The organism is Synechococcus sp. PCC 6312 (assembly GCF_000316685.1).
Taxonomy (GTDB): domain Bacteria; phylum Cyanobacteriota; class Cyanobacteriia; order Thermosynechococcales; family Thermosynechococcaceae; genus Pseudocalidococcus.
This window is the reverse complement of the sequence record NC_019680.1, coordinates 187,501-244,576: the sequence shown is the minus strand read 5'-3', so window position 1 is coordinate 244,576 and position 57,076 is coordinate 187,501. Positions and strand designations below refer to the sequence as shown.

Below are 57,076 nucleotides of genomic sequence, written 5' to 3'. Positions count from 1 at the left end.
AATTATTCAGCCGCTTTCTTAATTGAGGGCGGTTTTTTATTATTTATCTAGAATTATGAAATCAACAAGGAGATTATTATGCGCTATGCAATTTTGCTAATTCCAGATTTAGGTAAAGAAGTTGTTAATGCAGAATATGCTAATCACAATCAAATTTATTTATGTCCTGAATGTGGAAGACGGGTTCGTTTAACAAGAGAATCCTATCGAAGTTCGGCATTTTTTAGTCATTACGAGCGCACTGGAAACTGTTCGCTAGAAAGTTCAAACAGTGGAAATGGTGACTACTACCCTACTATTCGATCAGTCAACGAATTTTTTGATTACCCTTGGAAAGGTCAAAGCCAGAAGAGACTTGCAGCAGCAATAATCGACATAATAAGTTATAGTCACTTGGGATATTTGGCTACTTTAGACTCTGGAAAAAGAGCTTTTACCTCAACTATCAATAAAGGCTATGATATTGCACTAGATAAAACCCAAGCGATTATTTATGGAGCAAAACTTTTTGAGTTCAATGATATATATATAATTTTAAATGCCTGCTTTGCTGTAATAACTCCTCAATATATATATAGATTTCTTAGAGTCACACCAATCAAGAAAGCACTAAAAAACCGTTCTAAAATCACCTCGTCCTTGCAGACACAATATGAACAATATTCTGTTATTAACAATCCTTTGATTAGTGATTATCATATTTATCATAAAACTACTCGGAAAATATTGTTGAACCTAATTCTAAACTTTGATGGTAATGATTTGAAAATATTTATTTTCATCATTTTTATTCGTTTATTTTCTGTTGAAATCCTTGAATCTGGTCCTGGTTCATTAGTAACATTAGATTATTGTGGAAATCCAGACAATTATGAATTTCAATCTATTGGATGTTTTGACTTAAATATTTTAAGAAATTTGGCGAATGATAAGAATTTTCTGGAGCAAGCGTATCAGTTATTTTATGAAAAACCTGACTCTGCTTCAGAAGAAGTAATTTTTATTGATTTAATTTTAACTGGTTTAATCGAATTTATGTTCGATGTTGATTGGTCAGTGTTGCCGTATTTTTATCACTATGTTTCAAGCTCATATCGCCTTTCTAGGAATTATGAGCATATGATGGATAATATTAAACATATAAGTGAATATCATAAAATCTAGAATAGTTACAGCAGATTCCCCACTGGCCTGGTACAAGCTAAGGTCTTACGCCTTTTGCTTAGCAAGGGATTGACTATACTAACTGAATCAAAAATACTCAAATATAACCTTATCTCAAAAAAGTGGACAGTGAAATTAGAAGGAGATATACAAAATGACTTCATTCATGAGATAGGAATCTTTATGAAATCGAGTTTTTAGGCTCTCCTGTGCTTACAAATCATCTGTGTTTGCTATAAGAAAGTAGTCATCATTCTTTTTCAAGGATGCAGAATATTGCAACATTCTCCCTGAAAGCTTTTGCAGAAAAGTCGTGTAGCTCTATGTACTTATTTTTTATCCTTTATTAAATTGGTTAGACAAGATTATCTAATTGTCTTATCAAGCATCTTCTACATAGCGGCTGTCTCGTTTTAAATAGCTAACATCATCTCAACTCCCTGAACCAAGATGTTTTGCTCTTTGTCGCATATCCAATAGTTTGGGTTTGCCTCCATCTGATTGGGCCACCAGTGTTGATCCAATTTTTTTCAGCAATTAACCTTGAGCTTGCCTGATCCGAGGGATATCTAATTGTCGTTGCGATAGAATTAGCCACGATGTTATTAAGTCTGGCCCGTGAACACTGCCCATTAACGCAGAACGTAAGGATCGCATGACCAGGCCCTTTTTGACTCCCAACTCTTTAGTTACTTTTTTAATGACTTCGTTGGCAATTTCAGGTGTTAGTTCAGATGGCTCTTGCCGATAGGTCAGGATTAACTCTAGAGCTTTTCGGCTATCGGGTTGAGCGAGTTGGGCCGTTGCTTCCGGATCACAGGTAATCAGGGTTGCAAAGAAAGGAGCCGCTTGTTCGATGGCATCCGTCAGTTTGGTGAGGCTGGCCTGGAGCAGTGCGGTTAAAGGTTCTAACCAGGCCTGGTCGGTTTCCAGATCACATTCATAGCCCGCCCCTTGCCAGATTGGCACTAACTCTTGGAGTAAATCAGTCACAGGCATGGAGTGGAGATATTGACTGTTGAGCCAGTTGAGCTTGTCCCAATCAAACTTGGCCCCAGCCCGATTGACTCGTTCAAAACTGAAGTGTTTGGCTGCTTCCTCTAGGGTAAAAATCTCGGCCATGCCTTCTACGGGCGACCATCCCAACAGGGTCATGTAGTTCACTAGTGCTGGTGCGACATAACCCATGGCCTGGAAATCAGAAATTGAAGTCACGCCATCGCGCTTGGACAGTTTTTGGCCAGACTGATTCAAAATTAGGGGAGTATGGGCAAATTGAGGCACAGTAGCGGACAAGGCCTGGTAAAGGAGAATTTGCTTAGGTGTATTCCCAATATGATCCTCACCGCGAATCACCTGGGTAATCCCCATATCAATGTCATCTACGACCACAACTAGGTTATATAAGGGTGGGCCAATTTCACCGGCCGGGGCGGCGCGGGCAATCACCATATCGCCACCTAAATCGCGCCCCTGCCAGGAAACTTCACCCCGTACCAAATCTGTCCAACGAATTTCTTGGTCATCTTCAATTTTGAAGCGAATTACAGGCTGACGACCGGCGGCCACAAAGGCGGCTTGTTCTGCTAGGGTTAAATTTCGATGGCGATTGTCATAGCGGGGGGCCTGGCCGCTCTCCTTCTGGGCCTGGCGCATGGCATCAAGTTCTGCTGGAGTGCAATAGCAGTAGTAGGCTTGGCCATTGTCTAGGAGGGTTTGAATGGCCTGTTGATAGAGTTCCGTCCGCTGAGATTGAAATGTCGGCCCCTCATCCCACTGCAACCCTAACCAGGCCAGACCCGTCAAAATGTTCTCTGTATATTCAGGACGCGACCGTTCTAAATCTGTATCTTCAACTCGGAGAATAAATGTTCCCCCATGATGTCGGGCATAGAGCCAGTTGAATACCGCTGTACGGGCTGTCCCAATGTGTAAATTTCCGGTCGGGCTTGGAGCAATACGGACACGCACAGTCACAGAGGGTTTCTCCTAAATGATGCTGAAGGTTGGTTATCCTGGAGTTCTAATTTTATCCCTTGTTAGCCCCCTTCATTTGAGACTGGCGATGATTGGCTTTGACATTCCAAAATACGGCTAAGACTAGGGAAACAGAAAGCAGTACAACCGGCCCAACTAAAAATATCAAGGCGGCTAGAGTCCGTGAAATTAGATAAAAACCTAAGGTGCATTCCCCAGGAGTAGCTCCTAACCACCAGCTTCCACATCGATCCGGTTGGTATTGCTGGATTAGACCCATAACTTGCTGACTCAAAATCAGGCCAGGTACAAGAAGTCCTAAACTGACTGCCCGACCATAGTAGGCTCTAACCCTAATATTTCTTCGCAAGACTAGTCTTCTGGCCCAGGCCCAACCAATCAAGGGAGCAATGCAAAAGAGCAAACTAAAAATCACCAGGGTAAACACAGACCTAATCCCCTCACTTGTCCACAGATTTAAAGTACCGAGCCAGGAATTCCTCAATTCTGTAAATTCTATTTTTCTGTAAAAATTCACAGATGTAATGCTTGTTATTTTAATGAGAGGATGGCCTCGCCTTGTTTATCCCTAAACCCCATGACTAATGCCCCTGCAATGATCACCCCAAAAACACAACCCCTGATTTTGCTTTGGCATCGGCGGGATTTACGGATTCAGGATCACCTTGGCCTGGCGGCAGCGCGGGAAAAAACCGCAAAAGTTGTCGGCTTGTTTTGCTTTGACCCTAAAATTTTAGGCGGTGAGGACATTGCTGCGGTGCGGGTTGCCTATCTGGTTGGTTGTCTCGAAGATTTAGCCCAGCAGTATCACCAGGCCGGGAGCCAACTCTTAATTCTCCAGGGCGAACCCACAACGGTAATCCCAAAACTAGCCCAGGCCCTCAAGGCCCAAGCCCTCTATTGGCACTGTGATGTAGAACCCTATGCCCAGGCCCGCGATAAAGCCGTTGCCCAGGCCCTCGCTAAAGCTGGAATTTCGGTACAAACCTTTTGGGATCAGTTGTTAGTTGCACCAGAGGCAATTCGCACAGGTTCCGGGGCAATCTATACGGTTTATTCGCCCTTTTGGAAAAACTGGCAACAACATCCCAAAGCCCAACCCGTTCCAACTCTCCACCAAGCCCAAGGTTTAACCAGTCAAGAATTAGATATTGCCCAACAAAATGGGATGATTCTGTTACCCACCACCCAAGATTTAGGGTTTACCTGGGATCAGGAGTTGGTTTTAGCCCCCGGAGTTCCCCCTGCCCAGGCCCGACTTGAAGACTTTTGTCAGCGGGCCATTAATAGCTATGAACCGGATCGGAATTTCCCAGGAATTGCCGGAACCTCAGGCCTGAGTGCAGCCTTGAAATTTGGGGTTTTGGGGATTCGAGAAATTTGGGCCGCAAGTCGGGAAGCACAAGCCCAGGCCAGAAGTGAGGAAAGTTTAACGGCAATTCGGACATGGCAACAGGAATTGGCCTGGCGAGAATTTTATCAACACGTGATGTATGCCTTTCCAGAATTAGCGCAAGGCCCCTATCGGCAACCCTTTCAGAATTTTCCCTGGAGCAATAACCAAGACCATTTCCAGGCCTGGTGTGAAGGTAAAACCGGCTTTCCAATCGTGGATGCGGCCATGCGTCAGTTAAATCAGACCGGGTGGATGCATAACCGCTGTCGGATGATTGTGGCCAGTTTTTTGACTAAAGATTTGATCATCAATCCTCAATGGGGCGAGAACTACTTCATGCAACGGTTGATTGATGGGGATTTATCGGCCAATAATGGCGGCTGGCAGTGGAGTGCTTCCAGTGGGATGGATCCCAAACCCTTACGAATTTTTAACCCCCATACCCAGGCCCAAAAGTTTGATGCTGAAGCCGACTATATTCGCTACTGGTTGCCAGAATTAAGGGGTGTAGAGACAGCAGATTTATTAACAGGCAGAATCAGTCCCTTAGAACGCCAGGCCTGTAACTATCCGATGGAAATTGTGGATCATAAGGTGCAACAACAAAAATTCAAGCAACTCTATGCCAGACAGAAAGCTTGATCAGAGCAGTTCATCAGCTAGTTCTAATACTTTGATCACTAAAGGCTCAGAAATCTAGAATCCTGATCGACTCACCAAGTCATTTAGGATGGGTTTAACTTCCGTCAGAAAGCCTTTATGTTTTGCTTCAAGAAGGATACCTAAAATTCCTGTGTAACTTAATCCAAATCGGGCTGCAACTTCTCGACCTCGAGGTTCATCTATTAAAACTTGATCCGCATTAACCTCAAGTCCTAAAGCAATTACTTCAGCCTCTCCCCGACCTAGTTCAGAACTCAATAAATTTACAAGAGTCGCATCCTTAATTTGGCAAGTCCGAATCCAGTTAAAGGTTTTTACCTCAGTTGATCCAGCAATGTCAAAATCTGGTTCAGTCAGTTCTTGATAAACAGCATTTGGGATTAGAATTGTGCCATAGAGTTGATGGAGCAGATGAAGCTGATTGAGGGCGGCAAGATTATTGATCGGTGAGGTATCGCTAACTGTGATCACAATCTTCCCGATGCTTGGAGACTTTTAATTTCGTGCTCAAAATCCTCGACACTATAATGCACTGGTATCTGACGACTTGCAAGTAAATGTTGAAATGTAACTCGATGAATCCCGGCAAGATGGCTGGCCTGGGCAAGTGTGAGTTTTTCTTGTTGAAAGAGCATGACAGCAATTTCTTGGCGCATTTCCGCTTCTGTCATCCCCGTTGCTGCTAGAACCTGATCCGAAACAATCACACTCATGGCTCAGTTCCAAAATTCTGACCTTACTTTAGAGCTTACCCTACAGTCGTGGACTTCGTGTCTAGAAATCTTACCTGAGTCTAAAATTATTCGAGTCTGTAAGTCGATCAGAAACAATGTTCTAGTTTCCAAAATCGCTTCGGATTCCTATGTGCCAAGCAGAGCCGGTTGATCTCCCCAAAAATTAAACGGTTCTTCCTAACCCCATAATCCTGCCCAAATTAACGGCAAAATTGTCCAAAGGTTGGGATTGGCATAGTAATGAACCAGAGCTTTTGCAAGTGCTAACAAATTACGATGATCTACAAACCAGGCCGGGGTCGGGACAATTATAAAAGGAGCGTGAATCACTGATTTCTGGGGATAGTCAAAAAGAAAGGTATTATGAACAAACCCCAGGCCAGAGCCAGCCGATTCGAGGTTATGTTTCGGAAAAGCCCCCCAAGGTGTCACCCCCAGGGAAAAGGCAACGGCAGCCCAAAGATTAATCGTAATCGTGCCATAGTCCAACTCACTAACGGCCTGGTTAAATTCTGATTGATATTGCCTTTCTGTACGTGGATCAATGATTAAGTTACACCCCAAAGTGCCTTGAACCCGTTGATTCAGACAGTCCACCATTAACTTAAGAAAAGTGGGAGTATCAGCAGCGTTGAGGGTAACAATTCCTAAGACTCCACAAAAAACTTCCTGCTCTAGGAAAAACTCCCCAGCTTGATCGGGAATATTGGGAATGACGGTCCAGGGAATTGTCTCCTCTGGGTTTAACCCATTGCTAGGACTGGTAATCACCTCGGCCTGGGGATAGTGATCTAAAAAGTGGTGATAGCGTGATTTGGCCCCAGGATAATAGGCGTTGCGTTGCGGGGTTTGGGCCAGAATGTGCCGGATACGAGTCAGAAACTCCTGTTTTTGTGGCCAGGCCTGACTGATGACTAAAACTTGCGCGCCAACACAATTAAAACTGGCATTATGGGTTAATAAACTCACGACTTGCCGGGCCTGGAATTGCAACTCGGAGGCTGACCATTGACCGGGGATAATCACCACTGGGGTAATATTGCCCAGTTCGGAGGTGATAGGTTTCTGGAGCCGTGGGGTCTGGTTTTGTTTATGTTCCGTTTGTTCGGCTTTTGTTTTGCCCCAAACAATCAGATCATGGGTGGCCTGGGAACCGGTAATGTGAACAGATTCAACCATTGGATGCTGACACAAATAGTCCCCAACTTCCGCCCCCCCATAGACAATGGCCAAGTATCCGGCCTCAATTAACGCCCGCCAGGCCCGTTCCAGATATTGTCCCAAGGCTGCATTTAACGGATTCATTTTCAGAATCACAACTTGGTTTTCGGCAAAGAGTTTATACAGAACATCCAACGGCGCAATGGAGCTAATATTCCCGGCCCCCAAAACCAAGGCCACACCCCCAGGCCCCGGTGGTTCACGATAAATTTTTCCCTGAGTCCGAGGTTTACCCGACTCTAACCAAACTTCAGCTCGATAGCCAAACCAAATAAACTTCTCTTGCCAATTGGCCGGTAAGACTTGGGCAATATCCTGACCTTGGGGGCCGGTGCGCCATTGGGGAGGTTGGGGTTGGCCCTTGGCCTGGAGGGTGACAATTAACTGTTGGAGCTGAATTAGAATTGCGGCGGGGCCGGTTGTCCACTCTTCTCCAGCCAGGTTGCTATGGGGGTCTATGCCTTTAAGTTGACAACTGGTGTTAGCCCAATCCTCAGCCACTGCGGCAATGCCCTGAATCAATTGCTGGATGATCCTAATTCGCTCTGGGATCGTCACGTTGGGCCATTGAGACTTGTGGGCCTGGAGTTGCTCTAAGCTGCTATCTAGAATTTGGAAATCTGGAGTCAAAATCGTCATCGGAACGTCAGGGGAAATCAGCGTGGGAGCCTGAAGGGTTAGACATTAAAGAGGGCCTGGAGACGTTGACGAAACCAAGCAAAGGACGGAAGAGGACGGTCATTATTTCCATCTTCACTCATAAACCCCAGTTCTTGGAGGACTTGTTGCCGGGCGGATAAATCATTAGCAATACTTTCGGCCAGTTGCGGATCTTCTTGGAGGAGAGTCTTTAGGGATTGCAAATTAATCACAAAAACATTACAAGACTCAACGGCAATGACGGTAGATAGACGGGCCATGCCAGTTAAGACGGTGACATCTCCAAAACTTTCTCCCCCATGACAGGTGGCTAAACTTTGGTTTAATCGTTCGGAGCGAATCTCGACACTGCCGGAAAGGATCAAATAGATTTCATGGCTGGGATCTCCAGGGCGAAAAATGACAGTTCCGGTGCGATAGGTACGTGGCTTGCCCTGTTCAATGAGTAAATCCAATTGCTGATCCGTACACTGACCAAAATAACTCACCTTCCGGAGCATATTCCGTAATTCCCGGTGTTGACGGGTTGGAGTGGCTGGGCTGGTTTCCGGGGCCGGGTTCCGCAGTTTTTGTACGGCACGGGTCAAGTTCTTAGAACTATCCTCAAGTCCATGTAAATAAATATCTCGTTGGGGAAAAGGAATTTCGATCCCTTGGCGTTGGAGTTCCTGCTCAATCAAAAAATTCAAGGCACTTCTAATCGGTTCTGCGTCTTGGGGGCGATTGATCCACACCAACAATTCAAACAGATAGGCGTTATCACCAAACCCCCGAAACCAGACACAGGGCGGTGGATATAACAAAATTCGCGAATCTTTACGGGCAGCATTTAGTAAAGCTTCGGTCACTTGCCCCGTGTTACTACCATAGGAAACCCCAACCGGAATATGGAGCCGACTTTCGGGACTTTGATAACTCCAGTTAATAACATTTCGTTCAATAAAACGATTATTGGGGACAATGACAAACTGGCTATCATTGGTGCGAACAACTGTAGAGCGAATCGAAATCTTCTCGACTGTGCCTGATAGGCCATCAACTTCAATAAAATCACCAACTTTAATCGGTTGTTCAATCAAAATCGCCAGGCCACTGACAAAATTACTGGCTAAATTCTGTAGGCCAAAGCCAATCCCAATCCCCAAGACCCCAGCAACTACCGTCAGGGAACTGAGATCCAGCCCCGCTGTTTGCAGCAAAATCATCAAGCCAATTAAGGTGAGGCAATAGCTAATGATCCGGGTAATGGTTTCTTGAGCCCCCCGTTCAACCTCCAGGCCGCGGAGAATACTGCGCTTAAACCATTCGCTGAGCCAATGGGAGATGAAGAAAACGGCCACGCTCAGGGCAATCAGTAAGACTAAAAATCCTAGGGATATTTTATTGCGTCCCAAATCCAAGAGGGGGCGATTAAACAACAGGCTAATTTCCTGCCCAGCCCAGCTAACCAAATTCCCCAGAGGTTGCTCTAGGGGTTGCAAGGCGACACTCAGACGGATAATTGTTGTCACTAAGGCAATCCAGAGAATAATTCGCCCGGCCTGGCGCAATAACCCCGAACCAAATTTCAGCCAGGCCCGCTGGTTAGGATGAATTTTTTGAATCAGGAGCCGCTCCAGGGATTGCCAGCCCCGACCCAACACCAATCGATCGAGGGCAACAGCCGCGCCCACCAGGCCGGCCATCAACAGCAGATCGGCAAAGAGTGCCATCCAATTGGTCGTGACATCTGACTTCTTTGCCGCGACTAGGAGGGGAATCAACGCCAAGATGAGGAAAAAATGAAGGTTGACAGCAATCATCCCACCAGTTTGGCACGGGCAGCCTTCAGGGCCTGGACAACTTCAGTATGCCCTGCTTCCAAGGCCCAGACCAAGGCTGTCCAGGAATTTTGATCCCGCGCCTTTACATCCGCCCCAGCCCCAATCAGAGCTTCTACCGTGGCCAGTTGACCTTTAGCAGCCGCGGCCATCAGAGGGGTTAAACCAAAGCTAGTCTGGGCATTGACATTAGCCCCAGAATTTAAAAGGAGTTGGACAATTTCCAAATGATTGCCCCCTGCCGCTGCCATGAGGGGAGTCCAATGATCCGCATCCCCTTGATCAACAGTTGCCCCAGCGGCCAATAATAGCTTCACGGATTCCCCTGCGCCCGCCTCTGCCGCCAACGCCAATAAAGGAATGCCCTCAGCATTGGCACTATCAGGGGCCAGCCCAGCCTCGAGGGCCGCCGCCACCACCACACAATCATCCCCTGCCAAAGCCGCAATTAGGGATTCTGAGACAGGGGGGTTAGGGACGGATTCAGCCATAGGGTGTCCAAATGCGAGGGGGTCTAGTTTGGGATTTTACCCCGAAAAGCCCCTATCGCCAGCCAGCCCGATCCATTAACCTCAGGGCTTCAGGATTGTTTCGGCCAAATACAGCCGCACTCACGGTTTCGGCTTTGAAATTTCCGAGCTTGGCTACCGCAGGATAAAGAGGAACGCCCCGGACAACTGGAAATTCAAAGTTCCCTTGGGCAAACATGGCCTGGGCTTTGGGGCTAACAAGATACTCTAAAAAGCGAATTGCCGCGGCTCGATTGGGGGCCCCTTTGACAACACCGGCCCCGCAGATATTCACATGGGTTCCCTGAGCCTTTTGATTGGGGAAAAACAGCCCGACCTTGGCCGCCACGTCCCGATCCTCTGGCTTACTAGACTCCATTAACCGCACCAGATAGTAATGGTTAGCAATCGCAACTGAACCAATCCCTGCCGCAACAGCCCGAATTTGATCGGTATCGCCACCTTGGGGAGAGCGGGCAAAGTTGGCCACTAAGCCTTTGGCCCAGGATTCAACTTTCGGTGCACCGTGAATCGCAATGAGAGCACCTGTCAAAGATTGACTATAAACATTGCTAGATGATCGCGTTAAAACTTGTTTTCGCCATTGGGGATTTACAAGGGCTTCATAGGTAGAGAGTTGGCTGGGCTTAACCCGAGCTTTGTTGTAAATCAGCACCCGGGCCCGGCGGGATAGTCCATACCAGTTGCCTTGGGGATCCCGTAAATTGGCAGGTACAGCCCGATTCAAAACCGCCGACTGAACAGGCTGAAACACCCCTTGCTCTTGGGCCCGCCACAACCGACCTGCATCTACCGTCATCAGGACATCCGCCGGACTGTTGGCCCCTTCATTTCTGATCCGCTCGATTAAAGCGTCCGCTTCAGCCTCAATCACATTGACACGAATCCCAGTGGCCTGCGTAAATCCGGTGTAAAGGGCTTTGTCCGTGTCGTAGTGGCGAGCCGAGTAGAGGTTGAGTACCCGATTGGCCTGGGCAATTTGCGTAGTAGCAGCATCAGCCTCATCCCAGCCAGACCCACCTTGGTAGAGTTCGTGGGCCAAATATGCCGTTGCCGCAGCACCCAACCCTAGTACGCCGCGTCGGGTCAACTTGTCCATAGTTGCGAATTACTCCTAGTAACTTTCCGTAGAGTATGATAGCAGTTCATCATGACTATTGCCACTAATTCTTATTTGATTAGGTTAGATCCGGACTAGCTTGTACTTGGGGATAGTGCAGAACTGTTCCCGAACCCCATAAGTTGCAGGACAGTCTCTACAATAAAAAAGGTTTGGGCTTGTGCTGTTGTGGAGTTTATTGGCCGGATGGAGCAGTTATCTGATACAACGATTTGGGTGTGTGAACAACTAGACCCCTCTGGGTTGCTCTATGCCTGTATTGCTTGCTGTGACCAGGCCCAAGGAGAGGAATGTCAACACTCCTTTGAAGAAAACTTAACCCCGGAACAAAAGGCGGCTGGTTGGTTGACCCGCTTACGCACCGTGAAAACTTGGGATGATGTTCCGGCATCGGCGTTGAAGCTCAGTTAAGGCACACTCTCTGCCTCTATCCCCTTGGCAGGGCGTATCCTCCAGTACAGGCATGATTTTATGAAAATTGCAGTTACAGGCGGCACGGGACTGGTGGGCACCAGACTCATCACCAGACTCCAGGCCCAGGGCCATGATTGTTTATTGCTAACGCGGAATCCAGTCAAAGCAACAGCCCAATTTCCGCAAGTGGAAGTTGTGCCCTATACCCCCCAAACCTCCGGGGTCTGGCAGGAGGCAATTGCGGATTGTGATGCGGCGGTTAATTTAGCGGGTGAACCGTTGGCCCAAGGTCGTTGGACTCCAACCCGTAAGCAAGAAATTCTTAATAGCCGTCAAGTCGGGACAGCCAAACTGGTGGAAGCCATCGCCCAGGCCAGCCCCCGCCCGCCCATATTGATTAGCACCTCGGCCATTGGCTATTACGGAACCAGCGAAACAGCCACCTTCACGGAAGCAAGTCCAGCCGGCCAGGATTTTTTAGCCTCGGTCTGCCAGGCCTGGGAAACGGAAGCCGCAAAAGTTACTGCATTGGGAACCCGATTAGTCATTTTACGATTTGGAATTGTCCTGGGCCTGGGGGGGGCATTGGGGCAGATGTTACCGACCTTTAAGCTGTTTGCCGGGGGGCCAATTGGTTCAGGGCGACAATGGTTTTCTTGGATTCATCAAGATGATTTAGTGAACATCATTCTCCAGGCCCTTCAGGATGAGCAGATGGAAGGAATCTATAATGCCACTGCCCCTACCCCGCAACGGATGACGGATTTTTGTCAAACTCTGGGGCAAGTCATGGGTCGGCCCTCTTGGCTACCCGTGCCGGATTTTGTCTTGGAGTTGCTTTTAGGGGAAGCAGCCCAGGTTGTTCTGGAAGGACAGCAGGTTTTACCCCAACGGCTCCAAGAAGTGGGTTTTAGGTTCAAGTTTCCCGATGCCCAGGCCGCTTTGGCCGACATTCTCAAGGAGGAGGCTTAGGGACATATGCTCTCACCTGAAGGCACTGGCAATCTGAGCAAGCTGACTGTTTCCGGTCGAACTTTGCGGCCTGCCACCGGGCTATGGTCAATGTTCAGAGCAGCCATTAAAGTCCCTCGGCTATTGATTCAGGCCCCTCTATTGAAAACTATCAGAGGCGATAAGAAGGGGATAAGATCAAAAAAAGTCACTCTAGGGCATGAGTTTAACAATGCAGCCACTTGAATGGATTAACTTGGGCCTGGGCCTGGTCTTGGGACTGTTGACGCTGTTATTCATTTTGCGGATTGTTTTAACTTGGTATCCCCAGGCCAACTTAACCCAATTTCCGTTTAACTGGGTGGCTGCACCGACCGAACCGTTTTTAGGCCCGACCCGTAAAATCATTCCCCCCATTGGTGGTGTAGATATTAGCCCGGTAATTTGGGTCGCAATTGTCAGTCTGTTGCGGGAACTGTTGGTGGGCGAACAGGGGTTGCTTTACTTACTCTGGCCATAGTCTGTCATGGGGGGCAGAGAGGTTTGGCTTTTTGAGTTTCAGCTTGACAGAATACTTTGGTCGATAAAGCCTGGGAAATTTAAGGGCAATTGCCCCCACAGGCCGGGCCTGGATACCGAGATTCATAGGTCTGGCTGCGGGATCCAAACCAGGCATAACGATGATCGCGAAGGGTTTCGTAGGCTGCATCCCCCAGGCCCTTGAGGGTGGCCCAATTTCGATAGGCCGCAATTAAACCATTTCCACCAGGTAATAAACGGGTAATTTCCTCAGCCGCAGCACTCCCTTGGACATAGGCTTGGGGATGAGTCGGATCGAGCAAAATCATCCCGGCCTGGCAATCTGCTGGAGTCATGTGCCATTGGGCTAGGGTGGCTTCATCTTGCATCGGCACATAAACAAAGCGTTTTCCCTGATCCCATTGCTCCAACAGTTGCACAAACGTGACACAGAAATTACAGTCGCCATCATAGATCACAACCGCTGGCGGGGCGATGCCTGGGGATATGGCTGGGGTGGGAGTTGTTACAGTCATGGCTGTGCCTCAAGAGTCATGGGCAAAGGGGGATATTACAGATTGTAAAGTGAGGTAGGCTAAACTAAAGTCACCGTCAAAATTATTAGAAAGTGCCAGGATCGCGAGGCCCAGTCATTATGTCTGTGCAAACCATTGAAAAAACATCTACGGTTCGGAAACTTGCGCCCCGTTATCGGGTGTTGCTGCATAACGATGACTTTAACTCAATGGAGCATGTGGTGGAAACCCTGCTGAAAACTGTCCCCAGTCTGACCCAACCCCAGGCCGTGGACATCATGATGGAAGCCCATACCAATGGTGTAGCACTCGTCATTACCTGTGCCTTGGAACATGCTGAGTTTTATTGTGAAGCTCTGAAAATGGCTGGATTGACAAGTACCATTGAACCGGACGAATAGGTATTCCCAGGCCCGGCCCCAACCATTGGCCCGACTCCCAGCGGCGGCCCGAGTGGGTCTGTTTGTGGTGACGTTGTTGGCCCTCTGGCTCCCTTGGGCAATTCCCCTCTATCTGATCTGGGGTGAGCCTGGCCCGGTTAGCTGGTTGAGTCTCGGCTTACTGTACAGCCTGTTTATCCTCCTATTACGGGAGTGGGGGCAGCGGATTCACCGGCAAAAACAGCCCCTCAGGTTTTATGGATTACGCTTGAACCGGCAACTCGGGCGGGAGGCTGGCCTGGGCTGGTTACTGGGGCTAGGGTTGATCGGGGTGCTTTTTGGCGGGCAGTGGGGCCTGGGTTGGGTCGGATTTGAAGGCTTTCCAGACCCTTTTCTGAAGATTGTTTGGGAAGGACTACTGACGGGCTTGGGGGTCGGATTTGCGGAGGAATTACTCTTTCGGGGTTGGCTGCAACAGGAGTTAGAACTGGACTATCAACCCAATAGTGCCGTGATGATCCAAGCCCTCATCTTTGCGGCTTTACATTTTATTCGCCCCTTGGATGTCATTGTGGCCACGGCTCCCCAATTTCTCGGCCTAGTTCTCCTCGGCTTGAGCTTGGGATGGGCCAAACAGGCCTGGGGACGGCGGTTAGGGATGGCCATGGGGCTTCATGGGGGTCTGGTTGCGGGCTATTACTGGGTCAATGTTGGCGGTCTGTTTAAGCCCAGTGCTGGTATTCCAGAGTGGTTAACGGGGGTAGGTGGGAATCCTTTGGCAGGATTGATCGGCCTCATCCTGTTATGGGTCTTGGCTGGGGTCATGGGGTATCGCGCTGCAACCGCACCATAAAAAATCCATCCATTTGTTGGCGTTGGGGCCAGGCCTGGAGCCATCCTTGGGCTTGCTGGAGATCGGGGCGGGGAAAGGGCAGGGGTAAGGGGGCAATGTGCCAATTGGGGTGAGCCTTGAGGAAATTCTCAACTTGAGTTTGATTTTCATCGGGATGCAAACTACAGGTGGCATAGACCATCAATCCCCCTGGTTTAACCCAGGTTGCAGCATTTTCCAGGAGTTGGGCCTGGAGGCTGACTAATTCGGCAAGTGTCGTGGGGGTTTGTCGCCAACGGGCATCTGCATGGCGGTGGAGAGTTCCCAGGCCCGAACAGGGGGCATCAATCAGGACGCGGTCGGCCAGGGGTAACATCGTTTGAATTTGGGTACTATCGGCCAACTGGGCCTGGAGGCAGGTCAACTGGAGGCGTTGTTGATTTTGCTTCAGTTTCCGTAGGCGGGAGGCAACCCGATCCAGAGCAATCACCGTGCCCCGATCCTGCATTCGTTCGGCGATGTGGGTGGTCTTTCCCCCAGGGGCTGCACAGGCATCAATAATTGTTTCCCCAGGTTGTGGATCCAGCAAATAGGTCACCAGTTGGGCCGCGGCATCTTGGACAGACCACCACCCTTTGTCATAACCGGGCAACGCGGCAATAGCCCCCAGGCCGGCCCCGAGACGAATTCCCCCCGGTAAGTTGGCAAGAGGGGTGGCAGGGATTTTAGCGGTGGCGAGGGCCGTTAAAACGTCTTCGGGACTGGCCTGAAGAGAATTAACCCGGAGGTCGATGGTGGGAGTCTGATTAAAAAACTGGCAGAGGGCCGTAGTTTCCGGCATCTCAAGCTGGGCCGCCCAGGCCTGGACAATCCAATCGGGAAAACTTTCTTGAACAGCCAAATTGAGGAGCGGATCCGCCAACTCAGGTAGGGGTTCTCGGTCTTGACTGATCCGCAGATAGGCCCGTAACACCCCATTGACCACTCCCGCCAGGCCAGTTAGACCACACCCTTTAGCCAACTCAACGCTGGTATTTACAGCAGCAGCGGCGGGAATTTGGGCTAAGTAGCGTAACTGATAAAGACCTAGGCGCAGAATTAATCGCAAGTTTAAGGGTTGATTCCGCTGCCGACAAAGGTGATCAATCAGAGCATCTAGGGTACGTTGTCGCCTGACTGTGCCATAGACTAACTCCGTTACCAACCCCCGATCCAGAGAGTTTAAGGGCGATTGATGCAAAACACGGCTGAGGGCAACATCGGCATAGGCTCCCTTGGCAACGGCCTGGAGGGTAAGATAGGCCTGGTAACGAGGCGTTGCTTTGAGGTTGACCGCAGCAGAGGACAGCAAGCTAGAAGCAGACATGGACAACAGTGAGCCAAGGGTAGAAAAGTAACGATGTGGACTTAAGAGCGTAACCGATCCCCAGGCCCTTGACTAGCTTAGTAAATTAATCTCTAGCTGCCGCATTAGCCCTTAATCTCCCAATCCCCACGCTAATAATCCAACCAACACCGCAATCCAAAGGACTTGGGGCACATGAATCCAGTTGAGAATATCTAGGGGCAAATGCACGGTTAGCTGAACAATCCAGACGCTCAAAAAGGAAAAAAAGATCACAAAGAAAATTTGCATCGGCTCTATTCCTCTCCCCTTGGGAGGCAATGCTGCTTTTATAGCTCACGACTGGTCTGAGGCTCCCATCTGGATAATTTCCAAAAAGCTCCACTGTAAACTTAAGCCATGCCTGCCCCTTATTTCTAACGGTGTGCCTGATCATGATCGCCCAGATGCGCCAAACCCTCTCGGCCTGGATCCAACGGTTTTATCACCAATCCTCCCGACAACAAGCCCAACCCCTCAATAAACTCAGCCTGGGTATCATCATTGTTATTGATATTTTCATTCTCTGGCAGGTCTTTTCTGGGCTGGCTGATATTGCTCGTTGGCCCCTCAGCCCGGAGCAAGCCTATCCCTGTTACCCGGCCTGGCAAACCTATCGAGAGCAGACCACAGATTCCCAACTAAACCGTGATTTTGCCCAAGTTCGGACTGCCCTAGAGAACGCAAGTAATGATTCTTTAGAGTTGCAGTATCGCCGCCAAGCCCAGGATCACCTCGGTCAACTTTCCCCAGTTTGCTTGGACTATGCCGCTCGCCGTGATGCCATCGTTACTCCCAGCACCCGCAATACCCTAGCTCGACTGAGACAACAGGAGCAGGCCATTGATTTCCTCGCCACCGCTAATCGCAAAATCCGGGCTGAATATGACTCGACTTTATTAGAGCAAATTGCCGGCCAGGCCCCGTCCCAATCCATTAATGCCGTTGCTGCGGCCCAGGCCCGCCAAACCTTACAAGCCAATGAACAAAAAATTCAAACCCTGAAACAAGATATTCAGCAACTCCAAGAAACCTTACTCCAGCAACCCAACAGTCAAAAATTTATTCAATTCCTCAATCAAGATTCCGCTTTTCAGGCCGTCCAACAGGGCTATGACAGCGCGCGCTTTTGGCATCCGACCCAACAGTTAATCCTCCAAGTCCTCTTTTTAGCTCCCTTAATTGGGCTGGCTGGCTGGGTACAACGCTGGGCCTGGCAACGACAATTTGGCCTGTTAGCTCTGATTAGCTGGCATTTATTTGTGATCTTTTTGATTCCCTTGATTCTGAAAATCTTTGAAGTCCTACGATTTGGCGCAGTCTTCTCCGTTGTTTTCAGTTTGATCACAACCCTATTTGGGCAACTTTTATTTTTAGTTAGCTATGTCTATATTTTCTTAATTCCCCTCGTGGGTTTTGGGTTAATCAAATTAGGGCAACGGCTGTTTTTACATCCCGCGACCCAGGCCAGCAATCGCTACCAAAAATCCCGCTGCATCCAATGTGGTCGGAAAATCCGGCTATCAGATCCCTATTGTGCCCATTGCGGCTTTCATCAATACCAAGACTGTCCTCACTGCCATCAACCCACCTATACCTATCTTCCCCATTGCAAGGAATGTGGAATTCCCCTAGAACAGTCAGGTCAATCTTAAGCGCACAATCAAGCCTTTAGTTTTGATCGAACATAACCGCCTGAAGTCAGATGCAAACCTTAAACTTACAACAGCTTAATCAAGGGCTGCCTGGAGTTACACCTGCTTTTGGGTCAGCAATTGCAGAGGCAGCAACAATTTGCCTAACGAGTTTAGCCCACGAGCCAGGAGTTATTCTCGCAATGGCTCCAAGAGAATTGAAGACTTAAGCGCATCCCCCATAAACTATGGCGTTAGGCATACTATTCTGAGAGAGTAGAAATCTTAAAAGAACCGCCCATAAAGAATTTCCTGACTTATCCCAATCAGCACTCAAAATTGATAACGCTATCGATCATTTTTGCTGGCGATAATCTCTTCATAGCTTTGGCCAATTTTAGCGGTTACAGTTTGCACTACTTGACGGGCCTGGCGGCGATTCTGTTGATATTCGGGCCAATACTCCCGCAGGGGAATGACAGGGGCTACGGTTAAACGAACTCGGCGGGGGCCAAGGAACAAACTATCGGGCTGGGGTTTATCTTCAATCCAACACAGCGTCCGAGCCAAGATAAATAAGACTTCGGCAAAGCGGTCGGGACTGTTTTTCTCGCGCACATAATGCCCAGTGATGGAGGTAAATCGTTCCGCAAGCCGCATATGACGGAGCCGGAGTTCTGCTTCTTGGGCTAACCAATTGGCAAACCCTCGCTCAACAGGCGACAACTGCTCCAAGTCTTGGCGAAACATCCGCTCCCAGGCCGCCTGTTCAACTCTCCGACACCGATCCACGAGGTTTTCTGAAGGTTTAATCCCAAAAAATTCCTCCGCAACGTGCAAGACAATATCCAGTAGCCGTTTTAAGCGTGTGGCTAACTCTTGATTTGGACCTTGACAGGGGGGTAACTCTGGAATCGTGATGTGGTAGGAGGCAACATAAAATCTTTCAATAATGCTCAATAGATGTGTTGCTAGGTGAAAGAGCCGCTGATATAGACTTTCCGGATCATGGGCCGGGGTGGGGGGCTGACAACCGGCCTGGGTTTCCAATTGCTTGAGAACTTGTCCTAATTTGCACCAGCTTGGTTTCAGCAAAGAATATTGAACCCCAATCGGAATAATCAACACTTCTTCTAACCGCCCCGCTTTGATTAAATCTTCCAAGCACCAAAACCCCATCTGGGCAATTCCCGGTTCTAACGGGCTGACAAGTTCACTTTGATTATTGGTTGCACCTTCCGGGGCCGCGGCTAAGGGAAACTCACCCCGGACTAATAACTCACGGGCTGCTCGCAAGGCCTGGGTATCTAACTTCCCGCGCATAATTGAACTGCCGCCCAACTGCCCAAAGAGCCAGCCCACCCCATCTCCAGCCCAGAGGGGAATCCCGCGGTCATAAAGAAAATAACTGTGAATGGGGAGCTTGAGTTTTACCCCCATTTGCCGGGCCTGGCGGGGGACTAAATGCCAGAGTAAATAGCCCATACAGAGGGGATCATCGGTGCTGGGATGGCGAAAGGCTAATAAAATCCGGGCCTGGCCCTGTTGAAACTGTTCATAGGCCTGGACGAGTCGCTCTAAATGTCCCCCCTCAATTTGCTCCAGGCCCATTTGCCAACGCATCCACAGGGGCAGAAGTTGGGCAAATCCCCAGCGAACCAAGGCATTATAGGTCGGGGGTAAAAACTCTAAGGGCGGTTGAGCTTGCCGGCCACTACTAGACATGGGGGAGTTCTCGCAAGGAAGATTGAGAAGGGTGATAAAACGCAATAGCCAGAGTCTAGCATTATTATATTGAGACGAATATTTACCATGTGCCAATCCCGCCCCTGGGCTACGGTGATTTTAGCAATGAGTTTAGATGGCAAAATTGCCTCCGCTATCGGGCCAGATCAGTTGTTTGGGTCGCAGCATGATTACCAACATCTTGAGGAACTGGTGGCCCAGGCCGATGGGGTGATTTTTGGGGCAGCAACCCTCAGGGCCGGTGGCACAGCCATGAGCGTCCAAGGAGAATCCCTCATCCAGGCCCGGCTTGCCCAAGGGAAACCACCCCAACCGATCCAAATTGTTTGCTCTCAGTCAGGAAAAATTGACCCTGATTTACGATTTTTTCAGCAGCCCCTTCCCCGTTATCTATTAACGACAAAAGCTGGAGCCAGGGCCTGGGGGAATCAAGGCAGTTTTGAGCAGATTCTTTCTCCCACCACTCCTGATGATCAAATTGATCTGGTGGCGGCTTATCAACAACTCCAAATCCTAGGTGTCAAGAAATTAGCCGTCTTGGGGGGCGGGGTATTCATTGCCTCTCTCCTGGCTGCAAACTTAATTGATGAATGGTGGGTCACACTTTGCCCCTTAGTCTTAGGTGGCACAACCGCAGCAACCCCTGTGGCCGGCTTAGGATTTTCAGTTCAGGCTGCCCCCAGATTTCAACTGATGGCCACAAAGCAAATTGGGGATGAACTCTTTTTGAACTACCAACGCCTATAGCGTTACGCAGGCTGTTCTAAGCAGATTATCATTTTCAAAGTGTTTTTAATCATCAATTTCCTGACTTGCTCCTGTCGCACTCTAAATGAGTAACGCTATAGTTAACCTTCCTGAACCTGACTGAGACAAGGCGCGTTAACCGATAGTTCATGGAGCCGATCTAAGACATAAAAAAGTGTTTTTTCTAATTCTGGTAAATAGTTGAATTGGGCTTGGATCGTCTCGGCAGATTGGATGTACTGCCCTGGTACTAATTCATCGGCACAATGATCCAACAAGGCCTGGATACTCTCTGGGGTGGATTCTAAATGGCATTGCAAACCCAAAACCCGCTGATCATAGAGAAACCCTTGCTGGGCACAGGCATGACTACTCCCCAAGGCCCAGGCCCCGCTAGGAATCGTAAAGGTATCCCCATGCCAATGAAAGACCATAAATTGATCTGGGCCTGGGGGAAAAAGTTGAGACTGAAGTCCCTTAGTTGTCAGTTCTATTGGAAACCAACCAATTTCCTTTTCAGGGCCTGGATAAACCACACCCCCTAGGACCGAGGCGATTAACTGTGCCCCCAAGCAAACCCCCAAAACTGTTTTACCGGTGTTAATTGCCTCAAGAATCAATAGTTTCTCGGCTGCTAACCAGGGATAGTCGGCTTCTTGATCCACATTCATCGGGCCACCCATAACCACCAGCCAATCAAAACTGTCCAGGCCAGGAAAGGGGTCATTTTGATCCAGATGAGTGCCTGTTAAGGAATAGCCCCGGCTTTCTGCCCATTTAGCAATATTTCCTGGTCCTTCAAAGGGAACATGACGGATGTAGTGGAGACGCAACGGGTTGGACATGGGATAACTAGGGGCAAAGGCTAAACAGGGTTGGAGACGACTTACATCTTAACCAATTGAAACCTACCCCTTAGAAATCAGCCGATAGAATTAACAAGTAGGCTTTTTTAGGTTCCTAGGGCAGTCATGACGAATCCCACACTCCCGGTACAAGATCATGATGTGGTGATTGTCGGTGGGGGCCTGGCTGGGTGTCGAGCGGCCTTGGAACTGTGTCGGAAACTCCCAAACGTAAATATTGCCCTAGTTGCGAAAACCCATCCGATCCGCTCCCATTCCGTTGCGGCCCAAGGGGGAATTGCCGCCACCCTGAAAAACGTGGATGAAACAGATTCTTGGGAAGCCCATGCCTTTGATACGGTTAAGGGTTCTGACTTTTTAGCAGATCAAGATGCCGTGGCGATTTTGACCCAAGAAGCCCCGGATGTGGTGATTGATTTAGAGCATTTAGGGGTCTTATTTTCCCGCTTGCCCGATGGCCGGATTGCCCAACGCGCCTTTGGTGGCCACAGTCACAATCGCACCTGTTACGCCGCCGACAAAACCGGCCATGCCATTCTCCATGAGCTTTACTGCAACCTGCTCAAGTATGGGGTGCAGTTTTATGAAGAGTGGTATGTGATGCGGCTGATCTTGGAAGATCACCAGGCCAAGGGGGTTGTCCTCTATCACATCCGCACTGGGGCCATCCAGATTATTCGGGCCAAGGCAGTGATGTTTGCCACCGGGGGCTATGGGCGGGTGTTTAATACCACCTCCAATGACTATGCTTCCACGGGGGATGGCCTGGCAATGACGGCCTTGGCGGGTTTGCCCCTAGAAGATATGGAATTTGTCCAGTTTCATCCGACTGGCCTGTATCCGGCCGGAGTCTTGATTTCGGAAGCGGTTCGGGGGGAAGGTGCCTATTTAATTAATGTCCAAGGGGAACGGTTCATGGCCCGTTATGCCCCCAGTCGAATGGAATTGGCCCCGCGGGATATTACCTCACGGGCGATCTCAACGGAAATTCGGCAAGGACGGGGGGCGAATAAAGATGGGTCAGCGGGTGGGCCATTTGTCTATTTAGATTTACGCCACATGGGCCGGGAAAAAATTATGAGTCGGGTTCCCTTTTGCTGGGAAGAATCCCATCGCTTAGCCGGGGTAGATGCTGTCGTTGAACCTATTCCGGTGCGGCCAACGGTGCATTATTCCATGGGCGGGATTCCAGTCACGACTCATGGGCAAGTCAAATCGGGAGCTGATCAGATTGTCACGGGCTTTTTTGCCGCGGGGGAAACGTCCTGTGTCTCGGTGCATGGGGCCAATCGCTTAGGGAGTAACTCCTTATTGGAATGTGTGGTCTATGGCCGGCGGACGGGGGCTGCGATTGCGGACTATCTTCAAACTGCGAAACTTCCCGACCTCGATGCCAAACCCTATTACGCCTCAGCCCAGGCCCAGCTTAAATCCTTAAGGCAGAAACAAGGCCCCTACCGGATTGCCGAAATTCGCCAAGAAGTCCAGGATTGTTTAACCGAGCATTGCGGCGTGTTTCGGACAGCAGAACTGATGGCTGAGGGGCTGCAAAAACTACAAACACTCCAGGCCAAGGCCGAGCAAATTCGCTTAGATGATACGGGGTTAGTTTGGAATACTGAAATTACCGAAGCCATTGAACTCCAAAGCCTGATGATTGTTGGGGAGATGATCTTAACTGGAGCCTTAAACCGCCAAGAAAGCCGCGGTGCCCATGCTCGCGAGGATTACCCCAACCGCGATGATGAAAACTTCTTAAAACATACCTTGGCTTACTATTCTCCCGCTGGTGTCCAAATTGAATATGCGCCCGTGAATTTAAGCTTGTTTCCCCCCCAAGAACGGAAGTATTAGGTGGTTGCCCGATGTTTACTGGACTGATTCAGGGCCTGGGAACAATTTCCCTCCAAGCCAACTCCCAACTAAAAGTTTATTGTCCAAGCTGTCAGTTTCTCAAGACAGTAGAAATTGGCGATAGTATTGCTGTTAATGGGATTTGCTTAACCGTAGAAATCTATGATCAACAATCCTTTACGGTCAGTGTCTCCCCAGAAACCATATCCCGCTCTAATTTGAAAAGCATTGCCCAGGCCCAGGCCTTAGTGAATTTAGAACCGGCCTTACGGGTTGGGGATAAAGTCGGTGGGCATTTTGTTAGTGGTCATGTGGATGGGGTAGGAACCCTCACAGAAATTCAGGAGTTAGAAACCAGTTGGGAATTGAGCTTCCAGGCCCCGCCCCCAGTCGCCACCTATATCGTCCCCAAAGGCAGTATTGCGATTAATGGGATTAGCTTAACTGTCGCGAGTTATGATGCGATTGGAAGTTCATTTACCGTGGCTGTAATTTCCCACACCTACCAGGCCACGAATTTGCAATATTTATCTGTTGGCGCACCTGTGAATCTTGAGGCAGATCTGCTGGGAAAATATGCGGCCAAATTTCAGTACCCCCATCTTGCCCCTGAGTCTTCCCCAGGCCGAGACCATGACCTAATTACCCTTGAGTTTCTGGCGGAACATGGGTATGGTTAGCTAAAATAATTCCATGAGTCCCAAAAGTCCCCAAACCCGCGCCGAAGCTGAATTTCGCCAACGCCTCCTCAAAGAAGCCCAGGCCCCCTATCGGGGATTACGCCAAGTCATGTATCTCGTCTTTGCCGCATCGGGACTAATTGGGGCGATGATTTTTTTACTGAAGCTGATTGCCGGCCAGGCCGATCAAGAGTTATGGGGAAACTTTGCTCTCCAACTGGGCGTGATTGCCCTAATGATCAGTCTGTGGCGTTGGGAACAAAAAAACTCAACCAAGTCATAATCAAACATCATCAATTTTGGCTGAAATTCATCCAGTCCGTTGCGTAAGATAACAACATAGTCCTTTTAGTCCCCTAGCCGGAAGTCCTATGACCGTTAAAAAAGGCGATTTTGTCCAAGTCATTGCCGAGAAGTTAGCCGACAGCCTCGAAGCCCAGGCCAGTGATCCCCGCTTTCCCAGTTATATTTTTGAGGGACGGGGAGAAATTGTGGATATCAAAGGCGACTATGCCCAAATTAAATTTCCAGTCCCAACTCCGACCATTTGGTTACGCCTAGATCAAGTCGAAGCTGGTCAATAAGTGGTCGGGCAGCGGGCTAAGGTTGGCATTATTGGCGCTGGAAATGTTGGGAGTACCTTAGCGCGCCGGATTCTGGAATTAGATTTAGCCCATGTGGTTTTGTTGGATGTCATCCCTGGCCGGACCCAAGGCTTGGCGTTGGACTTAAACCAGGCCCAGGCCATTAGCGGCAATCATTCCACAATCCTCGGGACAGAAAGCTATGCCGAACTTGCTGGGGTAGATATTGTCGTGATCACGGCTGGGTTCCCTCGCAAACCAGGGATGAGTCGGGAAGATCTGCTCAAAATCAATGGCCAACTGGTGCAAGACATTACCACTAGGGCGATGAGCCAAGCTCCTAACGCCTTTTTAATTGTTGTGACCAACCCCTTAGATGTAATGACCCATTTGGCCTGGCAAGTCAGTGGCCTGGGAAAAGAGCGGGTTCTCGGTATGGCAGGAATTTTGGATTCGGCCCGCTTTGCCAGCTTCATTGCCGCGGAAATGGGCATCAGTGTGCGGGATATTCGGGCCATGGTGTTGGGGGGGCATGGAGACTTAATGGTTCCGCTACCCCGTCATACGACTGTGAATGGGATTCCTTTACCGGAATTATTGCCCCTGAACGCCATTTCCCCCCTGATAGAACGCACTCAGAATGGGGGAGCCGAAATTGTGAGCTTCTTGAAATCGGGAAGCGCCTATTATGCCCCTGCCGCTGCCACAGCCGAAATGGTGGCCGCAATTTTAGAGGATCAACACCGGATTCTCCCAGCCTCAGTTTATTTAGAAGGGGAATATGGTCTGACGGAGGTTTGCATGGGTGTCCCGATTAAACTGGGAGCTAGGGGGGTTGAACAGGTTATTGAACTGCCTTTAACCGGGGAAGAATTAACGGCCTTACAAACTTCGGGGGCAAATATTAGGGACAACATTCAACTGCTGAAGACAATGCTAGTGTAATGGACTGGAGAACTAGCCTAATGAACAAGATTTTAGCAGCAACCTATCACAACGGGAGTTTAGGATTTAAAGACCATAGCTGGATCCAACCGAGTCACTTTTTGAATGGCAAAGACTGCGGCCCCACTACACATGGCCACCGTCACCCCAAAAATCACCGCAGCGGACGTGGGACTGACTAAAATCTGAATTGCCCGAGTTTGCATGGTCCAACTGCCTAAGCCCATGGCCAACCCCAGGCCGGGTAAGTAGCCCAAAACCGCCATCCAGAGGGCCTGCTCAAGGATCACCCGGTAGAGATAGTAATCACTCGCTCCCATGGCCTTGAGGGTGCCATATTCCTTGAGGTGATCCGCCACCGAAGCATAGAGAATTTGCCCGACTACTACTGTCCCAACCACAATCCCGACAATCGCCCCCAGGCCCAGGATAAACCCGACTCCCGTACTGTTGCGCCAATAGACTTGGGTAATTTTGGACATCTCGGCCTGGGTCAAAATTCGACTATTGGGAATTGCGTCTGCCAGCTTAGTTTTTAGGGCCGCTAGATCCGTACCAGGAACCACCTGCACCAGCACATAGCTAATGGGAGAGTCTGGGGCCAGGGGCGGGGCTGAATTGAGGGGCAGTTGGCCGGGAATTTGAACAAGATTGGTATAAAGATGGGCATTTTCAGTGGACATAAACACATAGGGACTCGCCACCAACGACCGGACTCCCACCGTCATCCCCTTCACCAATAATCGCTGCCCATTTAAGGTGGCCCCTTGCCCTACTGCGGTAATCCCCAGGCCAGCCGCGTCAATGCGGTCAATAAAGGCAGTGTTAGGGCGTTCTAAATCTGCAATTGAACCAGATTGGACATTCCAGGGTTGAAACAACCGTCCTTTGGGGTCAAAACCAATCACCCGGACTGGGGCAATATCACGATCACTCAACCGTTGCCAAATGCCACTTTGGATAATAAAGGGTTCGGATCGGGCGACCTCTGGTAATTGTTGGACAGTGGCGACACTGCTGTAGGGCAAGGGTAGGGTGAGATCAAAAAAGCGCATACTTTTCGAGGCCACCCAAAGATCTGCTTTGACTCCATCAATCAATAAACTAGATGACTTGGTAAATCCCTCCAACAGGCCCGTCTGCACCGTGACTAAGGCCACTGCGAACATAATCCCGGCCTGGGCGACCATAAACCGAGGGAGGTCTTCAAATAAGTTCTTGCGGGCAATGGAAACCATAGGACGGCAATTAAAATCCTTGGGGGTAAGCCGTTAAGGACGATTGTTACTAACCGTGACAAAAAAACGGGCCGGGGTTCCCAGAAATTCTGCCTTGCTACAATCAACAACAATAGCGGTTCTTGCTTCCCTTAATACCCAGGAAATTCTCAGTTCACGATCTCCACATGTTCCTTGGCTGAGTCCATTTAGGCAACATTCACGCTCACAACGGTGTAATCCTCAGGAAGGAACTTGGCTCCATGAACGTCAAACCCCTTAGCTCCATTAGCCGCAATCCCGCCAAACTATTGAAGCGGCTGACCCTGCCTGGGATTATTTTCCTGTGGACAATTGCCAGTCTGAGCTATGAAGCCCAATGGGATTTTAATCTCATTTTTCGTTACTATGGCTGGGTTTTTACAGCTCAGGTAGCATTCTTGATCTACTTTTTGCCCAAGATAAATTGGCAACAGATCAAGGGGTCTTTCCTGAATAAACATAATTCCTAGGGATGGGCACGGGGCTGAGAAGCTTGCCAGATGCCAATCAACAAACAGGCCATGCCAATATTAATCCAAACATCTGCCAGATTAAAAATGGGAAACTGAATCAAACGAAAGTCCAAGAAATCAACAACTTCACCCGTTAAGAGCCGATCCACCCCATTGCCCATCGCCCCTGCCAACAAAAACCCATAACCTAACTGTTCCCAACGCCCTAAGCGCGGGCCCCAAATTCCATAGGCAACCAGGCCCAGGCTGACCCCCAAAGACAACCAGCGCAACCACCCCCCGCCATTGGTAAAAAGGCTAAAGGCGGCCCCGGAGTTGGTGACGTAAGTGAAATGAAACACACCCGGCCAGATTGGGATGGATTGGGGCGGACTAGTCAGGTCAAAAACGCTAATCACCCACCATTTTGAGAGCCGATCGGCGAGAATCCCCAACCAGGCCACGAACCAAAACCAAACATTTTTTTGCTTCATCGTTCTATTTTCTCCCATGCCAGGCCTAGAGTGGAAAGGAGGACTCCAGGCCCAATTGCGAATTTATTCTGTCTCCGAGGTGATCAACCGCGCCCAAGATCAATGGCGAGAAGAAAAAAGGTATTCCTCTGTGGACATCAAGGCTTTGGTCAATCTTGTCACCGTTATGCCCAGGCCATGATCCAACAGCAGCAAACCCAAATGGCCATCCAAGCCCAAAAGGACGCTCAACAGGCCTGGGGCAAGGAGCAAGTTATTTGGACTTTGCGGGCAAAGGCCTCAACCATGATCGCTCTAGCATGACTATTCCCGTCACCCACCCTTACCAAATAATCTGCAAAGATGACGGCAACTGCATTATTCCGAAGGAAGTTTTATCCCATGAAGCCTACAATATGACCAAACCTGGCTTGCGGATCTCGGGACATCAGATCAAGATTGGCGTGTGGCTGAACCCCGGCCAACTTGCACCTGAGACCAGAGCCGATTACTGTAACGATGTTTAGACCTGGTAAAAGGATTGGCGTTCATGGCAGAGCAACTCAATTTATTAAGCGAGGGTAACATTATCCCCACGGCTTTGCACACCGAAATGCAACAGTCCTATCTCGAATACGCCATGAGTGTGATTATCGGGCGGGCCTTGCCGGATGTGCGGGACGGGCTAAAACCAGTGCATCGGCGGATTTTATATGCCATGTACGAGTTGGGCTTAACACCGGATCGGCCCTATCGGAAATGCGCCCGTGTCGTTGGGGACGTGCTCGGAAAATATCATCCCCACGGCGATCAGTCGGTTTACGATGCCCTGGTGCGCCTAGTCCAAACCTTTAGTAGTCGCTATCCCCTCTTGGATGGCCACGGCAATTTTGGTTCTGTTGATGACGACCCGCCCGCCGCGATGCGTTACACGGAAACCCGGTTAGCCCCCATTTCCAATACCGCCATGCTGACAGAGGTGGGCCTGGCTACGGTAGATTTTGCCCCCAACTTTGACAACTCCCAACAGGAACCTCTTGTTCTGCCAGCCCAGCTACCGATTTTGCTTTTGAATGGCTCCTCGGGGATTGCAGTCGGGATGGCGACAAATATTCCACCCCATAACCTGAATGAAGTTGTTGATGCCCTCATTGCTCTAATTGACCGGCCCGAGATTTCTTTACCAGAGCTCATGCAGCATCTCCCCGGTCCCGACTTTCCCACCGGCGGCCAAATTATTGACACCCAAGGGATTATCCAGGCCTATGAAACCGGGCGCGGCCTCGTCACCTTGCGGGGGGTGGCCCAAATTGAGGAAATCCAACCGGGGCGGGGGCGGCATCGGCGCAGCGCCATTATCGTCACAGAGTTACCCTTTCAGGTCAACAAAGCGGCCTGGATTGAAAAAATTGCGGATCTGAGTAACCAAGGACGCTTAGAAGGGATTGCGGATCTGCGGGATGAGAGTGATCGGGACGGGATGCGGGTGGTCATTGAACTAAAACGGGAAGGCAATCCCCAAAAGGTTTTAGAGCAACTCTATCGGCAAACGGTTCTGCAAACCAATTTTGGCGTGATTCTTCTGGCCATCGTTAATGGACAACCCCGGCAATTATCCCTAATTCAACTGCTTCAGGAATTTCTCAATTTTCGAGAAGAAACCCTCATCCGCCGCTACCAACACGAACTGGATCAGGCCCAGACCCGTAGCCATATTGTCGAAGGTCTTTTAGCGGGCTTGAACGACTTGGATCGGCTGATTGATCTCCTTCGCCAGGCCCCCGATGGCCCCACCGCAAAAATTAATCTCCAAACCGAATTTGACCTGAGTGACCGCCAAGCCGATGCCCTCCTCGCCATGCCCTTGAGACGCTTAACTGGCCTGGAACGGGAGAATTTAGAGCGGGAATTTCAAGAGCTAAGTCAACGCATCCAAGACCTGCAAACCCTTCTCGGTAGCCGCCATGAACTCCTCAAGGCCCTGAAAAAAGAACTGCGCCAACTCAAACGACAATTTGGGGATCCCCGCCGGACGCAAATTTTAACGGATGTTCCCGATCTGCCCGTGATCTCCACTGCTGAAGTGGACACGCCCCCTGATTTACCCGTGATGGTGGAAGTGAGTCAAAAAGGCTATGGCCGCTGTTTAACCTCCCTGGCCCGGAATAGTTTTGTGATTCCCCCCCAGGCCAAGCAGCAATGGCAAGACGCTAAAAAAGACTATCCAATTTTCCAGGCCCCCGGTCAACGCCAACATACTCTTTACTTAGTGGGCAGCAATGGGAAAGCCTATAGTGTGCCTGTAGCCAAAATTCCCCTGACTGAACGCAACCAAAAAGGTCAACCTCTGCAAACCCTCCTACCCGACTCAGCCCAGGGGGAACAACTGATTCAATTTTGGTTAGAACCAGCAACGGATGCCGCCGATAGTTACCCAGATTTTGTCCTCCTGACCCACCAGGCCCGGATCAAGCGTATTCCAGCCACAGAGCTAACGGGGATGAATCAACGGGCATTGCAACTCATTAAGTTAAAAGATGATGATGCCTTGGACTGGGTCATCCCCATCCTGCCGGCCCAAACCCTCATTGTCGCTACCTCCACCAGCCGAATCTTACGCTTTCAAGGGGAAACCATTCCAATCATGAGTCGGACAAGTGCCGGGGTAGCTGCCTTTAAGTTGGGCACTCAGGAACGGATTATTGGCGCAATTGCCACCTCAGAGACAACTAATCTGCTGCTGGTAACGGCCCAGGGCTATGCCAAACAAATATCGGTCAATGAAGTGCGGCCCATCCACCTAGGACAATTGGGGACAATGACCTTCAAATTTACACAGCCTCACGATTATGTCGCTGGCCTGGTGGCGGTTTCCCCCCCATTTGGAGCAGAAGTGCCAGAGGTAGGCCTGGTAACGAATCGGGAACGGTGGCAGCGGATAACGGTGGATCAAATCCCTTGTGGTCATCATGCCAGTAGTATCCAGATTGTCTCCATGGAGCCGGAAGAACTAGTGACCCAAATTCTGCCCAGTAGTTAATTTATACTGAAAGGAGACAAACTCAATCAGAAAATAGAAAGATAGTCTTGCCCTATCCAATAGGTTCAAATATCATGACATCTCAACCAACAGTTCTAGCCTCTCGTAAGGTTCAAGTAATCATCTCTATTGAAGAAGAAGCTGATGGGGACTATGTAGCGTCCGCTTTAGGAGAATCTATCTTCACCCAAGCAGATAATCTAGAGACATTAAAATCCAAAATCAAAGATGCGGTGGATGTTATTTGCTGATTCAGAAGAAAATCGTCATTTAATTCGGTTAGGGTATCGTTCTTTTAATTTGCATCAATCTTATAAAATATGATGACACTGCCTACCAATTCCAAACAGTTAGAGAGACACCATTGGCAACCCGATCCCGTCAATCAAAGGGTTGTGGAAAACCTAGCATTGGACAAAAAAGTGATTGTGGAGATTGGCCCAGGTCATTGTCCCTTTGCTTTTGCAACTGAGTTTATTGATTGGCAACCCAGGCCCCATCTCGAAGGGAAACCTGTCCATCATCTCGATTTGAATTCAGAGCCTTTACCCTATGCCGATCAAAGTGTTGATTTTATTTATTGTCGCCATGTTTTAGAAGATATGTATAATCCGATGTGGCTTTGCACCGAAATCAATCGTGTTGCTAAAGCGGGTTATATCGAAACGCCTTCACCCATAGCAGAATGCTGTCGCCACATTGATGGTGGTTCACCCGATTTTCGTGGCTATATTCATCATCGGTATTTGGTGTGGACAGATGGAGATGCGTTGTCTTTTTTACCTAAATATCCCGTAATCGAGTATTTAGATTTTGGTGAAGATGAAGCCTTTTTAGTTAAAACTCTAAATACAGGTCCACTCCATTGGAATACTTATTTCGCGTGGACAGATCAGTTTACAACTCGCTTATATCAACATGATCGAGATTTTAAGGTTCAAGTTAATTATGATGCTTTAATTGCTGAAGCCATTGAAACATCGTACCTTGAAAATTTAACTTGGGCAAATCAATATAATATTCCTATGGCAAATATGTCAAATCAGTAAAAATTGATTGAAATTAAATTTGGATAAAATGATGATAGATAAAAGTGTTGAACAGTTAATGTCAACGGAACATTTACCCGAAAACTTCCAGGCCATGGATGGGTATTTTGGCGATTTCTTTGGTTTAATGCGTTCGACTTTATCAGCCGGGGGATCGGAATTGGGCCTGGGCATGACTTTATTTTCCTTAGCAGTCAGTATCAAAGCAAATCGGATTGTGGAAATCGGCCGGTTTAAGGGATTTTCTACTCTATGTTTAGCAAGTGCCTTAAAGTTCTTGGATATTGGTTGGCAAGAACCGCAGCAACATAAACAACGACCGGACATTAACTATCCTGAATTAGAAAAACCTCAGGCTCGGAAATTATATTCAATTGATCCATTTCCGACAACAGAAGCAACAGAATTAATTACTAAAGCCAATCTTTCAAGTTATGTAGAATTTATCAATACCCGCTCTGATCAAGTCACCATTGATGAAACTGTAGATTTAATTTTTATTGATGGTGACCACAGTTACGAGGGGTGTAAAGAAGATGTTTATAACTATGTGCCTTGGATATTAAGACCCGGTGGCTATTTCATTCTCCATGATTACTATGGTTGGTATGATGCCCAAGGAAATAATAATTCGCCGATAAAAAAAGTTACGGATGAAATTATTGCTGAGGGAACTTATGAACATATTTTGATGGATACCGGGTATATGTCCTTTACAATTTTTAGGAACCCGACTGAGTCCTAAGTCATTAAAAAATCTCATAGATATTTATTTCAAGTACCCTATGGGACGAAGACAAAGTGAGACTAAATCTGCAAAATCACGATGGAATAAGATTTGAAAAAACGCTTAACCCTCAACCGCTCAATGACCACCCTTAGTCTCTTCATAGCAGAGGATGTCATGGCAGATTTAGAGTAAAGTTCACCATTACGGGGATTTTCCCATTCCCTGGCAGATATTTCCTCCTCCCATCGTGAACAACATCCGAACTAGGCCGGATAATTGAGACTATGGATGCACAAAATCAATCAATCAATCACTTCAACCTCGGCCAAACCTGGCTGATCAAACACTGGCAAAAAGATATATTGCCGATCCTGGCCGATTTGCGCTTAGCGATTGTCTTGCTCCTAGTCATTGCTGTGCTGAGTATTGCCGGAACCGTGATCGAGCAGGGCCAATCCGCCGAATTTTATTTTGCCAACTATCCAGAAAGTCCAGCCTTGTTTGGGTTTTTAACGGGCACACGCCTCTTATTCCTCGGCCTGGATCATGTCTATCAAACCTGGTGGTATTTAGCCCTGCTTGTTTTATTTGGTGCCAGTTTAATTGCCTGTACCTTTACTCGCCAATTTCCAGCCCTCACGGCCGCCAGACGATGGAAGTATTATGATCAACCCCGCCAATTTCAAAAACTAGCCTTAAGTACGGAAATTCCTGGCGCAAAATTAGGGGAGTTAGGGGACATTCTGACCAGCAAGGGCTATAAAATCTTCCAGGCCGATGAGGGACAGGGACACATTTACGCCCGCAAAGGCCTGGCCGGACGAATTGGGCCGATTATTGTCCATGCCAGTATGATTCTGATCTTACTGGGGGGAATTGTGGGTTCCTTAACCGGATTTATGGCCCAAGAACTGATCCTCAGTGGCAACACCTTCAATATTTCCCACCTCATCCAGGCCGGGCCCTTTTCCCATGCCCCCCAAGATTGGTCAGTCCGGGTCAACCGCTTCTGGATTGACTACGATGCCGCCGGGGAAATTGATCAGTTTTATTCCGACTTATCCGTCTTAGATCACCAGGGTGCAGAAGTCAAACGGGAGACAATTCATGTCAACCAGCCCCTGAAATATCACGGTGTCAGCCTTTACCAGGCCGATTGGTCAATTGGCGGCGTGCGGTTTCGGATTAACAAAAGCCCCGTCTTACAACTTCCCATGGCTCAACTGGATACTGGGGGCAAAGGGCGGCTTTGGGGCACTTGGATTCCCACGAAAACAGATTTAAGTGCCGGAATTTCCTTGATTGCCCGAGATTTGCAAGGGACACTGCTGGTTTATGACACCGATGGTAAATTCCTGACCAGCTTACGAACCGGGGTGAGTCAAGAGATTAATGGCGTGACCCTGACTATTGATGACATTCTGGGTAGTACGGGCTTACAAATTAAAGCGGATCCGGGGATTCCCCTGTTTTATTTGGGGTTTGCCCTCTTGATGGCAGGGGTGATCATGAGTTATGTCTCCCATTCCCAAATCTGGGGCCTGGTACAAGGGGAAACTCTTTACTTGGGGGGGCGCACCAATCGGGCCCAAATTACCTTTGAGCAAGAACTTTGTCAGATTGTCGAATGTCTCCAGGCCCGCTCAATCACCTGCCCCAGCAACGCCACATCTAAACAGGGATAAACCGCCACACCAGGAAGTTGGTAGGCCTGGCGGGTAATTTGCTCCTCCAGGGTGACTAAGGGCAAACGGGATAACAAGGGGTAGTCCGGCAAGGTTGTCAGTTCGTTCAGGCCGGTGGGGAGGGGCAAGTCCCAAAGTAAGATATCTGGCTGCCAAATTTCGGCTAAAAGTTGCCCTTGCTCCAGATCAGCCGCCTCTAAAAATCGGTGTAATTGGGGGGTAAAGGCATGGGTGGCTCCTAGGCGCAAAACCGTTAAGACCGTTGTTAGTGCTGAGGTCATCACGGGTGAGGATTTAACAGGGGGGAGCGGAGGGGAACTGCTCGGAAATTTTACCGTCGCCAGTTGGTTAATCAAAGCGGCTAATCCCGACAAATCTTCTGGTTCAGTGAGGAGATACACGCCGGGATGGGGTTCTGGAACGCTCCCTTGACTCCAAGAAATTAAGGGGATTTTGGCAGTTTCCGGCATAGCTGTTAAAAGATTCCGCAGGCTGGCCAAGAAAAGATGTTGCCCACCGGACTGATAGAGTTGGGGTTCCAAAACAATGGCCTGGGGTCGGAGTTGGCGACTTTTATCCAGAAGTTCTAAATCTTGCCGAGCAATGGCCGTTGCATAACCCAGGCCCGCCCAATAATCTGAGAGTTGTCGCAGCCAGGCCGGGTCATGGCCATACAGCAAAATCAACTGCCCCTGATGCTCCAAATTGACCGGAAACAAAAGGCGAAACTCCAGGCCAGCCCCAGCAGCCCCAGCCGTGGCCCAAAAAGAGAGTTCCCCCCCGTGAAGGCGAATGAATTGCCGGGCCAAAATGACCCCCAAGCCAACCTCCGCCACCCATGCCCCCGCCTCAGGCATTGCATCGAGTAAGTGACATTGTTCCGCAATTGGAATCCCCCGCCCGGTTTGCCAAAACTGCAACTCTTGCCAGCCCGGCCATTGTTTGACCCGGCAGCCCCAATCCTCACCCTGTGGACTGTCTAAATTCCCTTGCCCCAGACCAGCCAACACCATCAAGAGATAGCCACAACTCTGCCGCAGTCGTAACCGATCCCCAGAAATATGGGTCAAGCCAGGGGGTATTTCTATGTGAAAGTGCTCAAAACGTTGGCCAAGTTCCACAGCTGTTAAGCCACCGCCAAAACTGGGTAACTGTTGAATGAGCCATTCCTGGGCCTGGTGAACAAGGAGCCGTAAAGCCAGGGGTTCCCAGGTTAAGTCCACATTCCCTTGGGCCGCCTCCGTTAACTCTAACCACTGATTCAGCAAAAAACTCAGTTGACGACTGGCCCGCTCCATCAAAGCCAGGCAATCCTGTTGGCGCAACTCCCAATGCTCGGGGTCAGATTGCAGCAGCAGTTGGGTCAGGCTGAGGAGGCTAGTGACTGGGTTTTTTAATTCGTGATTGAGGGCGGCTAAAAACTTTTGTTGATATTGATAACGTTGCCGCAGGGCGGTCAGGTTTGCGTTTAGCTCCTCCGTCCAGGGTTCTAAGTGGGGAATTTCCAGGCCTAAGACGAGCCAAAGGGTGACAGAGGCGGCGGCGATCTCGAGGCTATTCACCAACGACTGCCCCAGGCCCGTTAGACATAAAGCGGGCAATAATTCCGGCTGAGTTTTTAAGATTTGAGTCGAGGCTAATATCCCATGATGACTACTGAGGGGCAAGGGATAGAACTGCCAGCGGCTCCCGCGACTAGTCTTGAAATTAGCCCCAGGCCGGGTAGCCTCCGCATCTAAACTCAGGGCTATTCCCCCTTGGCCCAATTGGGTTTGCCAGGCCGAGTTTTGCCAAATGGCTTCCCCTTCCCCCGTCTGAATTAAGACCGGCCAAGCCAACGCTTCCCAGGCCCGCAACAACTCTGGGGGAATTTCTGGAGCTTCACTGGTCTGAGGAGTCCAGTCTGGGGAAAGACAATAGTGAATTAAGGCCCCCAAATCCAATAGGCCTAAGTACTGGCCATTCAAGCCCACCAGGGCCACAAAGTCTGACGGAATTGGAGCTTGAGTCCCGAACCATTCTTGAACTAATAAATCCGCCCGGACGGTGATCATCGGCAACGCCCAGGCCCGGAACGGTTCACACCCTAGGGTTTCGGACTTCAGTTGCGGATCTGCTTGCACCTGCGCGGCAATCGCCCAACCATTCAGCACGGCCTGGGGACAGCCTAGGTGATCCAGTAGCACCACCGCCCCCTCCCTTGTCTGCTCGGCTGACCAATGCCCTAACCAATCCCTCACCCCCATGGATTCTGTATAGGTCGGGACAAGCTTTAGAAATGCACCCAGGGTTATTCTAGTCATGGGAGCAAACAGCTACTACTAAACAAAAACGTGAATTTGATCAATGCTGACGATAGTATCTTTTCCTATTATGCGCTGAAGAACTAAGCCATACTGCACAAACCTAAGAGATTTAGACTATTTCAAACTATATTGAGTCCTAATGATTGATCTTCAGCATTAAGATCCAAGGTAAACATCTCTATTATCGCGATGCCGTCTCAGCCCCACCCAGGTTCTTGCCCCCTGAAAACAGCCCAAAATATCGCCCCTAGGAACCAGCAAAGCAGTCCAACCACCCATGAGTCACGCCACCATTCAACCTGCCCTAATCAGTGCTGTTCTCCCGGATTCCATTGCCGCTGAGGTTGGCTTTGAGCCTGGGGATGCCTTAGTGGCCATAAATGGCGAACGGCCGCGAGATTTGATTGATTATCGGTTTTTATGTGCCGATGAAGTTCTGGAGCTAGAAGTTTTGGATCAGCGAGGAAAAACCCACCATGTCGAAATTGAAAAAGACTATGACGCTGACCTGGGCCTGGAGTTCACCACGGCTTTATTTGATGGCCTGATCCAGTGCAATAATCGCTGTCCTTTTTGTTTTATTGATCAACAACCCCCCGGCAAACGGGCCAGTCTCTACGCTAAAGATGATGACTATCGCCTCAGTTTTTTATATGGCAGTTATTTAACCCTGACCAACTTAATCCAGGCCGAGTGGGAGAGAATTGCCCGGTTACGCCTTTCACCGTTATATGTTTCCGTTCATGCCACCGAGCCAGAAGTCAGAATTCGCCTTCTCAAAAACCCACGGGCTGGAAAAATCCTCGAGCATCTGGCCTGGTTTCAGGAGCAGGGGTTACAAATTCATGCCCAAGTGGTGGTTTGCCCAGGCCTAAATGATGGCGACCATTTAACGCAAACCTTGCAGGATTTAGCTCAGTTCCATCAACTCCCTTGGCCGGCTGTGGCTTCAATTGCGGTGGTTCCCCTCGGCTTAACTCGATTTCGCCCGGAGGAGGATGAACTGATTCCCGTGACCCCAGCCAAAGCCCAAGAAGTGATTAGTCAAGTGCAAGCATTACAGGCCCAGTTTCAGAAAAAAGTCGGCAGCCCCCTGGCCTGGTTAGCGGATGAGTGGTTTTTAATTGCTGGCCAAGATTTACCCCCCGCGAGTCACTATGAAGACTATCCGCAATTGAGTAATGGAGTGGGTTCAATCCGCTTATTTCTGGATGAATTTGCCGAGTTAGCCTCAACCTTACCCACACAATTAGAAACACCCCGCCACTTGACTTGGGTGGTCGGGAATACGGTGGAAAAAGCGTTTATGCCCATCTATCATCGTTTGAATCAAATTGCCGGTTTAACCTTAAATATGGTTGCCCTGAAAAGTGACTATTGGGGCCAGGCCATGACCGTAACCGGCTTATTAACCGGACAGGACTTAGAAAAAGGTTTAGAATCTCTAGATTTAGGCGATGCGGTTTTAATTCCCAGTGTGATGCTTAAAGCTGACCAGCCAGTGTTTTTAGACGATATGCCTTTAGAGGAGTTGGAACAGGCCTTAGGAGTGCCGATGCAAGTGATTACCGGGGGTATCAACGGACTCATCCAGGCCTGTACAGCTCCAACCCTGATTGAGAAGCCAGCTTATTTCCGGCAACCCAGACGTTAAAATTGGATATTCTCACCTGGCACTAGTCCTATGCTTGCTTCGACTCAGGAGTTACTCGAAACTGCCCGGATTAATAGCTATGCCATTGGCGCCTTTAATGTTTACAACTTGGAAGGGGTCAAAGCAGTTGTTAATGCCGCCCAGGATACCGCTAGTCCAGCCATGCTGCAAATCCATCCCAGTGCTTTACGCTATGGTAGTTCCAGTTTAATTGCCCTCTGTTTAGAAGCTGCCCGCAGTGCTACTGTCCCAATTTCTGTCCATCTCGACCACAGTACCCAGGCCAAAGACATCCAAGCAGCCCTCAAGGCGGGTTTAACCTCAATCATGGCGGACGGCTCACACCTCTCCTACGCTGAAAATCTCAAATTTACCAGGGAGATGACCCAGTTAGCCCATCAATACGGGGCTGTCGTTGAAGCAGAAATTGGCCGAATTAGCGGTACAGAGGATGGCTTAACGATTGCCGAAAAAGAAGCCAAAATGACGGATCCCGACCAAGCCGTAGAGTTTGTCCAGGCCACAGGGGTTGATGCGCTGGCGGTGACGATTGGGAATGTGCATGGAGAATATAAAAGCCCGCCCCGTTTAGATTTTGAGCGTCTCCTCAAGATCCGCCAACGTCTGAGTATTCCCTTGGTATTACATGGGGCATCGGGCTTACCGGCTGAGATGATTGAGCGTTCGATCCAACTGGGGGTTTGCAAGTTCAATGTGAATACAGAAGTTCGCCAGGCCTATATGAGTTCTCTCCAGCAAGAAATTTGTGACGATACAGGCAAAGATCTGTTAGAAGTAGCTGGAGCAGCCATTTCCGCTATGAAATCCGTCATTGAAGATAAACTCGTCCTTTTTGGTTCCGCCAACACCGCCCATCTCCACGACACCCCCTACGCTCACCTCTTAGCCAGCCAACCCAAACTATCCAAACTGTTATGAGTTACTGCTTATCCCTGCCCTGATCTAAAATCCTATGCCCTTAAACTTGCTCCAACTGCGTCATGCCCTGAGTCAAAACCGGGCCGATTTTCATCATTTTGATCACGGATTCACCGAAACCTACCAGGCCTATGAACGGGCATTTCAGGAGATTTCTCACCTCAGCCATGCCGAATTGATCCTCCGCCTCCCACCAGAGCAATGGATTGGGGCCCGGCCATTAGAAAAAGTCACTCCGGCCTGGGCTGTAGATTTTCCCTATCAATGGCAGCATCGAGATCAAAGCCGGGCCTGGGCCAAAACCTGTTTGCAAGGGATGACGACCGTAGCGGTGGATGGCTCTCAGCTATTACCCTCTGAAGACATTTCCATCCCCGTTGGCCTAGTCCAAGTGGCCTGGTTTGCCAATCCTCATCTAGCCGGCCTGGAGTATGAGAAAAACACGAAACTGGAAATTCTCACACCTCTAAAATTACAATCCGACCCGCACCATCGGCCCCCGGATCGCTTAGTCAATTTGCGCCGCTTTCAGATGGAAACTGAGCAATTAATTAAAGACATGAAAAATCACGCCCAGGCCCGAGATCGGTTGCTTTTTTTTGATGGTTCCTTAATTGCCACCTTTGCTGAAACCTTTGATCCAACCAGTCGCCAAGATTATGTCCAGGCCTTGATTAACTTAATTACCGCTAGCGAAACCTATCAAGTGCCGCTGATTGCCTATATTGATCACTCCCGAGCCCGCGATTTATGTAGTTTATTGACCTACCTGGCTGATTTACCGGCCACAGATACCGTGTTTGATAGTCATTTGTTATCTGGCCTGGCCTGGGGTCAGCGAACTCCGGTCTTTCAGGCTCAACGGGTAGGGAGTGATGGCCGGCCCGGTATCCTAAGTGATTATGGTGATGTTGCGGAAAAAGTTGCCTTTTGTTACCTCAAAGCCCATAGTGGACAACCTGTTCGTCTAGAATTCCCTAGCTGGCTGGTTGAGTCTGGGCAAATCGAAACAATTATGGATTGGGTACGAGCCGAAATTATTGCCGGACAAGGGTATCCCTACGCCATTGAAACCGCCGATCAAGCCGCCGTGATTCAAGCCACCGATCGCCAAGCCTTTTTGAAAATCTTCCAGGCCTGGGCCACAGAACAAAACCTGAATCTCCGCTTTGCCCGTAAATATGTCAGTAAAGCCCAACGCCGTTAATATCCTTGTTGTACGATTTAGCCCTTGGTGAAGGGAGTTACTGCAAATTTATCTGTTAGTATCCAGCATTAGTTCCCTAGAGGTTCTGTAAGGTGATTTCTAAAGGTTGTCAGTAGGGGATTTAGCATCAAGGTAGTAGTTCAAATAAGCAATGCTTACACTGAAGGGAAAAGGAGATAAGTGGTTTCCAAAGCCAGTAGCGGATTTGGAAAATTATCTCAAACAATTCATGGTTCCAATACCGAGCTATGAAGAGAAAAAATGCAGGGGACTGCAAAAGAATGTTGCTTACTCACTTCAACATCTTGAATTTATTCATCGTTGTGGTGAAGACTTAAATCTTACTTCCGTGCTTTGGACTCAAAATGCGAAGACGTTCATCATAGTAGCCTGTTCAATTATGGAAGCTCTGTTTTTTTATCTGCTGCGATTACGAGGTAAAGCTGCAACCATTTCATGGAAGTCTTATCGTAAATTACCAGGAAAAGAGTTTAAAGATAGTGATGAGAAGAAGAGAAAAATTGACATGGAAATCTTTGAGAAAATCGAGCCAAGCGTATATGAAGCAATGACTTTTGATGCAATGTGCAAGAGGGTTGAGTCACAAAAGCTGATTGGATTGGGAAATGATGAGTTCTTTAAAAACCTCCCATACCTTCGTCAGCTTAGAAATCGTGTTCATGTTCACATTGTTGAAGATGATACAGATACAGACTATCGAAAGATTAACTTGAAGGATTACAACTTAGCAAGAAAGGTTCTTTTTACTCTACTAACTTCGGAGCTTTTTCCTGAAGTAAGGGAAGATTTATTTGATTATCTGAGGGTTGATGAGACTTAAGAAATGACTAATGATGGCTTGTGGTAAATGTTCAACAAAGTAGCAATCGCAGTACAACAATTCTGATGCAACAGATAACAAAACTGCGCCCGATAGGTAACACAGGCTTGAGAACTGCAAATCTTGGGTCAAAAGCTTGATGAATTGCAAGGAAAAGCCGCCCCCCATGATGGAAAGCGGCTTTACTTTTTAGGTTGACTTAGAGAGAGTCAGAGATTAACCGTTGATGCTAGGAGCAACTAAGGCAACGGGGGCAGACTCAGCCGAAGCCAAGTCTAGGGGGAAGTTGTGAGCATTCCGCTCGTGCATGACTTCCATACCCAAGTTTGCCCGGTTGATGATATCAGCCCAAGTGTTGATGACATTACCTTTGGCATCGACAACAGAGTGGTTGAAGTTGAAGCCATTGAGGTTAAAAGCCATGGTGCTGATACCCAAAGCAGTGAACCAGATACCAATCACAGGCCAGGCAGCCAAGAAGAAGTGCAAAGCACGGCTGTTGTTGAAGCTGGCGTATTGGAAAATCAAGCGACCGAAGTAACCGTGAGCAGCAACGATGTTGTAAGTTTCTTCTTCTTGACCGAATTTGTAACCATAGTTCTGAGATTCAGTTTCAGTGGTTTCCCGAATTAAGGAAGAGGTAACCAAGGAACCGTGCATGGCAGAGAACAAGCTACCACCAAAGACACCAGCCACACCGAGTTGGTGGAAGGGGTGCATCAAGATGTTGTGCTCAGCTTGGAACACGATCATGAAGTTGAAAGTACCAGAGATACCGAGGGGCATACCGTCAGAGAAAGAACCTTGACCAATCGGGTAAATCAAGAAGACAGCGGTCGCAGCGGCTACAGGGGCAGAGTAAGCGACGCAAATCCAGGGACGCATACCTAAGCGGTAGGACAATTCCCATTCACGACCCATGTAGCAGAAGACACCGATCAAGAAGTGGAAAATCACCAACTGGTAAGGACCACCGTTGTAAAGCCATTCATCTAAGGAAGCAGCTTCCCAAATTGGGTAGAAGTGCAAACCGATAGCGTTGGAAGAAGGAATAACAGCACCGGTGATGATGTTGTTACCAAACATCAAAGAACCAGCCACAGGCTCACGAATCCCGTCAATGTCAACGGGAGGAGCAGCAATGAAGGCAATTACGAAACAGGCAGTGGCAGCCAAGAGTGTGGGGATCATCAAGACGCCGAACCAGCCGATATAAATCCGGTTGTCGGTGCTGGTGACCCAAGAGCAGAACTGCTCCCAAAAATTTGCACTCTGGCGACGTTGTAATACGGTCGTCATTGTTATAAGTCCTATTCAAGAGAATGAATAAAATGTTAAGTCCTAAAAAACCTTACAGCTCTGAAGATGAGAACCTGAGAGGTGTTTGGTGGACTATGTATTTATATTAAGCAAGTCCTCAGGTTTTGTAAAGGTCTTTTAAGAATTTGTTTAGATTTGTTTGAGAGTGGGGATTTCCGTAAAGGACTTGTGACGGTTTGGAGATTCCCTTGATCAGCCCGGTGGCCAGTGCAGGGGACGACCACCCAAGAGGTGTAAATGCAGGTGATTGACGGTTTGCCCCCCATCGTTGCCGGTGTTGATCACGACTCGGTAGCCATTCTCCAGGCCCACCTGCTCGGCTACTCGCTTAACAATCATTAACAAATGTCCCAAAACTCGATGATCCTCAGGAACAGCATCGGACAGGCTGGGAAGTGGCTTTTTGGGGACAATCAAGAGGTGGATTGGGGCCTGGGGATTAATATCCTTAATGGCAATAGCCAGGTCGTCCTCATAAATGATCTCAGCCGGGATTTGGCGGTTAATAATTTTGGTAAACAAGGTCTCGATTGGCGGTGTCATCGGTTAATTTGCCTCCAGGCCTGGGGTTTGGACTCAAAAATTCTGTTAATAATTTCTACTGAGTTAGGCGATGTATCAATAGTTACGCTACTATTTTTCTTGCTGCAATTCTCTGAATTCAAAGGGCCTGATCATGATTCATCCTCGCTTACGCTCAGCTTTGACCCACCGGAACGCCCTGAAAGTGATCAGTGGTTTACAAAACTTTAACTATGAGAATGTGGCAGCAGTCGTCCAGGCAGCAGATCAGGGAGGAGCGACCTTTGTCGATATTGCCGCAGATCCCGGCCTGGTCAAACTTGCTAAAACCCTGACTGACTTGCCCATTTGTGTCTCGGCGGTTGATCCTAAATTACTAGTTCAAGCGGTCAAAGCGGGTGCGGATCTGGTAGAAATCGGGAACTATGACAGTTTTTATGCAGCGGGTCGGACATTTAGCTGTGAAGAAGTCTTAGAACTGACTCGGCAAACCCGTGCCTTACTCCCAGACATTACCCTTTCTGTTACCGTGCCCCACACCTTACCCTTGGATCAACAGGTGGAATTAGCCGTTGCCTTGGTTCAGGCCGGGGCTGACATTATCCAAACTGAGGGCGGAACTAGCAGTCAACCCACCCATCCCGGTGCCTTAGGGTTAATCGAAAAAGCCGCCCCAACCCTAGCCGCTGCCTTTGAAATTTCCCAGGCCGTGGATATTCCTGTCCTCTGTGCCTCTGGGTTATCGAGTGTAACCTTACCCATGGCCATTGCCGCTGGGGCGAGTGGGGTTGGAGTCGGCAGTGCGATTCATCAACTCAATAGCCCAATTGCCATGATTGCCGCGGTGCGTTCCCTCGTAGAAGCCTTAGCCGTCAGTCCCAGCCCAGTTAACCAGATTGGTTAAGCTCCAAAACGAGTATGTAATGCTATCGGTGAGGCGTGGCTAAACTCCTGTACCCCTTCACGATCAAAAGTTCTGACTGGCCTGCTCCAAGGTCTTATCAGACTTGCCTGGGGCGAGAGTGTGACAGCTTTCCTGCCCCTTGCTACTTTTTTGCGCGCAAGATCTGCAACTATTACATCCAAGTCATAATTGAAGGATTTTGATACCCTTCACGGATTTGGTGAATCTCTGCAACTATTTCAACTGTTCACAGGTTCTAATCTCCCACTAATTCATTAGGGGAACAAAGGATTAGGTAAGAATCATAAAACTGGAATTAACTGAATATTTGCCTAAAGAAAAAGCTGACTTCCGACCTTAAACAAGATAGATCATGTAGGAATTTTATCCAGAGAGATTAGACCTCAAAAGATACTGGTATTAAACCATCCATAGCGTTTAATAGAGATATCAAGATGCTTATGTCTAAGTGCCAATTTAGGCCCAGGTTCTCATCAGGTTGTAGAGAATCATGATGGTTATGTCACAGCATTCAAAAAGCGTGATTAGTAAACTTACTGTTGGCGTTGCTACACTAACTGTTTTGGCTGGATCAGTATTCTTGACACAATCTAAATTGTATGGATTACTATCACTTTGGAGTCAATTTCCCATGCTTAAATCTCACTGGTTACCTGTGGTTTTGTTAACTGGCCTGTCTGGGGGCCTGGGAATCATCAGTTCAGCCTATGCCCAATCTACCCTGACTCAAGAATCTGGCTCATCAACCGTTGATGTTAATCAAGTTGGAGTTGGTAGCTCTATTTTGCAACGGGGCCAAAACTTGGCTCGCCAGGCCGCTGAACGGGCTAATGGAGGCTTAACCAAATATCGGGCAGAGGCCACTATGTATGGATGGGCCAATCAATCACCGTTTGTAAACAACTCAGACGGTAGCGTTACGTTCTCATTTGTTGGCGGCCATCCAACTGCTCCACCCAGCGTCCAATCTGTTGTTACTGTCAGTCAAGATGCTCAAGTTGTAACCGTCAATTACAACGGCCCCATCCGCGACTCAGACCTCAACAACCGCTATACCCCATCGGCATTGCTGACCACTAATAATAGTGGAGATGAAAACCGTCAAATCCATCGGGCCATGAACTTAGCCAGACAAGCTGGTATTAAAGCCAATGGTGGCCTTAGTCGGTATCGGCCTCAGCTATCGATGTTTAATATGGATTTATCCAGGTATGTGGTCAATGAGAATGGTACGGTCACGTTTAGTTTTTTGGGTGGCCGGCCGAACAGTAACAACCCTACGGTTGAGAGTGTTGTCACCGTAGCGTTGGATGCTTCTCAAATCACAGTTGACTATAACGGCCCCATCCGTAACCCAGGCATGAATATTCATGCCAATTAAGCCATTCAAAAAAACTATTCTCATAACCAAAGTCGAGACTCATTCCCGTCAACTTTCCCTGAATTTGTGCATTGGCCATAGGTTTAGTTGTGTCTGTGGAGTTGCCAAAGCTGCAGAAACTTATCTTGGAAAATGAGTGTTCCGGCAAGATTTTGTGTTTCTTCCAAGCCAGTGAGCAGTTCCGGGGTGGGATTGAGGAAAAAAATTGGCTCCTGTCCATCGGGGATAATGGGCAATTCTGGGGGTTGGTTGCTATCCCAAGCATCAATTAAAACAAACTGGGCCTGGGGGGTAATGCCGTGGGCTAGAGCCAGCATGGTGCCAGTGTTGATGTTCCCCGATAAGCCAATCACTAGGGGTTGGGGATGTTGATTAACCTGGCGATAAATTTGCGGGAAAGAGTAGTTGAGCAGTTTAATCCAACTGGTTTCGGTGGCCGTAATCGCTACTCCTGAGACCAGGCCCAGGCCAATTACCAAACCAGTCATTGTCCAACCCAAGATACGCTGAGATGGCTGAATGCGACTCACGTGCCAAGCGAGAAAATAGGCAACAGTTATTTCAATCACTAAAATTGTCGGGATTAGATACCGTCCAGAGGTCGAACGCTGCCCCCCCCAGAACAAATCCGGTAAAAACAAGGGTAAAAACGTTGCTCCAGCGAGGATCAATAAAAAGAGCCAAATACACGGAGGAGTTGTCCGCCAGAGCGTGTAAATGCTCGCCACCAGGAGGATTAACAGGACTACAAATAGGAGGCCAATAATTCCCGTAGATAAATCAAAACTGTCATCAGTCCAAACAAAGACTCGCACTAGATTTAAGCCCATCGCTTGCCAGAGATTGGCCTGGGAAATGGGTAAGGCCGTCCAAGTTGCCCCTGTCACATTCCAGGTCGTGACTAAAATATAAAGCCAAGGAGCAAACAAGCCAAAACTGATTAAAGTGCTTACACCCCAGGCCTGGAGCTTTTGACGATTCATCAGTAATAGATAAAATCCATGCCCAACACTGACAAATCCCGTTAAAGGAAAGGTATAAAGCCCTAAGGTTAGGCAACTCCCATAGGCCAGCCAATTTCCCCAGCCTCGGCCCCTCAACCCTCGCCAGAACAGAGCATTAATCACAATAGTCAATAAAATCCAGAGGGCATACTCCCGCGCTTCTTGGGCATAGAGAATATGAAAGGGGGATAAAGCCAAAATTAAGACCGCAAACCCGCCAACTAACTTTGCGTCAACCTGAAGTTGGGGATAGCTCGAGACAGCCCATCGAGTCGGCCTAAAGAGTTCTTGACACCACCCATACATAGCCGGCAAGCTCAGGCAACTGATGATCACGGAAAGACTCCGAATAGCTGGAATTGAGGCCCCAAATGTCTTGACCCACAGCCAAGCGAGTAAATAATAAACTGGGGGATGTTGAGCATCATCAATGGCTAAGGCCCGAACCGTCTCCCAAATGCTTCGGACTGAGTTTGGCCATTGGTAATCCATCACCTGAGCAACGCTAACAACTTCCCCTCGAAATAGATGTTGATTTAACTCTTGCCCGGTAAAGCCTGATAGTCGTAATGCGGTATAAGCTTCATCATGCCAATAGACTTGTCCTAGATTAGCCCAGCGAAAGGCAATCCCTAGCCCAATTAAAATTAGCCCCACCCCCACCAGGCCCGGTGACCAAATCTCTACTACGGTACGGGAACGTAAGGGCATGGATGAAATCCTAAACTAGGCCAGTCCGCAGTTTGAACCACACTTAGATCCTCAGCTTGGGGTTAACCAGAATATTTGCATCATGATAATAACCGGACTCAGACGATAACTGCTCAATGGATATCCTAACGCCCCAACTCACGGCTGATGGTTCACTGACCTTTTTCTCCAGTACCTTTCAAGAGGCCTTTCATAGCCACCATGGGGCCAAGCAAGAAGCGGAGTCTAAGTTTGTGATGCCTTGTCGGGTTGGGGCCTGGGCAAAGACTGGACGCGTGCGGCTTTTAGATATTTGCTTTGGCCTGGGTTATAACAGCGCGGCGGCTCTGACGGAAATTTGGCGGGTGAATCCTGATTGCCAGGTGGAGTTACAGGGCTTGGAATTAAACTGGGATGTTCCCCAACAGGCTATAGCTCAGGGTGGTTTGGGTCATTGGTCAACCGAGATTCAACAGATCATCGGTGGCCTGGTCACTCATCTGGACTATCAAGGGAATAACCTCCAGGCCAGGCTATTGATTGGGGATGCCCGTCAAACCCTCCAACAGTTGATCACCGATCATTGGCAAGCGGATGTGATTTTTCTAGACCCGTTCTCCCCGCCCCATTGTCCCCAACTCTGGACCGTGGAATTTCTCCAACGGGTCAGCCAAGTCCTCGCCCCCAGCGGATATTTAGCCACCTATTCTGCCGCCGCTGCCGTTCGGACTGCTTTGCACCTGGCCGGATTAAGGGTCGGTTCAACACCCCCAGTTGGCCGCAAATCTCCGGGAACCCTTGCCCGCTGGCTCAATGCAGATATTCCAATCCTCACCCCTGCCGAACAGGCCCACCTGCAAACTAAAGCGGCTATTCCTTATCGTGACCCAGGCCTGGATGCAACTGCCACCGACATTATCCACACCCGCCAACAAGAACAACGCCAAAGCAGCCTCATCTCCACCAGTCAATGGCGACGTGAGTGGCAGATTTAGTTTTCTAGCTCACAGTAGGCAACTCGGCCAAACCTGTTAATTGAGCGTCAACCGTAGCTAGTTGAAGTCCATAGTAAAGAGCAGTGGCTACAATAAAGCGATCAGTCGGGTCTTGATGGGGCAGTCCAATTTGGCGATTTTCAAGAGTTTCGGAGTCCAGCATAAACTTGAGGGATTGTTGATAGTTACAGCCTAGCTCATCAGCCATCGTCTCAGGTCAAGAGTGACGTAAATAATTTCTGTTATCCCGACAACATGACTTCGCTCCAGAGTTGATCGTACTGGGCCTGGCTACTGGGGCTGAGGGGCAAGATTAGCTCGCTGGTTTGAAAGGTGGGCTGATTGGGCAGGAGGACTGTTTTTGCGGGGCCATTGGCCTGGAAATCGGTGAGAAAGGGGGAAATCGCTAGACTAAATTGGGAGAATAAATTGGCAATCTCGGCCTGGCTCCAAAACTCTAACCAACCCCCATCCGTTGTATCAGTCGTTTGTGTAGATTTAACCCAACAGTCTGCCCAAAGAGCCGTGCCCGATTTTGGCACAATGGCTTTAATGTTGCTGTAGCGGTTAAGAATCGGTAAAATATCCGTTGACCAGGCCTGGGCTATCCAAGTATCTCCCATAATCAAAGATTGCAAATAGTCTGTAGAAGCAAAGAATCTTGTTTGTTGCCGCAATTCTTCAAGGGCTGGTTTTAACCCAGAAACCTGATTAATATCCGCTGTATTGTAGCTCTGTCCCAGTTTTTTCAAGACCAGGCCAATGACTTCGCGGGGTTGATTAAGCAAGCTAAGTTTCTGGGTCAGTTCCGGTTTCCAGAGGTCTTCCCAATCTTGAGGCCACCAGCCAGTCGGTTGAATCAAATCTGCGCGATAGGCCATGACGGTTGTTCCCCAGCGGTAAGGCAAACCCCAAATTTTACCCTGCGGATCCGGCTCACCTCTTTCGTTCCGTTGTACCAGTTGTTGCCAGCGGGGTTCAAGATTAGCCCAATGGGGTAAAGTTCTTAAAGGCTCGATGGTTTTAGTTTCAATCGCCAGCTTCAGCCAAGCATCCCCTAAGCTCAACCATTGGGTTGTCGGTGTATCTGCCTCTAGCTGGTTAAAAATATCCTGGGGAGTCGTTTTAATTTGTAAGCGCAAGGCCTGGGCCGGAAATTCTTGGCGAAAGCGATTGATCAGTTGAGGGGGAAGAGTATTTCGCAGAGCAGTGACAGTGAGGGCAGTCGGATCATACCGATTACAACCAGCTAGTCCAGCCCCTAAGCCCAACGCTGCCAGGCCCCGTAACAGAGATCGCCGCTGCATTACCCCTGCCATGAATAGAGTAGTTCTCCGGGTTTCGTGGGTGATCCCTGAATTTTAACCCCCCGCTGATTGGCCGCCAAATGTCGCAAGAGTAAATAGATGGTCTCGGCCTGGGCTTCGGCTCCGGCAATCATGGCAAGTTCTGTCAGTTTCAGGGGACGAGCTTCCTGTTGGAGAGTTTTGACCAGTTGTTTTTGGAGGGACAAGTTAATCGCGGCGGCCTTTTTCCCAGCTTCTACCCCCGGCTGATGGTAGGCATTGACATTGATCAAAAAGCCATAGAGTCCAACGGCCCGTTCATACAAGGCAATTAAGGCCCCCACTGTTTTGGCTGAAGCATCGGGAACTGTAATCGTTAAGGAAGGGCGGCCTTTCTCAAACAGGGCCTGGCGTGTTCCCAACAGCAAACCACAAAGATAGTCCCCTGAGGTAATTCCCGGTTCCACATCCACAGAATTCCCAGGCCGGTCGGCTAAAACTTCAATAAAGGTGACAAAAAAGTTATTGAGTCCATCCCGGAGTTGTTGGACATAGGCGTGTTGATCGGTGGTGCCTTTGTTGCCATAAACCGCAATCCCTTGATTGACTGTATTTCCGGCCAGGTCTTTCTCTTTCCCCAAAGACTCCATCACCAGTTGTTGTAAATAGCGGCTAAACAGTTGCAGGCTATCTTTATAGGGCAACACCACCATGTCTTTTTCACCCCGCCCTTGACCAATCACATACCAACTCAGGGCTAATAGGGCCGCCGGATTAGTTTTGATCTCTGCTACACGGGTGGCTACATCCATGATTTTAGCTCCGGCCAGCAGTTCTAAAATTGGAATCCCCTGTAATGCTGCTGGCAACAAACCCACTGGAGATAGTTCCGAAGTCCGTCCCCCCACCCAGTCAAACATCGGGAAAATAGCTAACCAACCATTGGACTCGGCCTGTTGGGACAGTAAGCTCCCCGCCATTGTAATTGCTACCGCATGATCGGCAAACACCAGGCCCCGTTTCCGAAACGCCTCCTGAACTTCCACCATGCCATTACGGGTTTCCGGTGTTCCCCCAGATTTAGAAATTACCAGCACTAGACTACTGACGAAACGATTCTCCACATAACTCAGGGTGCGGTCAATTCCAGCGGGATCCGTGTTGTCAATGAAGTGAATCTTTAGGGGGGGCTGATCAGGGGCCAAGGCCTGGGAAACAAACTGCGGGCCAAGGGCAGATCCACCAATACCAATGGAGATGACATCCGTGAACTTTCCGCCTTGGGGTGGGGCAATCTGGCCAGAGTGAATTTGCCCGACAAAGGTTTGGATCTGCTGAATACTGTCGGTAATTTCTTTGGTTAATTCTGGGCTGGGGGCTAAAGTCGCATCCCGTAACCAGTAATGGCCGACCATCCGCCCTTCATCAGGATTAGCAATGGCTCCAGCTTCCAAGGCGTTCATATCGGCAAAGGCCTGGGCAAATTTGGGTTCTAGCAGCGTTAAATCCTGAGTGGTCACCCCCGTCCGGCTAATATCGAGGTAGATCTCTAAATCCGGGTTGTAGTATAACCAATCTTGATACTGCTGCCAGAGGGCCAGGGTGTCCATAGGGGTTTAGTTCTCCACGTCCAGGCCTAAGATACCGCTAGTTTGGTGATTCTGGCGGAATATTTTACCCCTCTTTAGAATTGCTTTTAGTCTTATGGCTATGACCCAGTTGGGGGCAGATACTGAGATCAAGGAGTCACAACAGTTCCAAACAAATCATAGGTATCAGCCGCCGTAATTTCCACGGGGACAATCGTTCCTAAGCGGGCAGATCCTTTCACATAGACCACCCCATCCACATCCGCCGCAAACCGTGTCGACCGGCCAATTAACTCCCCAGTATCAGGATTTTCTTGCTCAATTAAGACATCTGTAATCGTGCCAAGTTGGGCCTGGTTGCGAGCATAGGATATCGGCTGCTGCAAGACCATCAACTCATGGCGGCGTTGTTCCATCACTTCCGGTAAAACCTGCTTAGGCATATCAAAAGCAGCAGTGCCTTCTTCCGCTGAAAAGGTAAACACCCCCACATGATCAAACTCATGGCGTTGGACAAACTCACAAAGATGGTCAAAATGAGCTTCTGTTTCGCCAGGAAAGCCAACAATAAAGGTTGTCCGCATCGTTGCCTGGGGTAAAGCAGCTTTCAAATGTTCAATCACCCGATCATTAACATTGGCTTGCCAGGGACGGTTCATGGCGCGTAAAATTTCAGGATGGGAATGTTGGAGGGGTAAATCTAGGTAAGGCAAAATGTTGGGGGTTTCCCGCATCGCCTCCAAAACATTAGGGGTTAAACCCGTTGGATAGGCATAGTGCATCCGAATCCAAGGAATATCCACTTGTCCCAAGGCGCGTAATAGCTCTGCCAGGTGAGGTTTACCATAGAGGTCTTGGCCATAGTTAGTCGTAATTTGGGAAACCAAGCTAATTTCCTGAACTCCCTGATTCGCTAACTGCTCCGCTTCCGCAACAATAGATTCAATCGGTCGGGAACGTTGATCACCCCGCAGATGGGGAATGATGCAAAAAGCACAGCGATAATCACAACCCTCGGCAATCCGGAGATAGGCAATCGGTTCCGGCGTAGTTCGATAGCGGGGAATTGTTTCATCTGCAATATAGGTAGGGTGGGGAGTGATCTGTTTGACCCGTTCCCCGGCCTCTGCTTTTACTATCACTTCGACAATATGCTGATAATCCCCCGTACCGACTACGGCAACCGCTTCCGGAATTTCATCGAGCAATTGTTCCTGAAAATGCTGGGCCATACAGCCGGTAATAACAATTTTTTTATCCGCTTCGGCTAACTCAACCAAAGTTCGCACTGACTCTTCCCGAGCTGATTGGATAAAGCTACAGGTGTTAACAATGACATAGTCGGCCTGAGACTCATCGTTATCAATCCCATATCCGGCCTGGGCTAGTAGTCCCAACATATGCTCCGTATCCACACGATTTTTATCGCAGCCAAGATGGGAGATAGCAATCGTCGGTTTTGGCATAAGTAGCAGGAGGAACTTGGAGATTTGAAACGAACACGCACACTTAAGAGGTGTATATCCCCATACTACGCTGATTTTTTTGAGAACGCCAATCAGACAATAATCAATGGCTATTCAGCTAGTCGGGTGACAAGCTATATCAACAATTTGATAAAGTCTCAGTCAGCAAAAGTCAGGGGAAGTTCCTAACCATCATGCCTAAGATTTCTATTGTTCTAGGATTGTGTATATAACCTAATCAATATTCATCATAATTTTTGTGAAGTAATTAAGTCAGCACGACCATAATGAGCCACCATAGATTGGCCAGTTTGTTGTTCAATTTGCCAGGCCCAGAGTTGATCCCCCAAGGAAAAATGCCACCACTCTTGAGGATGTCGCTGAAACCCAGCTTGGCTCATGGCTTGATCTAAAATCTCACGATGCTGATGAACTTTCAGATAATCATCTTTTTGATTGGTAAGATCGAGTCGCTGGGCCTGGTGATAAAAATACTCTGGAAATGATCGGTCGGAAATCTCATCAATAGGCGAACCCATATCAATTAACTTTTTATCTGAATCAACCAAGGTTAAATCAATTGCCGCTCCGGTGCTGTGGGGTGGAGGCGTTTTGGGATCATGACTCGGAACTGCCCAAAAAGTATAAACTTCAGCCCAAATTGCCGCTAATATTGAAGGCGATAGCATTGTCTCCGTCAATCCCCGACCCCTAAGTAATTCCTGAAAAGTATAATTAACCATATAGTCCTGTACCGCAACCGGACGATAGGCATCAAAGATTGCTAACTTCCAGGTGGGTTGAATGCTTTGTAAATTTTGCTGGGCCTGGTACAACGCGTTTAAGACACCTTGGCGTAGATAAAAAGGAGAGACCGTATCATAGGGCGCGCCAATAGCAAGATAGGGATGGGGTTCTAAGCAGAAAAATATTGATTGATCAATTGGAACTAATGATTCATGACAGTCTTGTATTGAGAGGAGTTGATAAGGTTTCATGAGTTAGCTCACTAAAGCAATAATTAACTAAGTTATTAAGTAATGATGTGATATAAGAAAATTGTTTTACCATCAATACTCCATAAGTAAAAGAGTCCATGCTTACAATGTTAGGAAACTTCTGTTCGTTGATAATGATCATCAGAAAACAACCATTTTATCTTCTCGTACGGACGTACCACCTAGGCCAGTTTATTGACCAATACTCCACTAATTTTTTCAATACTTCCCTTTTGCTCTAGAGGCATGAGTCTGAGTCTACTCGCTAACTCAATAATTCCCTCGTTCGTTTGAGACTCTAGTAACCATAGTTCATCCCCGTCATTGAAATTGCTTTGTCGAAAATACCGTTTAATGCGAATGCTAACAGGAATTGATCCACAGGTAAGACTCTCCAACGGTGCCACGGCAATAGAACCAAAATTTCTATCAGTACTGTCGTAGGTTTGTGGTCTCATCTCCCATTCCATACTCAGCCAGAACAAGATATATGGAGCCAATATGAGGGCGAAAAGTCCGCTCAAAGCATAAGGTAGGATCTTAAACAGCCTTTTCATGGGCAAGAGACAGCTGATTAATCAACCAAGTCGTACTTTCTTATTACTTAATGCCTATGTTCTGGAACAGGATCATATCCACTCCCCCCCCAAGGGTGACAGCGTGAAATTCGTCTAACAGCTAACCATATCCCACGCAACAGCCCAAACCGTTCAATTGCTTCAATAGCATAGTGCGAGCAAGTGGGTTGATACCGACAGCTAGGTAAAAATACTGCCGAAAATGTGGCCTGGTAAACACGGATTAGCCCAATAAGTATTGTTTTCATAAGCAAATTTCACGAGACTTAGAGCTTAATTAACCAGCCATCCACATTTCGGACAAGGTACTGCTTGGTTCAGGCATCAAACCCAATTCATGGCTAACCATGTCCCTCTATAGCTTATCGCCCAGTTAAAATAAGTTACAGGCTAAAGAAGGAAGGTTAAGCTAATTCTTCACCCCAGTAGTAGCGATTCCACGGATAAACTGCTTTTGTCCAGCAATAAACACCAACGCCACGGGAATAGTTGAAATGACTATCGCCGCCATCATTAACGGCCAATCATTAGTAAATTGCTCTTGAAAATTAGCCAAGGCCAACTGCACCGTAATTAACTCTGGTTTTGTTGTAAACACCAGCGGCTTAAACAGATCATTCCACTCACCAATAAAAGTAAACAAAAATAATGTCACTAAAGCAGGACGAGACAAGGGAAGTAAAATCTGCCATAAAATCTCCCAGCGACTCGCCCCATCCAAAGCGGCTGCTTCCTCTAACGAGACTGGAATGGTTAAGAAAAACTGCCGCATTAGAAAAATACCAAACCCATTGGCAGCCGTTGGCAAAATTAAAGCTCCAAAAGTATTAATAAGATGTCCCCAACGCAAGATCATAAAAATGGGGATAACCAGTAACTGGAAGGGAATCACCAAGCTTGCCAGGACTAACAACAAGACTAAGTTCTGGCCTGGAAACGCGATTCTCGCTAACGCATACCCCGCCAAAGCGGAAGTTAAAATCTGTAACCCTGTCACGACCAGAGCCACTACAGTTGAATTCCCAAAAGCCCGAATAAAATATCCATTCTGCCAGGCCTGGAGATAACTATCCCAACTCCATCCTCCCGGTGGCCAAAGCTGAAATGACGTAACCGGGCCTGGGGGCCAACCCGAAGTCAACACCACAACCAACAACGGTAACAAGAACAGAGCCGCTGCTAACCACAATAGTCCTTGCCTCCCACTCATCATGAAGAGCCAACCTCTCCTAAATTTATTCCCATTCAAACAGCATCAATAGAACTTATACCTTTAAACCAAAATCCCCCAGTTTCAATTAAGAAAAAGGGAGATTGGAAATATTATCTTGGCACTGAACTATTTTTGCAGGCAGCTACCCACCAACTATCTTCGTCGCAGTAACGTTTCACAACTGAGTTCGAGATGGATCAGCGTGGTTCCATTACGCCATGAGCACCAAGAAGGTTAAAAACTTAGAAACTCAAGTTAAACTTGACTAGAAAATTAGATTAAAAACTTGAAACTACAAGGTTAATTTAGTCAATCAGACACCAAATATGAGGTCAAGCCCTCGGTCTATTAGTACTCCTTGACTTCATCCATTGCTGGACTTCGATCTAGAGCCTATTAACGGGTGTTCTTCCCGTGACCTTACTGGCTTATGCCATGGGAGCACTCATCTTGAGGTGGGCTTCCCACTTAGATGCTTTCAGCGGTTATCCACTCCGCACATGGCTACCCTGCGTTTGCCGTTGGCACGACAACAGGTACACCAGCGGTGCGTTCCCCCCGGTCCTCTCGTACTAAGGGGGACTCCTCTCAATGCTCCTACGCCTACACCGGATATGGACCGAACTGTCTCACGACGTTCTGAACCCAGCTCACGTACCGCTTTAATGGGCGAACAGCCCAACCCTTGGCACGTACTTCCGCACCAGGTTGCGATGAGCCGACATCGAGGTGCCAAACCTCCCCGTCGATGTGAACTCTTGGGGGAGATCAGCCTGTTATCCCTAGAGTAACTTTTATCCGTTGAGCGACGGCCTTTCCACGCAGTACCGTCGGATCACTAAAGCCTACTTTCGTACCTGCTCGACTTGTAGGTCTTGCAGTCAAGCTCCCTTATGCTTTTGCACTCTACGGCTGATTTCCGACCAGCCTGAGGGAACCTTTGCGCGCCTCCGTTATTTTTTAGGAGGCGACCGCCCCAGTCAAACTGCCCACCTGAAACTGTTCCCTCGCCGGATAACGGCAGAGAGTTAGAATTCTAGCCTTGCCAGAGTGGTATCTCACCGATGGCTCCAGTTCTCCCACAAGAAAACTATCAACGCCTCCCACCTATGCTGCGCAAGCAAAGCCCGAACCCAATTCCAAGCTACAGTAAAGCTTCATAGGGTCTTTCTGTCCGGGTGTAGGTAGTCCGCATCTTCACAGACACTTCTATTTCGCCGAGCCTCTCTCCGAGACAGCGTCCAGATCGTTACGCCTTTCGTGCGGGTCAGAACTTACCTGACAAGGAATTTCGCTACCTTAGGACCGTTATAGTTACGGCCGCCGTTCACCGGGGCTTCAGTCGCTAGCTTCACTTTCGCTGACCAGCTTCCTTAACCTTCCGGCACTGGGCAGGCGTCAGCCCCCATACATCGTCTTACGACTTAGCGGAGACCTGTGTTTTTGGTAAACAGTCGCCTGGACCTCTTCACTGCGACCACCTCGCGGTGGCACCCCTTATCCCGAAGTTACGGGGCAATTTTGCCGAGTTCCTTAGAGAGAGTTATCTCGCGCCCCTTGGTATTCTCTACCCCCCCACCTGTGTCGGTTTCGGGTACGGGTGAAATTGGTTTAACGTGTTTAGAGCTTTTCTAGGAAGTATGACATCAGCCACTTCGGAACCGTAGTTCCTCGTATTCCTGTCTTAGCTCAGCACGTTTTCACCGCACCTCAAAGCCTCGAACAGTTAAACCGGCACAACCAATCGCCGGCTGACTTAGCCTTCTCCGTCCCTCTGCACAAACCAATACCAGTACTGGAATATTAACCAGTTGTCCATCGACTACGCCTTTCGGCCTCGCCTTAGGTCCCGACTAACCCTCCGCGGACGAGCCTTCCGGAGGAACCCTTGGGGTTTCGGGGCATTGGATTCTCACCAATGTTTGCGCTACTCAAGCCGACATTCTCACTTCTGCCTTGTCCACATCTGCTCACGCTAATGCTTCAAACTAATGCAGAACGCTCCCCTACCGATATATCGGTAGATATATCCCACAGCTTCGGTACACTACTTAGTCCCGTTCATTTTCGGCGCAGGAACACTTGACCAGTGAGCT

54 protein-coding genes and 2 rRNA genes (1 of these 56 cut by a window edge) are annotated in these 57,076 nt (G+C 48.7%); 28 read left to right on the top strand and 28 right to left on the bottom strand.

Features of this window, described 5'->3' with window-relative positions; genetic code table 11:
* Positions 1–78 precede the first annotated feature (78 nt).
* Complete coding sequence (locus tag SYN6312_RS01125) at positions 79–1,164, top strand: hypothetical protein (protein ID WP_015123019.1); 1,086 nt, start codon at positions 79–81, stop codon at positions 1,162–1,164.
* A gap of 537 nt (positions 1,165–1,701) precedes the next feature.
* Here the strand turns inward: SYN6312_RS01125 and gltX are convergent.
* A complete protein-coding gene (gltX, locus tag SYN6312_RS01120) occupies positions 1,702–3,141 on the bottom strand; it encodes a glutamate--tRNA ligase (protein ID WP_015123018.1) in 1,440 nt (479 codons plus the stop codon).
* A 52-nt stretch (positions 3,142–3,193) separates the two neighbouring features.
* Entirely contained in the window at positions 3,194–3,589 is a 396-nt protein-coding gene (locus tag SYN6312_RS01115) for a hypothetical protein (RefSeq protein WP_015123017.1), read from the bottom strand.
* 150 nt (positions 3,590–3,739) lie between these two features.
* Between SYN6312_RS01115 and SYN6312_RS01110 the strand changes: the two genes are divergently transcribed.
* The gene (locus SYN6312_RS01110; RefSeq protein WP_015123016.1) at positions 3,740–5,200 is read left to right on the top strand and encodes an FAD-binding domain-containing protein; all 1,461 of its coding nucleotides are present in this window, start codon (positions 3,740–3,742) and stop codon (positions 5,198–5,200) included.
* Between the two features lie 54 nt (positions 5,201–5,254).
* On the opposite strand, the gene SYN6312_RS01105 is transcribed toward SYN6312_RS01110, so the two are convergent.
* The 6 genes from SYN6312_RS01105 to SYN6312_RS01080 form a co-directional block, all read right to left on the bottom strand.
* A complete protein-coding gene (locus SYN6312_RS01105; protein ID WP_015123015.1) occupies positions 5,255–5,692 on the bottom strand; it encodes a DUF3368 domain-containing protein in 438 nt (145 codons plus the stop codon).
* Entirely contained in the window at positions 5,689–5,934 is a 246-nt protein-coding gene (locus SYN6312_RS01100) for a UPF0175 family protein (protein WP_015123014.1), read from the bottom strand. Before SYN6312_RS01100 ends, SYN6312_RS01105 begins: the two co-directional genes overlap by 4 nt.
* A gap of 198 nt (positions 5,935–6,132) precedes the next feature.
* Positions 6,133–7,815 carry an aldehyde dehydrogenase family protein gene (locus SYN6312_RS01095; protein WP_015123013.1) on the bottom strand — a complete coding sequence of 561 codons (1,683 nt, stop codon included), beginning with the start codon at positions 7,813–7,815 and terminating at the stop codon, positions 6,133–6,135.
* 38 nt (positions 7,816–7,853) lie between these two features.
* Entirely contained in the window at positions 7,854–9,638 is a 1,785-nt protein-coding gene (locus SYN6312_RS01090) for a mechanosensitive ion channel domain-containing protein (protein WP_015123012.1), read from the bottom strand.
* Positions 9,635–10,147 (bottom strand): ankyrin repeat domain-containing protein, encoded by a 513-nt coding sequence (locus tag SYN6312_RS01085; protein ID WP_015123011.1) that lies wholly within the window; start codon positions 10,145–10,147, stop codon positions 9,635–9,637. Before SYN6312_RS01085 ends, SYN6312_RS01090 begins: the two co-directional genes overlap by 4 nt.
* A 52-nt stretch (positions 10,148–10,199) precedes the next feature.
* A complete protein-coding gene (locus tag SYN6312_RS01080; RefSeq protein WP_015123010.1) occupies positions 10,200–11,285 on the bottom strand; it encodes a Fe(3+) ABC transporter substrate-binding protein in 1,086 nt (361 codons plus the stop codon).
* Positions 11,286–11,492: 207 nt separating this feature from the next.
* Between SYN6312_RS01080 and SYN6312_RS01075 the strand changes: the two genes are divergently transcribed.
* From SYN6312_RS01075 to SYN6312_RS01065, 3 genes are all read left to right on the top strand, one after another.
* Positions 11,493–11,717, top strand: a complete 225-nt coding sequence (locus SYN6312_RS01075) for a hypothetical protein (RefSeq protein ID WP_015123009.1) — start codon at positions 11,493–11,495, stop codon at positions 11,715–11,717.
* 60 nt (positions 11,718–11,777) lie between these two features.
* A complete protein-coding gene (locus SYN6312_RS01070; RefSeq protein ID WP_015123008.1) occupies positions 11,778–12,692 on the top strand; it encodes a TIGR01777 family oxidoreductase in 915 nt (304 codons plus the stop codon).
* A 211-nt stretch (positions 12,693–12,903) separates the two neighbouring features.
* Complete coding sequence (locus tag SYN6312_RS01065) at positions 12,904–13,191, top strand: YggT family protein (protein ID WP_015123007.1); 288 nt, start codon at positions 12,904–12,906, stop codon at positions 13,189–13,191.
* A 79-nt stretch (positions 13,192–13,270) separates the two neighbouring features.
* On the opposite strand, the gene SYN6312_RS01060 is transcribed toward SYN6312_RS01065, so the two are convergent.
* A complete protein-coding gene (locus SYN6312_RS01060) occupies positions 13,271–13,726 on the bottom strand; it encodes a thiol-disulfide oxidoreductase DCC family protein (RefSeq protein ID WP_015123006.1) in 456 nt (151 codons plus the stop codon).
* A gap of 119 nt (positions 13,727–13,845) precedes the next feature.
* Here SYN6312_RS01060 and clpS point away from each other — a divergent pair, with 119 nt between their 5' ends.
* Together clpS and SYN6312_RS01050 are read left to right on the top strand one after the other, a co-directional pair.
* Positions 13,846–14,127, top strand: a complete 282-nt coding sequence (gene clpS, locus SYN6312_RS01055; protein WP_015123005.1) for an ATP-dependent Clp protease adapter ClpS — start codon at positions 13,846–13,848, stop codon at positions 14,125–14,127.
* On the top strand, positions 14,111–14,959 hold the full coding sequence (locus tag SYN6312_RS01050) for a CPBP family intramembrane glutamic endopeptidase (protein WP_015123004.1): 849 nt from the start codon (positions 14,111–14,113) through the stop codon (positions 14,957–14,959). Before clpS ends, SYN6312_RS01050 begins: the two co-directional genes overlap by 17 nt.
* Here the strand turns inward: SYN6312_RS01050 and SYN6312_RS01045 are convergent.
* Entirely contained in the window at positions 14,928–16,304 is a 1,377-nt protein-coding gene (locus tag SYN6312_RS01045; RefSeq protein ID WP_015123003.1) for a 16S rRNA (cytosine(967)-C(5))-methyltransferase, read from the bottom strand. The two genes, SYN6312_RS01050 and SYN6312_RS01045, sit on opposite strands and share 32 nt — an antisense overlap.
* Before the next feature lie 111 nt (positions 16,305–16,415).
* Entirely contained in the window at positions 16,416–16,574 is a 159-nt protein-coding gene (locus SYN6312_RS19605; RefSeq protein WP_015123002.1) for a hypothetical protein, read from the bottom strand.
* A gap of 143 nt (positions 16,575–16,717) precedes the next feature.
* On the opposite strand from SYN6312_RS19605, the gene SYN6312_RS01040 reads away from it, so the two are divergent.
* Positions 16,718–17,977, top strand: coding sequence for a hypothetical protein (locus SYN6312_RS01040; protein WP_015123001.1), 1,260 nt, complete (start codon positions 16,718–16,720; stop codon positions 17,975–17,977).
* A 327-nt stretch (positions 17,978–18,304) separates the two neighbouring features.
* On the opposite strand, the gene SYN6312_RS01035 is transcribed toward SYN6312_RS01040, so the two are convergent.
* Positions 18,305–19,681, bottom strand: coding sequence for a 1-acyl-sn-glycerol-3-phosphate acyltransferase (locus SYN6312_RS01035; protein WP_015123000.1), 1,377 nt, complete (start codon positions 19,679–19,681; stop codon positions 18,305–18,307).
* Between the two features lie 87 nt (positions 19,682–19,768).
* On the opposite strand from SYN6312_RS01035, the gene SYN6312_RS01030 reads away from it, so the two are divergent.
* The gene (locus SYN6312_RS01030; protein WP_015122999.1) at positions 19,769–20,449 is read left to right on the top strand and encodes a RibD family protein; all 681 of its coding nucleotides are present in this window, start codon (positions 19,769–19,771) and stop codon (positions 20,447–20,449) included.
* A gap of 101 nt (positions 20,450–20,550) precedes the next feature.
* Here SYN6312_RS01030 and SYN6312_RS01025 read toward each other — a convergent pair whose 3' ends face one another.
* Positions 20,551–21,294, bottom strand: a complete 744-nt coding sequence (locus SYN6312_RS01025; protein ID WP_015122998.1) for a type 1 glutamine amidotransferase — start codon at positions 21,292–21,294, stop codon at positions 20,551–20,553.
* 126 nt (positions 21,295–21,420) lie between these two features.
* Here SYN6312_RS01025 and SYN6312_RS01020 point away from each other — a divergent pair, with 126 nt between their 5' ends.
* The 5 genes from SYN6312_RS01020 to mdh all read left to right on the top strand — a co-directional run bounded on the left by SYN6312_RS01020 (position 21,421) and on the right by mdh (position 25,378).
* On the top strand, positions 21,421–23,169 hold the full coding sequence (locus SYN6312_RS01020; RefSeq protein WP_015122997.1) for a succinate dehydrogenase/fumarate reductase flavoprotein subunit: 1,749 nt from the start codon (positions 21,421–21,423) through the stop codon (positions 23,167–23,169).
* 11 nt (positions 23,170–23,180) lie between these two features.
* On the top strand, positions 23,181–23,849 hold the full coding sequence (locus SYN6312_RS01015) for a riboflavin synthase (RefSeq protein WP_015122996.1): 669 nt from the start codon (positions 23,181–23,183) through the stop codon (positions 23,847–23,849).
* Between the two features lie 13 nt (positions 23,850–23,862).
* Positions 23,863–24,132, top strand: a complete 270-nt coding sequence (locus tag SYN6312_RS01010; RefSeq protein ID WP_015122995.1) for a DUF3493 domain-containing protein — start codon at positions 23,863–23,865, stop codon at positions 24,130–24,132.
* A gap of 88 nt (positions 24,133–24,220) precedes the next feature.
* Positions 24,221–24,433: an NAD(P)H-quinone oxidoreductase subunit O gene (locus tag SYN6312_RS01005; protein WP_015122994.1), complete on the top strand. Its 213-nt coding sequence runs from the start codon at positions 24,221–24,223 to the stop codon at positions 24,431–24,433.
* Positions 24,434–25,378 carry a malate dehydrogenase gene (mdh, locus tag SYN6312_RS01000; protein WP_015122993.1) on the top strand — a complete coding sequence of 315 codons (945 nt, stop codon included), beginning with the start codon at positions 24,434–24,436 and terminating at the stop codon, positions 25,376–25,378.
* Between the two features lie 59 nt (positions 25,379–25,437).
* On the opposite strand, the gene SYN6312_RS00995 is transcribed toward mdh, so the two are convergent.
* Positions 25,438–26,616, bottom strand: coding sequence for an FtsX-like permease family protein (locus SYN6312_RS00995; protein WP_015122992.1), 1,179 nt, complete (start codon positions 26,614–26,616; stop codon positions 25,438–25,440).
* A gap of 242 nt (positions 26,617–26,858) precedes the next feature.
* Between SYN6312_RS00995 and SYN6312_RS00990 the strand changes: the two genes are divergently transcribed.
* Positions 26,859–27,107 carry a hypothetical protein gene (locus tag SYN6312_RS00990; protein WP_015122991.1) on the top strand — a complete coding sequence of 83 codons (249 nt, stop codon included), beginning with the start codon at positions 26,859–26,861 and terminating at the stop codon, positions 27,105–27,107.
* On the opposite strand, the gene lspA is transcribed toward SYN6312_RS00990, so the two are convergent.
* Positions 27,104–27,583 (bottom strand): signal peptidase II, encoded by a 480-nt coding sequence (gene lspA / locus SYN6312_RS00985; protein ID WP_015122990.1) that lies wholly within the window; start codon positions 27,581–27,583, stop codon positions 27,104–27,106. The two genes, SYN6312_RS00990 and lspA, sit on opposite strands and share 4 nt — an antisense overlap.
* A 155-nt stretch (positions 27,584–27,738) precedes the next feature.
* Between lspA and SYN6312_RS19255 the strand changes: the two genes are divergently transcribed.
* The 6 genes from SYN6312_RS19255 to SYN6312_RS00960 all read left to right on the top strand — a co-directional run bounded on the left by SYN6312_RS19255 (position 27,739) and on the right by SYN6312_RS00960 (position 34,066).
* Complete coding sequence (locus SYN6312_RS19255; RefSeq protein ID WP_051020949.1) at positions 27,739–28,089, top strand: hypothetical protein; 351 nt, start codon at positions 27,739–27,741, stop codon at positions 28,087–28,089.
* A gap of 23 nt (positions 28,090–28,112) precedes the next feature.
* A complete protein-coding gene (locus tag SYN6312_RS00975; RefSeq protein ID WP_015122989.1) occupies positions 28,113–30,602 on the top strand; it encodes a DNA topoisomerase (ATP-hydrolyzing) subunit A in 2,490 nt (829 codons plus the stop codon).
* A gap of 74 nt (positions 30,603–30,676) precedes the next feature.
* A complete protein-coding gene (locus SYN6312_RS20040; protein WP_015122988.1) occupies positions 30,677–30,853 on the top strand; it encodes a hypothetical protein in 177 nt (58 codons plus the stop codon).
* A gap of 69 nt (positions 30,854–30,922) precedes the next feature.
* Positions 30,923–31,651 (top strand): methyltransferase domain-containing protein, encoded by a 729-nt coding sequence (locus tag SYN6312_RS00970; protein WP_015122987.1) that lies wholly within the window; start codon positions 30,923–30,925, stop codon positions 31,649–31,651.
* 28 nt (positions 31,652–31,679) lie between these two features.
* The gene (locus tag SYN6312_RS00965; RefSeq protein WP_083853478.1) at positions 31,680–32,396 is read left to right on the top strand and encodes a class I SAM-dependent methyltransferase; all 717 of its coding nucleotides are present in this window, start codon (positions 31,680–31,682) and stop codon (positions 32,394–32,396) included.
* A 269-nt stretch (positions 32,397–32,665) separates the two neighbouring features.
* The gene (locus SYN6312_RS00960) at positions 32,666–34,066 is read left to right on the top strand and encodes a cytochrome c biogenesis protein (protein WP_015122985.1); all 1,401 of its coding nucleotides are present in this window, start codon (positions 32,666–32,668) and stop codon (positions 34,064–34,066) included.
* Here the strand turns inward: SYN6312_RS00960 and SYN6312_RS00955 are convergent.
* Complete coding sequence (locus SYN6312_RS00955) at positions 33,997–36,369, bottom strand: sensor histidine kinase KdpD (RefSeq protein WP_015122984.1); 2,373 nt, start codon at positions 36,367–36,369, stop codon at positions 33,997–33,999. The genes SYN6312_RS00960 and SYN6312_RS00955 overlap by 70 nt on opposite strands.
* Before the next feature lie 280 nt (positions 36,370–36,649).
* Between SYN6312_RS00955 and SYN6312_RS00950 the strand changes: the two genes are divergently transcribed.
* The 4 genes from SYN6312_RS00950 to SYN6312_RS00935 all read left to right on the top strand — a co-directional run bounded on the left by SYN6312_RS00950 (position 36,650) and on the right by SYN6312_RS00935 (position 41,013).
* Complete coding sequence (locus SYN6312_RS00950; RefSeq protein WP_015122983.1) at positions 36,650–38,026, top strand: TIGR03279 family radical SAM protein; 1,377 nt, start codon at positions 36,650–36,652, stop codon at positions 38,024–38,026.
* A 30-nt stretch (positions 38,027–38,056) separates the two neighbouring features.
* On the top strand, positions 38,057–38,965 hold the full coding sequence (locus tag SYN6312_RS00945; RefSeq protein ID WP_015122982.1) for a class II fructose-bisphosphate aldolase: 909 nt from the start codon (positions 38,057–38,059) through the stop codon (positions 38,963–38,965).
* Positions 38,966–38,999: 34 nt separating this feature from the next.
* Positions 39,000–40,172: a DNA double-strand break repair nuclease NurA gene (locus SYN6312_RS00940; RefSeq protein WP_015122981.1), complete on the top strand. Its 1,173-nt coding sequence runs from the start codon at positions 39,000–39,002 to the stop codon at positions 40,170–40,172.
* Between the two features lie 151 nt (positions 40,173–40,323).
* On the top strand, positions 40,324–41,013 hold the full coding sequence (locus SYN6312_RS00935; protein ID WP_015122980.1) for a hypothetical protein: 690 nt from the start codon (positions 40,324–40,326) through the stop codon (positions 41,011–41,013).
* A 216-nt stretch (positions 41,014–41,229) separates the two neighbouring features.
* Here the strand turns inward: SYN6312_RS00935 and psbA are convergent, their stop codons facing one another.
* Together psbA and SYN6312_RS00925 are read right to left on the bottom strand one after the other, a co-directional pair.
* The gene (gene psbA, locus SYN6312_RS00930; protein WP_015122979.1) at positions 41,230–42,312 is read right to left on the bottom strand and encodes a photosystem II q(b) protein; all 1,083 of its coding nucleotides are present in this window, start codon (positions 42,310–42,312) and stop codon (positions 41,230–41,232) included.
* Between the two features lie 213 nt (positions 42,313–42,525).
* Complete coding sequence (locus SYN6312_RS00925) at positions 42,526–42,876, bottom strand: histidine triad nucleotide-binding protein (RefSeq protein ID WP_015122978.1); 351 nt, start codon at positions 42,874–42,876, stop codon at positions 42,526–42,528.
* Between the two features lie 133 nt (positions 42,877–43,009).
* Between SYN6312_RS00925 and SYN6312_RS00920 the strand changes: the two genes are divergently transcribed.
* Both SYN6312_RS00920 and SYN6312_RS20255 read left to right on the top strand, forming a co-directional pair.
* Positions 43,010–43,759, top strand: a complete 750-nt coding sequence (locus SYN6312_RS00920) for a DUF561 domain-containing protein (RefSeq protein ID WP_015122977.1) — start codon at positions 43,010–43,012, stop codon at positions 43,757–43,759.
* Between the two features lie 652 nt (positions 43,760–44,411).
* Positions 44,412–45,161, top strand: coding sequence for a hypothetical protein (locus SYN6312_RS20255; protein WP_015122976.1), 750 nt, complete (start codon positions 44,412–44,414; stop codon positions 45,159–45,161).
* 83 nt (positions 45,162–45,244) lie between these two features.
* Here SYN6312_RS20255 and SYN6312_RS00905 read toward each other — a convergent pair whose 3' ends face one another.
* Positions 45,245–46,876: a glycosyltransferase family 39 protein gene (locus SYN6312_RS00905; RefSeq protein WP_015122975.1), complete on the bottom strand. Its 1,632-nt coding sequence runs from the start codon at positions 46,874–46,876 to the stop codon at positions 45,245–45,247.
* 116 nt (positions 46,877–46,992) lie between these two features.
* Here SYN6312_RS00905 and SYN6312_RS00900 point away from each other — a divergent pair, with 116 nt between their 5' ends.
* Positions 46,993–47,850: a tRNA (5-methylaminomethyl-2-thiouridine)(34)-methyltransferase MnmD gene (locus SYN6312_RS00900; protein WP_015122974.1), complete on the top strand. Its 858-nt coding sequence runs from the start codon at positions 46,993–46,995 to the stop codon at positions 47,848–47,850.
* A gap of 4 nt (positions 47,851–47,854) precedes the next feature.
* On the opposite strand, the gene SYN6312_RS00895 is transcribed toward SYN6312_RS00900, so the two are convergent.
* The 9 genes from SYN6312_RS00895 to SYN6312_RS00855 form a co-directional block, all read right to left on the bottom strand.
* Complete coding sequence (locus SYN6312_RS00895) at positions 47,855–48,058, bottom strand: hypothetical protein (RefSeq protein WP_051020948.1); 204 nt, start codon at positions 48,056–48,058, stop codon at positions 47,855–47,857.
* A 34-nt stretch (positions 48,059–48,092) separates the two neighbouring features.
* A complete protein-coding gene (locus SYN6312_RS00890) occupies positions 48,093–49,157 on the bottom strand; it encodes an extracellular solute-binding protein (RefSeq protein WP_015122973.1) in 1,065 nt (354 codons plus the stop codon).
* On the bottom strand, positions 49,157–50,746 hold the full coding sequence (locus SYN6312_RS00885) for a glucose-6-phosphate isomerase (RefSeq protein ID WP_015122972.1): 1,590 nt from the start codon (positions 50,744–50,746) through the stop codon (positions 49,157–49,159). The genes SYN6312_RS00890 and SYN6312_RS00885 overlap by 1 nt, the downstream gene beginning before the upstream one ends.
* Positions 50,747–50,874: 128 nt before the next feature.
* Entirely contained in the window at positions 50,875–52,191 is a 1,317-nt protein-coding gene (gene rimO / locus SYN6312_RS00880) for a 30S ribosomal protein S12 methylthiotransferase RimO (protein WP_015122971.1), read from the bottom strand.
* Between the two features lie 248 nt (positions 52,192–52,439).
* Positions 52,440–53,189: a M15 family metallopeptidase gene (locus SYN6312_RS00875; RefSeq protein ID WP_015122970.1), complete on the bottom strand. Its 750-nt coding sequence runs from the start codon at positions 53,187–53,189 to the stop codon at positions 52,440–52,442.
* Between the two features lie 604 nt (positions 53,190–53,793).
* Positions 53,794–54,015 carry a membrane protein insertion efficiency factor YidD gene (gene yidD / locus SYN6312_RS18625; RefSeq protein ID WP_015122968.1) on the bottom strand — a complete coding sequence of 74 codons (222 nt, stop codon included), beginning with the start codon at positions 54,013–54,015 and terminating at the stop codon, positions 53,794–53,796.
* A gap of 161 nt (positions 54,016–54,176) precedes the next feature.
* Positions 54,177–54,980, bottom strand: a complete 804-nt coding sequence (locus SYN6312_RS00865) for a carbohydrate ABC transporter permease (protein ID WP_015122967.1) — start codon at positions 54,978–54,980, stop codon at positions 54,177–54,179.
* 113 nt (positions 54,981–55,093) lie between these two features.
* Positions 55,094–55,210, bottom strand: a 5S ribosomal RNA gene (gene rrf, locus SYN6312_RS00860).
* A 98-nt stretch (positions 55,211–55,308) separates the two neighbouring features.
* Positions 55,309–57,076 (bottom strand): 23S ribosomal RNA (locus SYN6312_RS00855) (it continues 1,113 nt past the right edge of the window).

Excerpts from the sequence above, each read along its gene's own strand:
- SYN6312_RS00925 (WP_015122978.1), bottom strand. The coding sequence starts at position 42,876 with ATGACACCGCCAATCGAGACCTTGTTTACCAAAATTATTAACCGCCAA.
- SYN6312_RS01080 (WP_015123010.1), bottom strand. The coding sequence starts at position 11,285 with ATGGACAAGTTGACCCGACGCGGCGTACTAGGGTTGGGTGCTGCGGCA.
- SYN6312_RS01025 (WP_015122998.1), bottom strand. The coding sequence starts at position 21,294 with ATGTCCAACCCGTTGCGTCTCCACTACATCCGTCATGTTCCCTTTGAA.
- SYN6312_RS01090 (WP_015123012.1), bottom strand. The coding sequence starts at position 9,638 with ATGATTGCTGTCAACCTTCATTTTTTCCTCATCTTGGCGTTGATTCCC.
- SYN6312_RS01070 (WP_015123008.1), top strand. The coding sequence starts at position 11,778 with ATGAAAATTGCAGTTACAGGCGGCACGGGACTGGTGGGCACCAGACTC.
- SYN6312_RS00945 (WP_015122982.1), top strand. The coding sequence starts at position 38,057 with ATGCTTGCTTCGACTCAGGAGTTACTCGAAACTGCCCGGATTAATAGC.
- SYN6312_RS20255 (WP_015122976.1), top strand. The coding sequence starts at position 44,412 with ATGCTTAAATCTCACTGGTTACCTGTGGTTTTGTTAACTGGCCTGTCT.
- SYN6312_RS00875 (WP_015122970.1), bottom strand. The coding sequence starts at position 53,189 with ATGAAACCTTATCAACTCCTCTCAATACAAGACTGTCATGAATCATTA.
- SYN6312_RS01035 (WP_015123000.1), bottom strand. The coding sequence starts at position 19,681 with ATGTCTAGTAGTGGCCGGCAAGCTCAACCGCCCTTAGAGTTTTTACCC.
- SYN6312_RS01015 (WP_015122996.1), top strand. The coding sequence starts at position 23,181 with ATGTTTACTGGACTGATTCAGGGCCTGGGAACAATTTCCCTCCAAGCC.
- SYN6312_RS19605 (WP_015123002.1), bottom strand. The coding sequence starts at position 16,574 with ATGCAAATTTTCTTTGTGATCTTTTTTTCCTTTTTGAGCGTCTGGATT.
- SYN6312_RS01100 (WP_015123014.1), bottom strand. The coding sequence starts at position 5,934 with ATGAGTGTGATTGTTTCGGATCAGGTTCTAGCAGCAACGGGGATGACA.
- SYN6312_RS01065 (WP_015123007.1), top strand. The coding sequence starts at position 12,904 with ATGCAGCCACTTGAATGGATTAACTTGGGCCTGGGCCTGGTCTTGGGA.
- SYN6312_RS00905 (WP_015122975.1), bottom strand. The coding sequence starts at position 46,876 with ATGCCCTTACGTTCCCGTACCGTAGTAGAGATTTGGTCACCGGGCCTG.
- SYN6312_RS00920 (WP_015122977.1), top strand. The coding sequence starts at position 43,010 with ATGATTCATCCTCGCTTACGCTCAGCTTTGACCCACCGGAACGCCCTG.
- SYN6312_RS01040 (WP_015123001.1), top strand. The coding sequence starts at position 16,718 with ATGATCGCCCAGATGCGCCAAACCCTCTCGGCCTGGATCCAACGGTTT.
- SYN6312_RS01075 (WP_015123009.1), top strand. The coding sequence starts at position 11,493 with ATGGAGCAGTTATCTGATACAACGATTTGGGTGTGTGAACAACTAGAC.
- rimO (WP_015122971.1), bottom strand. The coding sequence starts at position 52,191 with ATGCCAAAACCGACGATTGCTATCTCCCATCTTGGCTGCGATAAAAAT.
- SYN6312_RS01020 (WP_015122997.1), top strand. The coding sequence starts at position 21,421 with ATGACGAATCCCACACTCCCGGTACAAGATCATGATGTGGTGATTGTC.
- SYN6312_RS01110 (WP_015123016.1), top strand. The coding sequence starts at position 3,740 with ATGACTAATGCCCCTGCAATGATCACCCCAAAAACACAACCCCTGATT.
- SYN6312_RS00885 (WP_015122972.1), bottom strand. The coding sequence starts at position 50,746 with ATGGACACCCTGGCCCTCTGGCAGCAGTATCAAGATTGGTTATACTAC.
- SYN6312_RS00955 (WP_015122984.1), bottom strand. The coding sequence starts at position 36,369 with ATGACTAGAATAACCCTGGGTGCATTTCTAAAGCTTGTCCCGACCTAT.
- SYN6312_RS00960 (WP_015122985.1), top strand. The coding sequence starts at position 32,666 with ATGGATGCACAAAATCAATCAATCAATCACTTCAACCTCGGCCAAACC.
- SYN6312_RS00970 (WP_015122987.1), top strand. The coding sequence starts at position 30,923 with ATGATGACACTGCCTACCAATTCCAAACAGTTAGAGAGACACCATTGG.
- clpS (WP_015123005.1), top strand. The coding sequence starts at position 13,846 with ATGTCTGTGCAAACCATTGAAAAAACATCTACGGTTCGGAAACTTGCG.
- SYN6312_RS00995 (WP_015122992.1), bottom strand. The coding sequence starts at position 26,616 with ATGGTTTCCATTGCCCGCAAGAACTTATTTGAAGACCTCCCTCGGTTT.
- SYN6312_RS00965 (WP_083853478.1), top strand. The coding sequence starts at position 31,680 with ATGATGATAGATAAAAGTGTTGAACAGTTAATGTCAACGGAACATTTA.
- SYN6312_RS00890 (WP_015122973.1), bottom strand. The coding sequence starts at position 49,157 with ATGCAGCGGCGATCTCTGTTACGGGGCCTGGCAGCGTTGGGCTTAGGG.
- yidD (WP_015122968.1), bottom strand. The coding sequence starts at position 54,015 with ATGAAAACAATACTTATTGGGCTAATCCGTGTTTACCAGGCCACATTT.
- SYN6312_RS01005 (WP_015122994.1), top strand. The coding sequence starts at position 24,221 with ATGACCGTTAAAAAAGGCGATTTTGTCCAAGTCATTGCCGAGAAGTTA.
- SYN6312_RS01030 (WP_015122999.1), top strand. The coding sequence starts at position 19,769 with ATGTGCCAATCCCGCCCCTGGGCTACGGTGATTTTAGCAATGAGTTTA.
- SYN6312_RS00975 (WP_015122989.1), top strand. The coding sequence starts at position 28,113 with ATGGCAGAGCAACTCAATTTATTAAGCGAGGGTAACATTATCCCCACG.
- SYN6312_RS00950 (WP_015122983.1), top strand. The coding sequence starts at position 36,650 with ATGAGTCACGCCACCATTCAACCTGCCCTAATCAGTGCTGTTCTCCCG.
- SYN6312_RS00900 (WP_015122974.1), top strand. The coding sequence starts at position 46,993 with ATGGATATCCTAACGCCCCAACTCACGGCTGATGGTTCACTGACCTTT.
- SYN6312_RS01010 (WP_015122995.1), top strand. The coding sequence starts at position 23,863 with ATGAGTCCCAAAAGTCCCCAAACCCGCGCCGAAGCTGAATTTCGCCAA.
- psbA (WP_015122979.1), bottom strand. The coding sequence starts at position 42,312 with ATGACGACCGTATTACAACGTCGCCAGAGTGCAAATTTTTGGGAGCAG.
- SYN6312_RS01125 (WP_015123019.1), top strand. The coding sequence starts at position 79 with ATGCGCTATGCAATTTTGCTAATTCCAGATTTAGGTAAAGAAGTTGTT.
- SYN6312_RS20040 (WP_015122988.1), top strand. The coding sequence starts at position 30,677 with ATGACATCTCAACCAACAGTTCTAGCCTCTCGTAAGGTTCAAGTAATC.
- lspA (WP_015122990.1), bottom strand. The coding sequence starts at position 27,583 with ATGAAGCAAAAAAATGTTTGGTTTTGGTTCGTGGCCTGGTTGGGGATT.
- SYN6312_RS00935 (WP_015122980.1), top strand. The coding sequence starts at position 40,324 with ATGCTTACACTGAAGGGAAAAGGAGATAAGTGGTTTCCAAAGCCAGTA.
- SYN6312_RS00940 (WP_015122981.1), top strand. The coding sequence starts at position 39,000 with ATGCCCTTAAACTTGCTCCAACTGCGTCATGCCCTGAGTCAAAACCGG.
- SYN6312_RS00865 (WP_015122967.1), bottom strand. The coding sequence starts at position 54,980 with ATGATGAGTGGGAGGCAAGGACTATTGTGGTTAGCAGCGGCTCTGTTC.
- SYN6312_RS01045 (WP_015123003.1), bottom strand. The coding sequence starts at position 16,304 with ATGTCTGCTTCTAGCTTGCTGTCCTCTGCTGCGGTCAACCTCAAAGCA.
- SYN6312_RS00895 (WP_051020948.1), bottom strand. The coding sequence starts at position 48,058 with ATGGCTGATGAGCTAGGCTGTAACTATCAACAATCCCTCAAGTTTATG.
- SYN6312_RS01085 (WP_015123011.1), bottom strand. The coding sequence starts at position 10,147 with ATGGCTGAATCCGTCCCTAACCCCCCTGTCTCAGAATCCCTAATTGCG.
- SYN6312_RS01095 (WP_015123013.1), bottom strand. The coding sequence starts at position 7,815 with ATGACGATTTTGACTCCAGATTTCCAAATTCTAGATAGCAGCTTAGAG.
- SYN6312_RS01060 (WP_015123006.1), bottom strand. The coding sequence starts at position 13,726 with ATGACTGTAACAACTCCCACCCCAGCCATATCCCCAGGCATCGCCCCG.
- SYN6312_RS00990 (WP_015122991.1), top strand. The coding sequence starts at position 26,859 with ATGAACGTCAAACCCCTTAGCTCCATTAGCCGCAATCCCGCCAAACTA.